Raw genomic sequence first — 57,671 nt, forward strand, 5'->3', positions numbered from 1 at the left:
AGGCTGCGGCGCGCCTGAAGCGCGTGTGTACTTACGCGCCGCTTAACCCCATGCTGCATAATGCATCGGCTATTCCAGAACAAACCTTGGAGATGTCGATGCTGCTGTCTGAACAAAACGTACTCGTCACCGGCGGCGCGCGCGGACTGGGCGCGGCGATCACTGAAGCCCTCGCGCGTGAAGGCGCCAGTGTCGTCATCAACTATCGTCGTAGCGAAGCGCAAGCGAACGCGCTGGTCGAGCGGCTTGGACCGCGCGTCGTGGCGGTTCAGGCCGACATCACGGATCAGGCATCCGTCGCGCGTCTGTTCGACGAAGCGCTCGCTAAAAGCGGCCGGCCGATACATGCCGTCGTGAACAACGCGCTTGCCGAATTCAGCTTCGATGGCGACGCGCGACCGAAGATCGGCGATATCGAATGGACGCGCTTTCAGCAGCAGATCGAAGGCGCCCTCAAGGGCGCGCTCAATACGATTCAAGCCGCGTTGCCTGCAATGCGTGCCGCTGGCTTTGGCCGTATCGTGAATGTCGGCACCAACCTTTTTCAGAACCCCGTCGTGCCTTATCACGACTACACGGCGGCCAAGGCGGCATTGCTCGCGTTGACGAGAACTGCATCGAACGATCTCGGACCGGACGGCATCACGGTGAACATGGTGTCCGGCGGACTCTTGCGCACGACCGACGCCAGCAGCGCGACGCCCGAAGCCGTGTTCGATATGGTTGCCGGATTCACGCCGTTGCGCCGTGTCACGACGCCGGAAGAATTCGCCGACGCAGTGCTGTTCTTTCTCTCACCGTGGGCGCGAGCGGTGACGGGACAGAACCTCGTCGTCGATGGCGGTTTGGTCAAGGATTGAAGCGTCTTGCTCACACATGATCTCTCGACAATTCCCAAGCACGGCTCTCGACTCAAGGCACGACATCATGGCTTATGAAAACGTGAGCGTTTCCACTCGCGACGGGACGTGTCCCGTTCACGTTTTCACCGCCGATACGGCAACGCCCTCGCCGGCCATCGTCTTCTACATGGATGCGGGCGGCATACGTCCAGCTGTATCGGATATGGCGCAACGGCTGGCGAACGCGGGCTATGTCGTTCTGCTGCCAGACCTTTTCTATCGCTACGGTTCGTATGGGCCTTTCGATCCCGTGGAAGTATTCAAGGGCGATGTGCGAGCGATCCTCGGGCCACTGATGGTCACCACGGGTAACGCGAAGGCGGCCGAAGATACAGAAGCATTGCTTGCCTACATCGACACGCGCACGGACGTTGAACCCGAACGTATCGGCGCGGTCGGTTTTTGCATGGGCGGCGGCATGGCTATCACCGCCGCTGGCCAATATCCCGATCGCTTCGCGGCGGTGGCAAGCTTTCACGGCGGCAATCTCGCAACGGATGCCCCTGACAGCCCGCATCTTTCAGCGCCACGACTAAAGGCCGAACTCTATATCGCAGCGGCCGACGCCGATGGAAGTTATCCGTCATCCATGGCGCAGCGCTTCGAAGACGCGTTGAAGCAGGCCGGCGTTCGGTATGTCGCTGAGACCTATACCGGCGCCGCGCACGGCTGGATGAAGCCGGATTTTCCGGTCTACGACCAAGAGGCCGCCGAGCGCGGTTGGTCCACGATGATCGAATTCTTCGATCGGACGCTCAAAGGTCCGGTCTGAAATCTTCGCGCGATGATCATGTCGTCGCGCGATCGTAGTAAAGCACCGCTTACGAAGTCCCTATCCGCCGTTACGTTGGTGCGGCGCGTCACAGCACTAATTACCTTCGTCGCATCCCACTAGACCATAAAGAGAAAAAACGATCGTAAGGTGTTCTCCTACTGATCCGCATGCGAACTAGTCAGTACATTTACAAAAACAAAACGGCTGACGCGATCGACCGAAGGCACGTTAGCTCATGCGTTCGATCCATGCATTCAAACGAGGAGAGAGACGATGTTCAGGAAACCGGACGATGACGCGAGCCAGAAGCACGGCGTAAAAGCGAGCGATGCGCGTCGCGAAGGCATGAGTCGGCGAGACTTTGCCAGATTACTCGGCGCCGCGCCGCTCGCGTTGCTCGTCGGGTGCGGCGGGGGCGGAGACGATTCATCCAATTCTTCAGGGACGTTGGCGCTCGATCCAACGGCCAAAGCCGCGAATCCAGACACTTACACCGACTTCGAATGGTACAAGTGGACGTTTCCCATCGACAAAACGCTGGATGCAGTCGGGACAGCAAACGACGGCGTCGGCCAGATGTACGTGCGGCTTTACACGCCGAAAACGGTGGCATCGACGACATATCCGCTGGTGGCCGTGCTGGGCGGGTTGGGCAACGACGCCAACATGACGGCCAACTTTTATGCCTCCAACGGCGCGGCGGATTTCGCAAACGCGGCCTTGCAGGCGAAGTATCCGTCATACATCGTGACGGTGACCGTGCCTTGGGAAGCATGCGTCAACTACGACGCCGAGATGGTCTATATGAACGCCATCGGCGAGTTGATGAAGGCCATCTCGACGCGCGTAGGCAATGTCGACTCGACGCGCATATACGCAACAGGCATCTCGCAGGGCGCGGGTTGGTCCTACGAAGCGGCATCGTTGCAACCCGATCTGTTCGCGGCACTCTTCATCAATTCAGGAACGGTCGTCCATACGACCTGGGGCAACGAAGCAGACCTGACCAAGCTAAAGGACGTCAACCTCTATATCGCGCACGGGGCGCAGGATCAGTACATTCCAGTGAACGAAGCGTACCGGGTCTACAACGACTTGTCCGCTCTCGGCAAACGCAACATCAAGCTGGACGTGGTGACGGGAACGCACGCGCTGTCGGGCACGCAGTATTTCCCGGCCACGCCCGTTACGAGTGTTTATCCGTGGCAGGACTGGCTCCTCACGCAGAAGAAGGGTGTGGGCTTCGATGGCCCCGTGCTTTCCGAGGTCAGCCCGTTCTCCGCGTATCAGTGGGCGGGCCGCTCGGTATTACCGGATGTGCCAACTTGGGCTACCGACGTACCGTACGCAACGTGGACCGAGCCACAGGACAATCCGACCTGGGACACCATCAAGACCCGGCTTGCTGTTTCCACGGTGAACGGAATGAGCAGCGGCGGCTATGTGATCGGACGCTTTCGTATCGGCGACGAAACGCAGACCACCTATGACAGCGCGACGACGGCAACCGCGGGTCTCAAGTCCGGCCAATTGCTATGCATGACCATTCAGGGCTACACCGGTGCGTACGGGGACGACTTCGCCTCCTTCAACGCAAACTGGACCGTGGAATGGGCCGTGATGGCGGGGCAGGTTACGAGCATCGTCTTGACGAATCAGGCGAGCCCGGCGCCCATTGCCCGACCGAGCACGGTGAACTTGACGAACGGCGGCGGCCCGAACGTCAATAACTCGCTTGCGACGCCGAATGTCCTCGATGGCAAGCAGGTCTATCTGAGGATCGCTCTCGCGGACACTTACACGGGCACTGCGCTCAAGGTTTATGTGCGCTTCACCAGAAAGTTATCGAGTGCGCCGCGAGGGCCGGAATATGCGTCGTACTGGCATGTCGTGGACTTGCCTGTGAATCTGGCTGCCTGATTTATCGATGTGGGAAAACGGCGCTTCATACTCATGCGCCGTTATTCCGCAATCGCGTCGGTGCCCGCTCGCTGGCTGCTGCTTGGCGCGCGGCATTGACCACAGGATCGAAGTCCAACGCATGGACGACCCGAACCATGCTATCGAAACCCTCGACCGTCTGCATGCGCTCGGCATTCGCCTGTCTGTCGACGACTTCGGCACCGGATACTCTTCTTTGTCGTACCTGAAGCGCATGCCCGGGAACGAGATCAAGATCGATCGATCCTTCGTCATGGGCATGACGGATCATAAAGACGACGAGACCATCGTGCGCTCGACCATCGATCTCGGGCACAACATGGGACTGAAGGTCGTGGCGGAAGATGTCGAGAGCGAACAAATGATGACGCGCCCGCGGGAGTTGCAATGCGATCTTGCGCAGGGATTTCATTTGAGCCGCCCGCTGCCGCCGGCCAAGCTCGAACTCTGGCTCGCGGGTTGGGTCGAGGAGAACAATCTGCGTTTCGCGTGAACTCATCCGCAGGTCACGTTCATCCGTTTTTCTCGTTCGACGACATTTCCGATGCAAGCCGATGCATGGACATCCATGCCGCCAGCGCACGAACGTGGGCTTGCTTCGATCAAACGATTGCTCGCTTCGAGCAGTCGCGCACAGCAGTGAAGGGGGCGCCGCTCGAAGTCATCGAGAAAAATAGTCGGGCAGCCGAAAGCCGTCATACGCGTGATTGCCGACGATGGCTTGCCTGAACGCATCCGAACGATACGCTTCGACGATATCGTCGGTGGTCTGCGAATGCTGGTTCGCGGCTTTCACCACGACCTGATTCACGTAGGGCGAAGTCATCTCCTCGAGCGCCAGCGCCGTGGTCAGAGCGTGTCCGCTCGATACCGCGAAGTTGCCCTGAATCGCCGCAAAATCCACGTCTTCCAGCGCGCGCGGCGCCTGTGCCGATTCGAGCAGCACGAGCTTGATGCCGGCAGGATTATCGGTCACGTCGCGCTCGGTTACATCGACAGGATTCGGATTCGGACGGATGCGAATCCAGCCGATACGCTGAAGGATCTTGAGCGCGCGTTCCAGATTGACGGGATCGTTGGGCACTGCAACCGTAGCGCCTTTCCGGACCTCGGCAAGCGCATGGTGCTTCGTGGAGAAGAGGCCCATCGGTGGCGTGGGCACTTGCACCACGCCGACGAGATCGGTGCCGTTGCGGTCGTTATAGGACTTCAGATACACGCTGTGCTGCATCACGTCGGCCGCTATCTCGCCGCGATACACCGCCTGGTTCGCTTCCAGGCCGGTGCTGAACTCGACGTAGCGCACGGTGTAGCCCTTCTTCGAGAGTTGCGGTTCGACGCCCTGACGAAACTCGTCCGCGTAAGGGCCGGGCACGAAGCCCACTCGCAGTGTGTGCGCGGCATTGTCCGCGGCGAAGCCGGGCGAGATGAAGACAGCTTGGCTCAACGTCAGCGCGAGCAGGAACGTCCTGAGTTTTACCGGTGCAATCATGGGAATGAGTGGGCTGAACGAAAGCAGAAATCGTATCAACGCAACCCATGCGGGCGGAACAGATTGATCGAGCTAACCTTAGTCCGCAATGCGATAACCGAGGCTTCGCATCAATCGATAGTCTGTCGCGCGAGTTCGACTCTGGGCAGCGCAATGCCATGCCGCTCGCGAGCCGCTTGACGCGTCGCATCGATTTCCTTTTGCTTGCGAAGTTCGTCCCAACCCAGCACCTGTGCCGCGATCTCCGCGCCTTCGAGCAACAGCGCGTTCGTCAGATGTCCGGAGATCGCGATCGTCGTGCGACGGAAGAATAGGTCCGCAAGACGCGTGACCATGTCGTGCGCGCACAGGTACTCGATCTCGCGCACCGTGAAGTCCGATGCGCTGCCAAAGGGCCGATCCGGTGCGCCCGCGCAAAACGCCGCGACTGCCGAAGCAGTCGTGCCATAGCGCGTGAGCAAGCCGTCGGCACGCTCGGCCGACACCCCATACTGTCGAACGACATCGCCGATCCATTCGGCCCGTGCATACGCATCGCGCGGAAAATCGCGGCCTCCGCCGATCGCCGTGTGACGCGTGCGGACCGCGCGTGAGCGTCCGAGGCGTGCGAGCGTGTCGTCGGTGACCGTTTCGGCGAATCCGCGAAACGTCGTCCACTTGCCGCCGACGAGCGATAAAACCGGGACTTGCGTGCCGGCAAGACGATCCACATGCATCGCATGATCGCGGCTTACATCGCCGGGATCGGCGGCATTGGAATAGGGCAGCGGACGCACGCCGCTGTATCGGAACGCAATGTTCGATTCGTTCAACACCACGCGTGGAAAAACTTCCCGCAGCGCGCCGAGCATGTAGGCGACTTCATCGTCCTCGCAGCGCACGGCGTCGGGCTCGCTTGTGCGGATATCGGTCGAGCCGATCAGCAACTTGTCCATGAAGGGATAGATGAGCGAGATGCGCCCGTCCTTCGAGCCGTAGTACACCATGCGGCCGCGCAGTTGCGCATGGAGCTCGGGGTGATCGACGATCAGATGCGAACCCTTCGTCCCGCCGATGTACTTGCTTTTTATGCCGAGCGAAGCATTCACGCTGTCGATCCACGCCCCGCCCGCGTTGACGACGACCTCGGGCCGCACCGCGACGAGCTCGTCCGTTACGAGGTCGCGCAACCACACGACGCCGCCCTCGACGCGCTCCACGCTCGTGTAATTGGCCGCCGCCGATTGCTTGCACGCGGCAAGCCCGTCCGCGACGAGTTCGAAATTCAGGCGTTCGGCTTGCGTCACCTTGGCGTCGTAATACGTGGCGGTCGCCTTGATTGCCGGATCGAGCAGCGGCAGGCCTTCAAGCGATTGCGCTCGCGTCGCGAGATGATGACGCGGCATCGTGCGGTCGTGCCGTCCCAAGAAGTCGTACATGGCAAGGCCGATCTTCGAGATGATCGCGCCGCGATCCGCAAGCTTGGCCTTCATGCCGAAGAAGCGTCGAGCGGACGCCACCATGCCGCCGAAGTACGAGTGAATCGGCAGCACGGTTTCGAGCGGCAGCACGTAATGCGGCGCGTTCTTCAGCAACAGGTTGCGCTCCAACGTCGATTCGGCGACGAGGCGAAATTCGCCCGTCTCCAGATACTTCACGCCGCCGTGTATGAGCCGCGATGGCGCGCTACTCGCACCGGCGGCAAAGTCGGTCTTGTCGATCAACAGGCAGTCGACGCCTTGCAGCGATAAATCGCGAAACACACCCGCGCCGTTGATGCCGCCGCCCACGATCAACACGCCGATCTTCGGGCTCTGCTTCAACCGGTCGAGAAAGAAATTGCGGTTTCGTTCTGTCATCGAGATTCTCCGGCTTCAATGCGAGGTGGCCGCGCGGTCGAGCGCGGGCCACAAGGGCTGAACTGCGGCGATGAGTTGCGACCAGAGCGCGTACGCGTCGTCGAACTTCGCGTGGCGTTGCGGGTCCGGCGCATGCGTGCGCGCAACGCGGCAGGCACGCGCCACGGCATCGGCAAGCGAGTCGAAAACGCCCACGCTGACGCCTGCGCAAAGCGCCGCGCCGAGCGCGCTCGCCTCCTGACTTTCGGGTATGTCGATAGCGATGCCAAGCACATCCGCGAACGACTGAGCAAGCAACGGACTCGACGATCCACCGCCCGTCAACCCCGCACGATGCGCCGGAAAAGCGCTCGTCAACGCTTCGATGTGCCAGCGGTGATTGAACACCATGCCTTCGAGCACCGCACGCGCCAGATGCGCGCGCCGGTGCCACGAGCGCAAGCCGAAGAACGACGCGCTCGCCGGCTGCTCGAACGGAGAACCGAACAGGAAGGGATGAAACATGACCGAACTCGGTTCGGCCGACACCGCCTGCACTTCGTCGCTGATGAGATCGAACAGCGAGCATCCGCGCCGTGCCGCTTCCTGCGTTTCGTGCTGAAAGAGTTCGCGCAAAGCCCAATCGACATTGCTCGACGAAGCGGGCGAAATCGACATGTTCATCCACTGGCCGGGCCGTGTGCCGTTACGGCACGACCAGCGCGGATCGAGTTGCCGCCGATCCGACAGTATTTCGTTGATGCTGAACGTTCCCGCCGTCACCGACAACACGCCCGGTTCGGCGTTGCCCATGCCGAGGGCGCTCGACGTGACGTCGTGCAGCCCGGTTGCGACGGGCGTGCCTTCCTTCAAGCCGGTTTGCGATGCGGCAAGCGCCGTCACGCGGCCGGCCTGCGCCGTGGACGCGACGATGGGTGCGAGCGCCTGGCCGATAGTCCCCAGGCCGTACAGCGCCATGACCTCGGCGCTGTACTGCTGCGTGTTCACATCGGTGAAGGACGAACTGGCTTCGGTTGGATCGGTGGCGGGGACGCCCGTGAGACAGAGCCGCAGCCAGTCCTTGCAAAACAAGACATGGCCGATCCGCGCGAAGCGCGCTGGCTCGTTGAGCTGAATCCATTTCAGCAGGCTGACGGCGGCGTACGGATAAGGCTGCTGTCCGGTCAATGACAGCGCCCGTTCCAGCACGCCTTCCTCGCGCCAGCGTTCCCGGACGTCGAAGGCGCGGCTGTCGAGCGAGAGAATGCCGGCGCCGAGCGGCGCGCCCGCGCAATCCACGAGATAGAGCCCATCGCCGTGTCCGGTTACGCCGACGGCCGCAATGGAACCAGGCGCAATCTCGCTCAACGCATCGCGAATGGCGCCACAGGCCGCATCCCAGGTTTCTCGCATGTCCCGTTCGACATGGCGCGCACGCGGCTGCCGCTGTTCGACGCGCCGGCTGCCCACCGCGACGGTGCGCCCGGCCGTGTCGAAAACAACCGCCTTCGTGGCTGTCGAACCGCTGTCGACGCCAAGCAGATACGTCTCCATCGTGTCTCCGAATTTTTTGTTGCATCGCGTCAAGCCGACATTCCGCCTTCGGACTGCGCGATGCTTATCTAGGGTTATAGCGGATGGTAATCGAGGATCGGGTTGCCTATTGTGCTTACAGTGAAAAAAATTTCAGCACGTAGAAAAAATATCACTTCAACGTGCGCACGGAGACGACATGACGAAATCCGCCGACAGGCGTGACGCCGAGGACAGTCTTGCGATTCGCGCGGCGTGGCTGCACTACGCCGCCGGTCAGACGCAGGCCGACGTCGCGGCTCGTCTCGGCGTGAGCAGTGTCAAGGCGCATCGGCTGATCATGCGAGCGAATCAGAGCGGCGCAGTCAAGTTCACCATCGACGGCGATGTCGCCGAATGCGTCGTGCTCGAAGCGGAGCTCGCGCAGCGCTTCGGTCTTAGCTATTGCGAAGTGGTCCCCGATCTGAACGAAGGCGATCTGCCGCTGCGTGCCCTTGGCGTCGCTGGCGCGCACTTCATGCAGCGCGAGATCGCGACGCGGCAAGGCGGCGTGATCGGCATAGGACATGGGCGAACGCTCGCGGCCGTCGTAGAGAACATTCCGCGCCTGGACGCGGGCACGGTGCGCTTCGTGTCCTTGCTTGGCGGCGTCACGCGCAAATACACGGCAAATCCGTATGATGTGATTCACCGGCTTGCCGAGCAGACGGGCGCGGTGTCGTATGTGCTGCCGCTGCCGTTTTTCGCCAACAAGGCCGAGGATCGCGAAGTGTTGCTGGCGCAGCGTGGCGTGCGCGAAGTGTTCGACATGGCGGCGCATGCGGATCTGATGGTCGTCGGTATCGGATCGGTGAATGCGGACGCGCAACTCGTCGCATCGCAAATGATCGAGCCCGACGAAATTCAGGAGGTGCGCGACAAGGGCGGTCAAGGCGAATTGCTCGGACATTTTTTCAGCGATACCGGCCAATCCGTCGAAACATCGCTGGCGGCGCGCACGGTCGCGCCCGAACTCGACGACCTCAAGGGCCGGCGCATCATCGCGATTGCGGGCGGCGCGTCGAAGATCGCGGCGATTCGCGCGGTGCTCAATAGCGGCCTTCTGAGCGGACTGATCACCGACGAAGCCTCGGCGCTGGCGCTGAAGCTGGAACCTGTCGCGACGGAGGCGGCGTGATAAGCGAGAACGCACGCGATCTTCTCATCGGCATCGACGCGGGGACCTCGGTCATCAAGGCCGTGGCCTTCGACCTGACGGGACGGCAGATTGCCGTCGCCTCGGTGCCGAACCGCTACACCACGAGCCCCGATGGCGCGGCGACTCAATCGCTCGATCAAACTTGGGGCGACTGCGCGAAGACCTTGCGGGATCTGGGCGCGAAGATCGAACGTCTCGCGCAACGCACGCGCGCGCTGGCGGTGACGGGTCAAGGCGACGGCACATGGCTCGTCGGCGCAGGCAACAAGCCGGCGAGCGACGCATGGCTATGGCTCGACGCGCGCGCCGCGAACACGGTGCGGCTGTTGCAGGAAGGATCGGCGAGCCGCGCGCGGTTCCAGGCGACCGGCACGGGACTCGCCGCGTGCAGTCAGGGCGCGCAGATCGCGCACATGGCCGCGACGACGCCCGAAGTGCTCGAACGCACCGAAGTGGCACTGCATTGCAAGGACTGGCTGTATCTCAACCTCACCGGTGTGCGCGCCACCGATCCGTCCGAGGCGAGCTTCACCTACGGCGACTTTCGCACGCGCCAATACGACGACACGGTGATCGAAGCGCTCGGCCTTACCGCGTGGCGCGACCTGTTGCCGGAGATCGTCGACGGCACGGAGATCATGCATCCGATGACGTCAGATGCCGCCGCCGCGACCGGCCTGCTCGAAGGCACGCCCGTGTGTCTGGGCTTCGTCGATATCGTGCTGACGGCGCTCGGCGCGGGCATTCACACGGAAGGCGCGACGGGCGCGAGTTGCTCGATCGTCGGCTCCACGGGCATGCACATGCGCGCGATGCACAACGCCGACATCCATCTGAACGCGGAAGGCACGGGGTACGTGATCGCGTTGCCGGTGCCGGGGATGTCGGCGCAAGTGCAGTCGAACATGGCGGCGACGCTGAACGTGGACTGGGTGTTGAATCTCGCGTGCGATCTGCTCGCGCAGTTCGGCACGAGCCTTTCGCACGGCGACCGGATGAAGTGTATCGACGGATGGCTGCAGTCGGGACGTCCCGGTGCGCTTCTGTATCACCCCTATATCTCCGATGCCGGCGAGCGCGGTCCTTTCGTGGACCCGAACGCGCGCGCGGATTTCATCGGACTCACGAGCGAGAGCCGCTACCCGGATCTGTTTCGCGCGGTGGTCGAAGGGCTCGGCATGGCCGCGCGCGATTGCTATACGTCGATGGGCATTCCAATGCCCGATGAACTGCGTCTCACCGGCGGCGCGACGCGTTCGGGCGCGTTGCGCGGCGTGCTCGGCGCGGTGGTCGGCGCGCCGGTGCGTATCTCGCTGCGCGAGGAAGCGGGCGCGGCGGGCGCGGCGATGATGGCGGCGGTCGCGCTCGGCGTGTATCCCGACATGAACACGTGCATCGCGCAATGGGTGACGCCGCTGCTCGGACAAGTGGAAGCGCCCGATGCGGAACTGACGCAGTTGTATGCGCAGCTTTTTCCCGCGTATCGGAAGGCGCGCGAGGCGCTCGTACCGACCTGGGATGAAACGGCGCGGTTGCTGAAATCGCGGCATCGGCCGAACGCGCTAGCCGCGGGCCTCAACTAACGTCGAACATGGAACGCTGAGATGAGCGAGAAGGATAGGGTGGACCTGTGTGTCATCGGCGGCGGCATCAACGGCGCGGGTATTGCGCGCGATGCGGCGGGCCGCGGACTCTCGGTGATTCTGTGCGAGAAGGACGATCTCGCGCAGGGCACGTCGTCGCGTTCCGGCAAGCTCGTGCATGGCGGGCTGCGTTACCTCGAATACTACGAATTCCGGCTCGTGCGCGAGGCGCTGATCGAGCGCGAAGTGCTGCTCAATGCCGCGCCGCATATCATCTGGCCGCTGCGCTTCGTGCTGCCGCATAGTCCGGGTGATCGTCCCGCATGGCTCGTGCGCACGGGCCTCTTCATGTACGACCATCTGGGCGGCCGCAAGAAGCTGCCGGGCACGCGTTCGCTCGACTTGTGGCGCAATCCGGAAGGCGCGCCGATCAAGGACGAGTACCGGCGTGGCTTCGAGTATTCCGATTGCTGGGTCGACGACGCGCGTCTCGTCGTGCTGAGTGCCGTCGATGCCGCCAAGCGCGGCGCCGAAGTGCTCACGCGCACCGCATGCATCGGCGCGCGGCGCGAGGGCAATGCGTGGCGCGTCGAACTGCGCGACACGCGCACGGGATCGACGCGCGTCGTGAACGCACGCGCGCTCGTCAATGCGGCGGGACCGTGGGTATCGGATGTCATCGGGCGCGCGGGCGCGAAGTCGACGCGCAAGGTGCGGCTCGTGAAGGGCAGTCATATCGTTACGCCGAAGTTCTGGGACGGTCCGCACTCGTATCTCGTGCAGAACCACGACAAGCGCGTGATCTTCATCAACGCCTATGAGGGCGACAAGGCGCTCATCGGCACGACCGATGTGCCGTGGGACGGCGCGCCGGAAACCGTGCAGATATCGAACGAGGAAATCGATTATCTGCTGACGGCGGTGAACCGCTACTTCAAGCATCCGTTACGCAAGCAAGACATCGTGCAGACGTTCTCGGGCGTGCGTCCTCTCTACGACGACGGCAAGGGCAATCCGTCGGCGGTCACGCGCGACTACGTGTTCGATCTCGACGCCAGCGGCGGCGCGCCCTTGCTGAATGTCTTCGGCGGCAAGATCACGACGTTTCGCAAGCTCGCCGAACATGCGCTGCAAAAGCTGCAGCCGACCTTCCCGAAGATGGGCCCCAACTGGACTTCATCGGCGACGCTGCCGGGCGGCGACATGGAAGGCGCCGACGTGCCGCGCTTCATGGCGAGTCTGCAAAGCCGCTACGAGTGGCTGCCGCGCAATCTGCTGCGCTATTACACGCAAACCTACGGCACGCTGACCTCGCAGGTGATCGACGGCGCGACCTCGCTCGCCGGTCTCGGCCAGCAGTTCGGACCGAACTTCCACGAAGCGGAAGCGCGCTACCTGATGTCGCACGAATGGGCCGAGTCGGCGGACGACATGCTCACGCGGCGCACCAAGCACGGCTTGCACATGAGCGCCGCGCAGAAGTCCGCGTTCGAAGCCTGGCTCGACGGCCTCGTGCGTAAATCCGCTTAAAGACACGAGACGAACATGGCATTCACGCTTGCACTGAACACGAATCCGCTGGTGAACCGCTTCGCCGAACCGGGCGACCTGATCGACACCATCGCGCACGACATGAAAATCCGCGACGTGCAGTTGACGCACGAGTTCATCAATCCGTCGTGGCCGGCGGCAACCACGCGGCGGCTCACGCGCGAGATGCGCGCGGCGATGACGCGCACCGGCGTGCGGATCACCTCGGGCATGACCGGGCCGTATGGCCGTCTGAATCACTTCGGTCACCCGGATGCAGACGTGCGCCGCTACTACATCGACTGGTTCAAGTCCTTTGCGGATATCACCGCCGATCTGGGCGGCGACTCCATCGGCACGCAGTTCGCGATCTTCACTTACAGGGATTTCGACGATCCGCAACGGCGTGACGCGCTGCTTCAAACCGCGATCGATTGCTGGGCCGAAGTCGCCGAGCATGCCAAAGCGGCCGGCTTGAAATACGTGTTCTGGGAACCGATGTCCATTGCCCGCGAATTCGGCGAGACCATCGCCGCGTGCATGGCGCTGCAAGACCGCCTGAGCGCCGCGAACATGGCCATTCCCATGTGGATGATGGCCGACATCGACCACGGCGACGTCACCAGTTCCAACCCCGACGACTTCGATCCCTATGCGTGGGCGCGCGCCGTGCCGCGCGTGTCGCCGATCATCCATATCAAGCAGTCGTTGATGGACAAGGGCGGACATCGCCCGTTTACCGCGGATTACAACGCGCGCGGCCGCATTCAGCCGGAACCGCTCATCGAGGCGCTGCACGCGGGCGGCGGGCGCGACAACGAAATCTGCCTGGAACTCTCGTTCAAGGAACGCGAGCCGACGGATCGGCAGGTCGTCGCGCAGATCGCCGAATCGGTGGCGTTCTGGGCGCCGCATTTCGACACCGGCATCGCCGATCTCAACATCTGAGGAGTCAGACATGCCAGGCACGATGACACAAAAGCTGATCAACGATGGCGATGCCGCCGTCGACGAGATGCTCGAGGGCGTCATGGCCGCGCACGGCGATCTGCTGACGCGCAGCGACAGCGCGCCCCGGGCGATCATCGCGCGCAACGGGCCGCGTGAGGGCAAGGTGGCGTTGATCATCGGCGGAGGATCGGGACACGAGCCGACGTTTCTGGGCTTCGTCGGCCGCGGTCTCGCCGATGCCGCCGTGATCGGCAACGTCTTCGCTTCGCCGCCGCCGCAACCGGCCGTCGATGCCGCGCTCGCCGCGCATGGCAACGCGGGCGTGCTGTTCATGTACGGCAATTACGCGGGCGATGTCATGAACTTCGACATGGCGACCGAACTGCTCGAACTCGACGGCGTCGAGGCGCGCACCGTGCTGACCACCGACGACATCGCCTCCGCGCCGCGCGACAAGCGCGAGACGCGGCGCGGCGTGGCGGGCAACGTGTTCATCTTCAAGGCAGCGGGCGCCGCGGCGGACCTGATGATGCCGCTCGGCGAGGTGGAGCGCGTCGCGCGCCATGCCAACGCGCGCACGTACACGCTCGGCGTGGCGCTCGCGCCTTGCTCGCTGCCGCAGACGCGTCAACCGAACTTCAAGATCGCCGCCGGCGACATGGAAATCGGCATGGGCATTCACGGCGAACCGGGCATGCGCCGGGAAGCCTTGCGCACGGCCGACGACATCACCGACGAAATCATGGATGCGATCCTCGCCGAGATGGGCGCGGCCAAGGGCGACCGCGTGGCGGTGCTCGTGAATTCGCTCGGCTCGACGCCGCTCATGGAGCTTTACATTCTCAACCGGCGCGTTTCGCAGCGCTTGCAGGAGGCGGGACTCGTCGTGCATCGCACGCTCGTGGGGCCGCTGTGCACATCGCTGGAAATGGCGGGCGCGTCGATCACCGTCATGCATCTCGACGATGAATTGCAGCGCCTCATCGATCATCCGTGCGAGTGCGCGATGTTTCAGCAGAGGGCCGCATGATGTCCGCGCTTTCCACCGCCGACAACGCGCAACTGTTCCGCGAACTCGCGAGCACCATCGCGGCGGCGCGCGACGAACTGTGCCGGCTCGACGGCGTGATCGGCGACGCGGACCACGGCATCGCGATGGAACAGGGCTTTTCTGCCGCGTCCAGGGCCATCGAAGCATTACCGTCCGACTGCACGTTCGCGGATCAGTGGAACGCCGCGGCCAAGGGTTTTCTCAACGCGGTCGGCGCATCGTCGGGGCCGCTTTACGCAACGGCGTTCATGCGCGCGGCGAAGGCGGCGGGTGCGCGTCAGGCATTGCCGCTGAACGAAGCGCCGGGGTTGATCGTCGCGATGGCCGAAGGCATCCGGTCGCGCGGCAAGGCGGAAGTCGGCGAAAAAACCATGGTCGATGCGTGGGCGCCTGCCGCCTCGGCAGCCGAAGAAGGCATGGCGGACGGCTTGTCCGTGAGCGACATCCTGACGCGCGTTCGCGAAGCGGCGAACGCGGGCGCGGAATCCACGAAGGCGATGGTGGCGACCAAGGGAAGATCGGCGCGCCTCGGTGAACGCAGCATCGGTCACATCGATCCGGGCGCGGCCTCCGCCGCGATGGTCATCAACGTGATTGCAGAAAACTGGGGAAGACATGACACGCACTGAACGAATGGACAGCCGCGAGGTGAGCCAATGAGCGCAATGACTCCGTCGATCAAGCATCAGGGCAAGCGCGGCATGCGCGTTGTGATCGGCGTCGTGCTGCTGGCCATTTTGCTGATCGCGATGGCCATGAGTACCAAAATCGTGAAGATCGGTTCCGGCGCCGATACGCAGACCAAGGAATTCGAGCCGGAAGCCTACGGCAAGAAGCAGTTTCCGAAGACGCAGGCCGCGATAGAAAAGCGCGCCGTCGATGCGGCGGCGCTGGCCGCCGCCATCGCCAAGGATCAGGACGCGGCGGGCAAGCAATACGGCATCGCGGGCGGCGGCATCGGTCCTGAAATGTCGGTGAAGTTCTCGGGTGTCGCGGGCAAGGAAGACTCCGGCGTGTACGAAGTCAAGGTGCCGGGCCTGCCCGATTCGCTCGTCATACGCGTGCAGACTGGACCGGCGATCAACGGCACCGACTTGCGCGATGCCACGGGCGACATCAGCTTCGGGCAGTTCACGAATCAGATCGACTACCAGAACGCCGGTTACGCCATCAACACGGAGATGAAGAAACAGGTTCTGTCGAAGGTCGATACCGCCAAGTTGACGGGCAAGACAGTCGATGTCGTCGGCGTGTTCCAGCTGATCAATCCGAATGGCTGGCTCGTCACGCCTGTGAAGCTGGACGCGAAATGAGCACCATCAATTCAACCAACGAACAGGGCGCGGCGAAGGATGGCGTGCTGCTGTCCGCGCGCGATGTCGTCAAGTCGTATGGCGGCGTGCATGCGCTCAAGGGCGTGAACTTCGAGATTCATCGCGGCAAGGTCACGACGCTCTTCGGCGAAAACGGCGCGGGCAAGTCGACGCTCATGAAAATCCTCTCCGGCGTGGAAAAGCCGACCTCCGGAGAAATCGAGCTGGATGGCGAACGCGTGGCGTTCACGTCATCGACGGATGCGCGCAATCACGGCATCTCGATCATTCATCAGGAACTGAGTCTCGCGCCGAACCTGAGCGTGCGCGACAACGTCTTCATGGGCCGCGAGCTGCGCACGCCGACCGGCGTCAACTTCGCCGAAGAAGCGCGGCAGACGCGCGCGCTGATGGAGGAACTCGAAGAAGACGTCGACCCCATGACGCTGGTGCGCGATCTGCGCCTCGGTCAGCAGCAGGTCGTCGAGATCGCGCGGGCGTTGTCGGTCGATTCGCGCATCCTGATCATGGACGAACCGACTTCGGCGCTGAGCGCATCCGAAGTGGAGGTGCTGTTCAAGGTGATTCGCGACTTGACGAGCCGGGGCGTATCGATCGTCTACATCTCGCATCATCTGGAAGAAGCATTGCAGGTCACGGACTATGCCGTGGTGCTGCGCGATGGCCGCATCACCGCGACGGCGGAGCGCAAGGACATCGACCTCGGATGGATCGTGCGCAACATGGTGGGCGAGAACTTCGACCTCGGCTCGCCGCCGACCGGCTACGAGTTCGGCGAAGTCGCGCTCGATATCGACGATGTCAGCATCGCCGATGAATCCGGCTCGGGCGTGTCCGTGGTCGATCGTCTGTCGCTCAAGGTGCGCGCGGGAGAGATCGTCTGCATCTACGGACTGATGGGCGCGGGCCGCACGGAACTGCTCGAAGCGGTCGCGGGACGCACGCGGCTGCCGGTGACGGGCGGAACCATTCGGCTCGAAGGCGAGAGCATGGCGGGGCTGAGTATTGCGCAGCGCATTGGCCGTGGGCTCGTGCTGGTGCCGGAAGATCGTCAGCGCGACGGCCTCGTGCCGACGATGAGCGTCGGCTCGAACTTGTCGCTCGCGAGCATCCGATCTTTCGTGAAGGGCATCTTGATGTCGCCGCCGGTCGAGCGTGAACTCGTCGGCCAGTCGATCCGCAACGTGCACGTGAAGACCTCGGGCCCGGGCGCTTCGATCCGTTCGCTGTCGGGCGGAAATCAGCAAAAGGTGGTGATCGGCAAGATGCTGGCAACCGGACCGCGCGTCATTCTGCTCGACGAACCCAGTCGCGGCATCGACATCGGTGCGAAGTCGGAAGTCTTTCGTCTGCTCGCCGAGAACGCGAAGAAGGGTTTGGCCGTTGTGTATTCGACGTCGGAAGTGGGCGAATGCCTGAGCGTTGCGCATCGCATCATCGTCATGCGGCGCGGAAAGATTTCCGCGGAATTCGGCCCCGACGCCAACAAGGACGACATCATGGCCGCCTCCGGCGAAGCCGTGGTCGCCTGAATCAGAACATGCCTGGAGACATTGAACATGAACGACGCCGCCAAAACATCGACTCGCTCCGGATCGTCCGGCGAAGGGTTCGACCTCGGCAAAGTGCTGCTCGAAGGACGCGCGTTCTTCGCGCTGATCGCCATCATCATCATCTTTTCGTTTCTCTCGCCGAATTATTTCGCAGTAGAAAACTTCCTTACGATGGCCTCACACGTGGCTATCTACGGGATTCTCGCGATCGGCATGCTGCTCGTGATCATCAACGGCGGCATTGATTTGTCGGTGGGTTCGACGCTCGGGCTGTCGGGCGTCGTCGCGGGTTTTTTCATGCAAGGCGTGACGCTCAACATGTTCGGGGTCGTCATGTACCCGTCGGTCTGGGTCGTGGTGGTGCTGTGCTGCGCGCTCGGCGCGTTCATCGGGCTCGTGAACGGCATTCTCATTGCGCGCTTCAAGGTGCCGGCTTTCGTCGCCACGCTCGGCGTGATGTACGTGGTGCGCGGTTTCGCCCTTCTCATGACCAATGGCCTCACGTACAACAACCTGGGCGGTCAGGCGGACCTGGGCAATACCGGCTTCGACTACCTGGGCTTCGACCGCTTGTTCAACGTGCCGGTGGGCGTGCTGATTCTCGCGATCATCGCGATTCTCGGCAGTATCGCGCTCAATCGCTCGGCCTTCGGGCGCTGGCTCTATGCGTCCGGCGGCAACGACCGCGCGGCGGAATTGTCGGGCGTGCCCGTGAAGCGCGTGCTGATCAGCGTGTACATGCTGTCGGGAATGTGCGCGGCTATCGCGGGACTGATTCTTTCGTCGCAGCTCACGTCCGCCGGGCCGACCGCGGGCACGACCTACGAACTCACGGCCATCGCGGCGGTCGTGATCGGCGGGGCATCGCTGATGGGCGGCACCGGCAACATTCGCGGCACGTTGCTCGGCGCGTTCGTGATCGGCTTCCTGTCCGACGGGCTCGTGATCATCGGCATCTCGTCTTACTGGCAAACGGTATTCACCGGCGCGGTCATCGTGCTCGCGGTGTTGCTCAACGCCATTCAATATCGCCGCAAGGTCAAGCGTCCGACGCCGACCGGCGGCCCACTGGCTTCTCCGCAAGGCGGCGGCAAGGCATAGCCCGACCTCCGGCACGCGAGAAGAATATCGAAGTCCTGCGCCAACACCAACCCAAGAAAGAGACACGCCATGACTATGAAGAGAAAGACCTTGATCCTTGCGGCCCTCGCCGTGGCTGCGCCCTTGTTTGCGAGCCAGGCTCAGGCGGCGGGCGGGCTGATCAGCATTATCGTCAACGATCCCGCCAATCCGTACTGGCTCGCCGAAGGCAACATCGCGGCGGCGGAAGCCAAGAAGCTGGGCTATAGCGCGAACGTGTCGGCGTCGAAAGGCGACACGAACACCGAAAGCCAGCAGATCGACACGGCCATCACCAACAAGTCGGTTGCGATCATTCTGGATCCGGCCAATGCGAGCGGCTCCGTCGGCGCCGTGAAGAAGGCGATTGCCGCGAACATTCCGGTGTTCCTCGTCAACGCGGAAATCAACCAGCCGGGGCTCGCGAAGGCGCAGCTCGTGTCGAACAACGCGCAAGGCGCGGCGCTCGGTGCTCAGCAATGGACGAAGGATGTCGGGTCGAAGGGCAACTATGTCGAATTGCTCGGCTCGCCTTCGGACAACAACGCCGCGACGCGGTCCAACGGCTACAAGTCGGTGCTCTCGCAGTATCCGGATCTGAAGATGGTCGGCTCGCAAGTGGCCAACTGGGATCGTACGCAAGGCTTCAATGCGACGCAGAGCCTGCTGCAGGCGCACCCGGATGTGATCGGCGTGATCAGCGGCAACGATGAAATGGCGCTCGGCGCGATTGCGGCGCTCAAGCAATCGGGCAAGCTGAAGAACGTGAAAGTCGGTGGTTTCGATGGCTCGCCGGCCGCGGTCGAGGCAGTGAAAGCGGGCGAGTTGCAGTACACCGTGCTGCAACCGGTCGCGGAGTTTTCCGCCAAGGCCGTGCAGGAAGCCGATCAGTTCCTGAAGACCGGCAAGACGGGCGCCGCCAGCGAAAAGCAGTTGTTCGACTGCGTGCTGATCACGAAGGCGAACGTGTCGAAATACACCGCGCCGTTCGTGCTTTCGAAGTGACCTAGCAGGCGTTTTCATCCGCGCGCCGGGCGGGCATAAGGCACGTCCGGCGCATGACGCGGCCTCATTTGCAAGACACACTGTCCGACAACCTAACCATGTCTGATACCCCGTTCTGGGTCGGCACGAGCTGGAAGATGAACAAGACCCTGGCGCAAGCGATCGCTTTCGCCGAGGGTTTGCTCGCGAGCCCTGACGACCCGCGAATCCAGTGCTTCGTGATTCCGCCGTTCACCGCGATTCGCGAAGTGAAGTCGATTCTCGCCGAGACCAATGTCAAGGTCGGCGCGCAAAACATGCATTGGGCCGAAGAGGGCGCGTGGACCGGCGAGATTTCCCCGCCGATGCTGGTCGATTGCGGCATGGATCTCGTCGAACTCGGCCATTCCGAACGGCGCGAGCACTTCGGCGAAACCGACGACACCGTCGGACGCAAGGTCGAGGCCGCCGTGCGTCACGGATTGACGCCGCTGATCTGCATTGGCGAAACGCTCGCCGACAAAGAGAGCGGACGCGCTGCGGACGTGTTGGCCACCGAGGTGCGCGGCGCGTTGGCGCGTCTTTCTCCTGAACAACGAACGGCGCCGATTCTGCTCGCGTACGAGCCTGTATGGGCTATCGGCGAGAGCGGCATTCCGGCTAGTCCCGAATATGCGGATGCGCGTCAAGCCGAGATCAGCAAAGTGGCGGAGGAAACGCTCGGGCGAAGCATTCCCTGTTTGTACGGCGGCTCCGTCAATCCGGGCAACTGCGCGGAACTGGCCGCGTGCCCGCACATCGATGGACTTTTCATCGGCCGTTCGGCGTGGAGCGTGAGCGGCTATCTGGATATTTTGAAACGCGTCGGCGCGGTGCTTTGACTTGGCATGCGCCACCTGCATCGAACAATCGACGGAGATACTCATGAAGCTAGCAATTGGTGGAGACAGCGCCGGAGTGGGACTTGCACGCGTGCTGGCGGATTATTTGAAGGACCGCTTCGAGGTATTCGAGGTGTCGCGCAATGAGGCGAGCCCGAACGAGTTTTACGCCAATCTCTCGGACCGCGTGGCCTCTGGTGTGATGAGCGGCGAATACGATCGCGCGATTCTCGTGTGCGGGACGGGCATTGGTGTAAGCATCTCGGCGAACAAGGTGCCGGGCATTCGCGCCGCGCTGTGCCACGATACTTATTCGGCGGAACGCGCGGCGCTTTCCAACAACGCGCAGATCATCACGATGGGCTCGCGCGTGATCGGACCTGAAGTCGCGAAGACCATCGCCGATTCGTTTCTCGCCAATTCCTTCGACGAGAATGGACGCAGCGCGGGCAATGTGAAGGCGATCAACGAGCTCGACGACAAGTATCATCGCTAGGACAGTGCTCGCTAGACCCGTGCGCCGCGCTTGCGCACGGGGCGCGTCGACGTGTGAAAGCGGTCCTCGGTTTGCTCGATAGCCTGTCCGAGAAATTGCAGGAACATGCCCATCGCGACCGTGGTCGTCAGATCGGAGCGTTGATACAGGCAACTGGACGATTGCGCGCCCGCATCGGCGAGCGGCGTCCATGCGAGCTTGCCCCCGGCGACGTCTTCCGCGACATTCTCCGCAATCAGAAAGCCGATGCCGATGCCATCCGCCACCAGCCGGCGCACCATGGCGACCGAACTGGTTTCGACGAGCGGTCGCGCATTGCGCCGGTCGCGGTGATCGATTTGATCGACCATCGCGCGCAATTCGGTATCCGGCGACATCAGGATGAGCGGATAGCCAAGGCAGTCGCGTAGTCGCGGACGTCGCTGGAGTTTCGTGAGCGGATGTCCCGGTGGCGTGACCACGCCGAGGTGCTGCACGTATGCGCGCACTTCCACGACGCCGGGCGGCGGCTTGCGACGCAGGCCGTAGCCAATGTCGGCCTCACCGGTCTCCACCCACTTCAAGATGTTTTCGCCGTTACCCGAACGCACGCTGTAGGTGACGCCCGGATAGCGCGTCATCGCGGCCTGAATCGCGCCGGGCACCAGATACTCCGCCGACGAAGGCGACACGGCCAGATTGACGTGTCCGCGCCGCAGCGAGCGCAAGTCCTCGACCTGAGTCATCGCGTTGTCGAAATCGCGCTGACCGCGCCGCACGGCCGCGATGATGATCTCGCCCGCCGTGGTGAGCTGCATGCCGCGCGGCAAGCGGTCGAAGAGCGGCGAGCCGACCTGTTCTTCCAGATTGAGGATCTGCTGATGCACCGCAGCCGCGGTCAGATGCAGCGATTCGGCCGCCTTGCGGATGGAACCGCGCCTGACGACTTCGTCGAAGCAACGGAAGGTCTGTGATATCGGACGCATGGCTTACCGTATGGATTTTTCTGACGACCCGTTTAAAACAATCAGGTTTTACTGACGCGTGGAATAGCCTAAATTTTGCTCCATCATCTTAACGGAGCAAACCGTGACTACCACCGTCGATCAAATCACCCAGCGTCGCCGCGGCGTCGGGCTCATAGCGCACGACCCGAACCTGTCCGCTGGCGGCTATACACTGATCGCGCCGCAAACGGCAGGCGGGCGCGTGTTTCTCGTCGATATGCGTGGCGAAGTTGTGCATGAATGGCAGATGCCGGTGCGCCCCGGCCGTCATGCGGTGATTCTCCCGAACGGCAATCTCGGTTACAACGGCAATCATGCGGATTCGGAAGATCGATATGCGCCTTGGTCGATGTGGCACGGCGGCGATTTTTACGAAGTCACGCCGGAGGGCGAGGTGGTGTGGCGTTACCAGGACCCGGCGCATCATCACGACGCGCAGTGGCTGCCGAACGGAAACCTGCTGTACGCCGCGTGCGCGCCGGTGCCCGCGGGTTTCGCCGATCGCGTGCCGGGCGGCACGGCGCATGGTCCGGACGAGCCCATGTTCGCGGACGTGATCCGCGAAGTGAATCGCGCGGGCGAACTCGTGTGGGAATGGAAAGCCTGGGAGCATCTCGATCCGAAAGACTTTCCTATCGCGCCGGGCTTCGGCCGTTATCACTGGCCGCTCGTGAACGGGCTCGGTGTGAATGCGCAAGGCGAGGTGCTGATGAGCTTGCGCACCACGTCGGGCATTATCGCGGTCGACCGTCGAACGGGCCACGTGACCATGCATATCCCACCGGACGTGGTTTCGCATCAGCATGCGCCGGTCGCGCTCGCCAACGGCAACATCCTCACGTTCGACAACGGCAACTTTCGCGCGGGCGCGCACGTGGCGTTCTCGCGTGTGCTGGAGATCGATCCGTCGACGCACGAAATCGTATGGTCTTACGCCGACGACATGGTCAACATGTTCTACAGCGCGTTCATGGGCAACGCGCAGCGGCTCGCGAACGGCAACACGCATATCACCGAATCGGCGACGGGGCGTCTTTTCGAAGTCACGCCTGCAGGCGAAGTGGTATGGGAATACGTGATTCCGTGGTTCGCCGAATACCCGGACGAAGCGGCCCGCAAGACAGGTCCGGGGCAATTGAACAGCGTCTTTCAAACCTTCCGCTACCGCCGCGAGCAATTGCCGTGGTTGCCTGCTTGAGCGCCGTGCGCCACGCGCTTCGAAACCATGGGGGTCTCGTGAAAGCTGAATCCGCCACGCATGATGTCGACGCGCGTTTGCCCGCATGGCAACTCGCGCTATTCGGTCTGCAACATGTGCTGTCCATGGCCGCATCGCCCGTTACGGCGGTCTTTCTGATGTCGCGCATGTTGTCGCTGCCAGCCGAGATGACCGTGCATCTGATCGGCGCGACGTTCTTCGTGTGCGGCGCCGGCACGATCTTACAGTCGCTCGGCGCGGGGCCGGTGGGCGCGCGGCTGCCATTCGTGATGGTGCCGGGCGGCGCGCCCGCGATGCTCTTCGCCGTCATCGCGATGCAAACGGATCTGCGTACCGCGGCGGGCGCGGCGATCCTCACCAGTCTCTTCTACTGGATCGTGCTGCCGGTATTCGCGCGCTGTCTGCGCTTCTTTCCGCGCGTGGTCGTGGGCGCCATGCTGCTGCTCGTCTCGGTCAGTCTCATCCGGATTTACGCCGGAATCGTCGTCGGGCAGCCGGGGACGCCGGGCTTTGCGCGGCCCGAGGCGCTCGGACTTGCGCTGCTGACCATCGTGGCCACGCTCGCGGTCGCGCGTCTCTTCAAGGGCACGCTGGGCAGGCTCGCGGTGCTGCTGGGTCTTGTCATCGGCACGTTCGCCGCCTGGGCAATGGGTTCGATGTCCCTAAGCGGCCTCTGGAGCGGCCCACTCTTCACGTGGCCGATGCTATTGCCCTTCGGCATGCCGCGCTTCGACGTGCTGGCCGCGCTTCCCATGCTGATCTTCAGTGTCATTTCGATGGCCGAAGCCACTGGACAGACGGTTGCCGTCGGCGAGATCACGGGCAGGAAGATCGACGTTCGCCGCGACGTACCGCGCACGATTCGCGGCGATGCGCTGGCGTCGCTGATCGGCTCGTTGCTCGGCACGTCGCTCATCATCACGAGCGCGGAGAATATCGGCGTCGTGCAGACCACGCGTGTGCGGTCTCGCTACGTCACCGCGACGGCGGGCGTGATGCTGATGCTCATCGCGCTGTTCGTGCCGCTCGGACGCCTTGCCTACGCGATTCCGGCGCCCGTGGTCGGCGGCACCGCGCTGATCGTCTTCGCGATGATCGGCGTGATGGGGATCAACCTGCTCGGCAAGGTCGATCTGCAAGCGCGCGGCAATCAGTACACGCTGGCTGCGGCGCTCGTGATGGGTCTGTTACCGATACTCGTGCCCAACGTCTATGCAGCGCTTCCCGGCTCGCTGCAGATCGTGATGGGTAACGGCATGGCGGCGGGCACGCTGACGGCGATCATCGTCAATCTCATATTCGGCGCGTGGCGTCTCGCGCCGGTGGAGAAGGTTCAGTCAACCTGATTTCCGGACTTTCGAGCTCAGGCAGTTCTCCTTCTAACGCTCCTCCCAGACAGCATGACAACAAAAACTCATCGCGCGACACTCGTCGCGGGTTTGACCACGCTCGTCGTTTCGCCGCTGGCATTCGCGCAAAGCAGCGTCACGTTATACGGCAGCATCGATTCGGGTATTGGATACGTGAGCAATTTGCGCGGCTCGTCGGCTTATATCGCGCAGCAAGGGACCCTGCAGGCGGACCGCTTCGGCTTTCAGGGTGTCGAGGAAATCGGCGCGGGGCGCTCGGTGCTGTTCAGGCTCGAAAGCGGTTTTGTCACGACGACGGGTGCATCCGCCAGCAGCACGACGTTCTTCAATCGACAAGCCTATGTCGGAATGTCCGACGCGACGCTCGGCACGGTCACGCTCGGGCGTCAAACCGACTGGAACTTCGACTGGCTCGGCTCGGTTTCGACAGCGCAGTTGCTCGGCGACTTTTCCGCGTTTCATCCAGGCAATCTCGATGGTCTCGGCAGCACGCTTCCCGTGCAGTTATCGAGCACGGTCAAGTGGAAGAGCGCTGCTTATCGCGGCCTGAGCGTCGGCGCGCTTTATGGATTTCCGGGCGCATCGGCCAGCAATACCAACGGGCGGACGATCGGTTTCGGTGGAAACTATGCCAATGGTCCGCTCAAACTGGTGGTGGTGTATTCGGAGTACCGCGACCGGCTGCTGCCGCTATCCAGCGGGCTCGGGCTGACTTCGTTCGAAGGCCAGACGCTCGCGCCCGGCGCCACGTTCAATGCGAGCCAGGTGCGGGAGATGGGTATTGGTGGCTCGTACCGGTTCGAGCGCGTCACGCTGCATGCGCTCGCAACAGATATGCGCATCGCGTCCAAGGGCGGCAGCGAACATTTTCGCAGCATCGACGGCGGCGCGAATCTGCGCGTGACACCCGCGGAGGAAATCGGCGTGGGCGCATGGACAGCGACGCTCGGCGCGCGTCGCTGGACGCAATTCACGGCGGCCAATGTGTATTCGCTATCGAAGACAACCCAGCTTTATGCCGATGTGATGTTCGAAACGGCGGGCGGCGGCGCGGTGGCCAATACGCTTGGCATCGGGGCGGCTTCGGGTGGGAAGCAGGTGGTGTGTCTCGCCGGGATTCATCATCTGTTCTGACAATAATCGATCTTTCGGCACGGCTTGCGCCGCATCATTGCAGTTTCCAGATTTGCGCCGCGATCTCGCCTTCGTCCTGGAAAGCATCGAGGATGGTTTCCAGTCCCACGAACGGCACGTTATTCACGGTCAGGAAGAAGGCAAGCCGCCGGCCGCTCTTTGCATCGATATACCCCGCAAGCGCCTGTGACTTGAGAAGCGGCACGGGCGGTGTGGTGTTGCTCAAACCGCCATACGTGCCGGTCTTGGCGTAGACACGACCCTTGGCACCGGCTAGCGTCGGATCGGCCTCGAAGCCGGTGACGGTCGTGAGCGAGCCATCGACGCCGAGTACCGGCAAAGTATCGACGTATGTCGCATAGTCGGGCTTGAGCCGCATGGCGCGCAGCAGCGTGATGACAGCCTTCGCGTTCGCGGTGGTATCGCCGCCGCCGCTGCCGTCGATGAAGTGATACTGGTCCGGCGAAATGCCGAAGGTCGAAGACAGTTCGCCTTGTTCGGTCGTAAGCGCCGTGGCCATGGTGCGCGAGCCGTTCTTCGCCAGTCCGTATTGCATCAGCGTAATGTCCGCGCCGATGTTGTAGCTGACCTTGTTCACGAAACGCAGATCCTGCGCATACGGAGCGGCGGTGAGTTGGGCGACGCGTTGCGCGCTCGAATAAGAACCTTGCGCCGGCAAGGATGCAACCGGATTCGCCTTGACGGGCGCGGCCGTCACGGTCACGCCCGCGCGTGCGAGCGCTTCGATCAGCACCGTGCGCGCATACGTGGAGGGATCGGTGATGCGAAACGTCTGCACCAGCGGATACGCGCCGGTCAGCGCGGGCGGAACCCCTGCCGGCACCGTGCCGCTCATTTCGCCGACACAGGTAGCCTGGCCGATACAGTTGAGCGGCTCATCCGGGAATGCCTGATTGAGCACGACGGCAAAGTCCGACGTCGGCGCACCCGTGATGAGCGTCGATTGCACCGTGAACGCCGCCGACTGGGGCCGGTACACGAACGGCAGCAGCGCACCTTGCGCGCTTGCGCTGAAGGCGACATCCACGAGATCGTCGTTGACCAGGATCGGCGTCACGTTGAATTCATCGCGGAAGTCGAACGCGTCGAACAGACGATCGTCGATCACCACATCGCCATTGACCGTCTTGATGCCCGAGGCGGCGACCTGCGCGGCCAGCGCGTTGTAACCGGCGAGCGGATCGGGCGTGGTCAGTTGCGCGTTGCCGACACTATTGGCTTCGTTGTGATCGAACGCGGTGAGCGCGATCGTTCCGTCCGGATTCGCGCGACCGCCCATGGTGAGATCGCCGCTCGCGACGAGTACGAGATTGCCGGTGAGCGTGCCGTTTGCATCGACGGTGCCTTGCTTGTAGACCGGCGTCACCAGTCGATGCTGCGCACCGATGACGTCGAGCGCATTGGCTGTGGAGAAGAGCTTACGCACGGACGCGATGAACACCTGTGAGCCCGAGTCGAGATCGTAGATGACATGTCCGGAATCCAGATCGACGACCTGCATGGTCCACGTCGCGCCGCTGTACGCAGGCTTTTTCATCACCTGCATGATGGTGTCGGGCACCGTGGTATCGGTATGGTCCGAGCCGCCGCACGATGCCAGCAACACGGCGGACGCCAGCGCCATGCAGCGCGTGAGGGTCGGTTCCATCAAAGGCTTGATCGCCGAGCGGAAAGACATCATTGCGTCGTATCCTTTTTGGTTGTAGCGCAATGCGTTGAGAGTCGCCGCTTGGAGGAAGCATTTGACCGGACATCGGTCGCGGGTGATCAGGGCGGGGACGTTTTTTGCGGTGCCGATGCAAATATAAGTTAGGAAGGCGGGACTGACTACGTACTCCCATACACGAACTGTGCGATGACGAACAGAGACGCGGCCGTCCGAATGTTCTGCGGGAATGGAAACGACCGGATAGCCAACACGTTCGCGTCGCGGTCAGGCGTTGCACGTGCCCCGACACCTTGCATGATCGTTCCGCCAGGCTCCCGTCATGCTGAACCCGACTGCTCCACGCGCTTCGAACGCTTCGCCGCTGACGGTTTCGCAGCGAGTTTCGGCACAGCGTCCGGACTTGTCGCGACGAGCGCCCTAATGCCGGCGGTAAACCTGACGATCTGAATACGTCGTTCGGCAGCCGGTCGTATCAAGTCTATTCGGCGAATATCGCGGATGGACACTACGAACCGGGGTTCAAGGCATCGCTCGGACTGAAGGATCTGCGACTCGCGTCTGAAGCCGCGCAAGAACTGGGCGCCGCGTTGCCGATGCTTGCCGCCGTCTACGAACGGATGACTGAAACCGTCGCGGCGGGATTGGGCGAGCGAGACTGGTCGGCCATGGCGAAAGTCACCATCGAGAAACCACGCACCGAGAAGTGAAGGGCGTCACTCAAGGCGCTTCCTGCTGCATGAGCGCTCCTTACCGTTGGATTCCGTCGACGTCCTGTAAGAGACTGCCGACGCTGCTCGCTGTCGATATGGCTCAGCGCATGCAACGAGCGCCGTAACCGCTAAAATTGCGGTTTTAGCCCGGAATACCTGCATGTCGTTTGCCTCGCTTGGCCTGATCGATCCGTTGCTGCGCAACCTGCAGAAGCTCAATTACCAGACACCCACGCCGGTGCAGGTCAAGGCGATTCCTGCTGTGCTCGGTGGCCAGGACGTCATGGCCGCCGCGCAGACCGGCACGGGCAAGACCGCGGGTTTTGCGCTGCCGCTGCTGCAACGGCTGGTGCAACACGGGCCGGCCGTGTCGAGCAATCGCGCGTGCGTTCTGGTTCTCGTGCCCACGCGCGAACTGGCTGAACAAGTGCTGCAAAGCTTTATCGATTACGGCGAAGGCCTGGACCTGCGATTCCTGGCCGCGTATGGCGGCGTGAGCATCAATCCGCAGATGATGGCCTTGCGCAAAGGCGTCGATGTGCTGGTTGCCACACCGGGCCGTTTGCTGGATCTGAATCGCCAAAATGCGGTGCAGTTCGATCGAGTACAGACGCTAGTGCTGGATGAAGCCGACCGCATGCTCGATCTGGGCTTCGCACGCGAACTCAACGCCGTGTTCGCCGCCTTGCCCGCAAAGCGTCAGACGCTGCTGTTCTCCGCCACGTTCTCCGATGAAATCCGCACGATGGCCGCGAGCATTCTGCGCAGCCCGGTGAATATCAGCGTTAGCCCGCCCAATGCCACGGCCAGCAATATCAAGCAGTGGGTGGTGACGGTGGATAAGAGGAACAAGCCTGAACTCTTCATGCACCTCGTGGCCGAGAACAAGTGGGAGCACGCGCTGGTGTTCGTCAAGACCCGTAATGGCGTCGACTATCTGGCGGCCATGCTGGATGAAGCGGGCTATTCGGTCGACACCATCCACGGCGACAAGCCGCAACCCGCGCGTTTGCGTGCACTCGAACGCTTCAAGACCGGCGAAGTCCATATGCTGGTCGCCACCGATGTGGCTGCGCGCGGACTGGATATCGACGACCTGCCTTTGGTCATCAACGTCGATCTGCCGATCGTGGCGCAAGACTACGTGCACCGCATTGGCCGCACCGGCCGCGCGGGCGCGAGCGGCGTGGCGGTGTCGCTCGTATGTGCCGATGAAGCGCCGCAACTCGCCGCGATCGAAGCGCTGATCCGGCAAACGCTGGTACGCCGGGAAGAACCAGGTTTCGAAGCCGAGCATCGCGTGCCGCAAACCAGCGCGACGGGCGAGATCGTCAAAAAACCTAAAAAGCCCAAAAAGCCGAAAGTGCCGCAGATTACGCCGGGCGCGGCGCCGGTGCCCGGCAAGAAGTCGCGCCCGCAGGGTGGCGATAACAAGCGCAAGCCTGTGGCACAACAAGACACAGGATTGTCCGGCGTCAATCCGTTTAGCGTGAAGAAGCCGCGTAGCAAATCCGGCAGCAAGCCAGCCGCGGTTGCAGGTAAGCCGGCTGGCGGGCGTGGCAAACGCTAGCTCTCGTCGGGGTGTGATCGGTCTCGCGATGCATCCCGACCGCCGGCCAGCGTCTTCCGCCTGTCACGTCCGCTCACTCCAACTCCACACCCTTCAACTCCGGAATCAGCACGACAGTCGCGACGACATCGACGATATAGATACAAGCCAGCGCCGCGATGGCCGTGCCAAACGAGTAATAGCTCGCCACCGCGCCGATCGCGAGCGGTCCGAACCCGCCGACCGCGCGGCCGATGCTCCACAGCACATTCTGCGCGGTGCCGCGTGCATGGGTCGGATACAACTCGGCCATGAGTGCGCCATAGCCGCCCATCATGCCGTTTACGAACACGCCGACCACCATGCCGCCAATCAGTAGCGCCTCGGGCGTCGTCATGCGCGAGTAGACGAACACCATGACGAGCGCGCCCAACTGATAGATCACGAAGGTAGGCTTCCTGCCGATTCTGTCCGCGAGCTGCCCGAAGATCCAGATGCCGACCAGCATGCCGAGAATCGACGCCGCCGTCCATGTCGCCGACTTGGCGAGCGTGAAGCCGAACGCCTTCGTCAGATAGCCCGGCATCCAGATGATGAGACCGTAGTAGCCAAAGTTCTGCACCGAACACATGACGATCATGCCGATGCTGCGGCGTCGCGTTTCCCGATCGCGAAACAGCGTCTTGAGGGGAAATTCGTGCCGTCTCCTGATTGCTTTCTCGATGAAGATCTTCGGTTCGCCAATCGCCTTGCGGATGACGAACGACAACACGGCGGGCGCGAGTCCCACGAGAAACATGCCGCGCCACCCGATATGCGGTAACAATACCGGCGTCAGCAGCGCGGCGATCAGCACGCCGATCTGCCAGCCCATGCCGACATACGAGGAGACGCGTCCGCGCTTTTCGGCGGGCCACGCCTCGATGGCGAGCGCCATGCCGATACCGAACTCGCCGCCAAGTCCCAGGCCCGCCACGAAGCGATACGCTAGCAGGTCGTGGTATCCGGTCGCGAAAGCGCACAGACCGGTGAACAGCGCAAAGAGCAGAATGGTGTAAGTGAGCACGCGCACGCGGCCGAGATAATCGCTGAGTATCCCGAAGCCGATGCCACCCGCGACGCCGCCGACGAGCGTCCACGTAACGAGCGAGCCCGCTTGCGCGGAGCTGAGTCCGAGGTCCGCCGAGATGAGGCTCAGCATGAAGCCGAGGATCAGCAGGTCGAAGCCGTCCATGGCGTAGCCGGAAATCGATGCGACGAGCGCGCGCACGTGCGGCGGTCCGAATATCGATTTGTCCATGGCGCTTTGTGGCGAGCTGCCGTAAGACGCCGGCCGTGCCGACGCCGATGCATCTTGCGTGATGTCGTCGTTCATGTGTGGTCTCCCCGTGGACGCCTTAATTGAGCGCGTCCGGATCGTGCGGCAGCGGCGCGCCCGCGCCGGTGCGCTCGACGATCAGCCCGTAATGTTCCGGCCGCCGATGCTTCGCGAAGTTGAAGACGTGCTCGCGGAACGTGTCGCCGAGCGCGAGATCGACGTTCGCGAAGATCACCTCGTCGTCTTCGCTCATGCTTTGCGCGGCGATCTCGCCCGAAGGCGCGACAATCACCGAGCCGCCGATCATATGAAAGCCGTCTTCCTTGCCGCATTTGGCGGCGGCGGCAATCCACATCGCATTCTGATAAGCGCTCGCCTGCAACGTGACGAGATGGGTATGCATGCGCAAATGGACCGGTTCGGGCCAATGAATGTTCTCGGACGGCGTGTTGTAGCCGAGCACGCCGAGTTCCGCGCCTTGCAGCGACATCGCGCGCCATGTTTCCGGCCAGCGGCGGTCGTTGCAGATGCACATGCCGAGGCGCGCGCCCATCGTGTCGACGACAGGAAAACCCGAGTTGCCCACCGCGAAAAACTTCTTCTCCAGATGCTGGAAAGGCGCGTCCGGCTTGTGCTCCGAATGCCCCGGCAAATGCGTCTTGCGATACTTCGCGACGATCTTGCCGCTGTCATCGACGATGATCGACGTATTGAAGCGCTCGCCTTGCGCCGTCAGTTCCGCATAGCCGAGATAGAAGCCGATGCCCGCGTCGCGCGCGGCGTCGAAGAGCGGCTGTACGTCGGGATTCGGCATCGATCGCTCGAAGAAGCGTTCCATGGCCGCTTCCTCGCTCATCCAGTAGCGCGGAAAAAACGTGGTGAGCGCGAGCTCCGGGAACACGACCAGCTTTGCACTGCGCGCTTTCGCTTCGTGCAGCATGGCGACGAGCCGCTCGACGACCGCCCGTTGGTCATCGGCGAGGTGGACCGGTCCCATTTGCGCGACGGCCAGGCCGATTTTGCGTGACTTGCTCATGACTTCCTCTTTTGTTCCGGGTGTTGATGTTCGGGGTATCCGAAAGACGGGTGGAGAGCGCCTGTCTCGGCGTCGGCAAGCGCGCGGAAGAACCGGCCGCTCGCGGAGACTTCGCGCGTGGCCTGATAGGGCAACGGCGTCGAGCGTGCAATGAAGCGGCCGCTGCCCGGTTCGGCATAAAAGCCGGCGTCATCGACGATCACGCGGCCCGCGCTCACCACCGTGCGCGGCCAGCCCGTTACCTTCGTCCCCTCGTAGGGCGTGTAGCCCACGCGATCGTGCAATGCGGAGGCTGTCAGCACGACTTCATGGTGCGGGTCCCAAACCGCCATGTCCGCATCCGCGCCCGCTTCGATCAGCCCTTTGCGCGGCGCGATGCCGTACATGCGCGCATGATTCGTCGAACTCAGCGCGACGAACTCGGGCAGCGTCATGCGCCCCTTGTGAATGCCTTCGGAGAACAGCAGCGGCAGGCGCACTTCGAGTCCGGGCATGCCGTTGGCCATCTGCTTGAACGTGGTGGCTTCGCCATGCGGCAGCTTGCCGGATTCGTCGAAGCGATACGGCGCATGATCCGACGACACCGTCTGCAACACGCCCGCCTTCAGCGCCGTCCACAAGGCTTCTTGAGCGTTCGCGTCACGCAGCGGCGGGCTGCAGCAATACTTCGCGCCTTCGACGCCGGGAACGTCCATCGCGTCTTCGGTGAGCAGCAGATAGTGCGGACAGGTCTCGCCGTACACTTGCGCGCCCATGCGCTGCGCCGCGCCGATGGTCGCGAGCGCGTCCTGCGCGGACACGTGAACGATGAGCACGGGCGCGTCGAAAAGCCTGGCGAGCTGGATCACGCGATTCGTCGCTTCGGATTCCGCCAGCGCCACGTGACTCGTCGCGTGGTACTTCGGCGCGGTGCGGCCGCTTTCGAGCAGCTTTTGCGAGACCCAGCGGATCACGTCGTTGTTTTCGGCATGTACCATCACGAGCGCGCGTTCGCGTGCGGCGAGAGCCAACACGTCGAGCATCTGGTAGTCGTCGATCTTCAATTGATCGTAGGTCATGTAGACCTTGAACGACGTGATGCCCCGGCGAATCTGCTCGACGAGATCTTCCTGAAGCGTGCGGTGGTCCGTCTCCGAGACAATCAGGTGATAGCTATAGTCGATCACCGACTTTGCCCGCGCGAGCGCCGCGTAGTCGTCGGCCACTTGTTTGAGCGATTGTCCGCGATGCTGCGCGGCGAACGGCACGATCATGGTGGTGCCGCCGTGGGCCGCCGCGACGCTTGCGGAGTACCAGTCGTCGGCGCCCATGATTCCCATGCCCGAGCGTTGCTCGACGTGACAGTGCGTGTCGATACCGCCCGGCAGCACGTAGCGTCCGGTCGCGTCGATATCGCGTTTGCCTGCGGGCAGGCCGCGCGCCACTTCGACGATCCGGTCGCCGACCACGCCGACGTCCGCCTCGAAGACTGCCTCGTCCGACGCGACGAGTCCATGACGTATGGTCAGATCAAACTGCTGCATGTCTTTTGTCCGCTTGAGAATTCAGAGGTGTTGGTTCGCTCGCGCGCGGCGAGCCACCAGTCGACGCTTGCACGCGCGAGCGCTTCGGTCGGGTCGATTGCGGGCACGTCGAGCGCAACGCCCGCCAGCGCCACCGGAATTTCCGTGCACGCCATGAGCAACGCGTCGGCGCCGCGATCGATCAGTGCATGAGCGGCGCTTTTGAGCCACGCACGCGCTTCGTCGATTCTCCCGCCTTTCACGGCGGCGATTGCGCCCATGACCTGCGTCGTCTGCGACATCTGACCCGGTTCGATCGCGTCTATGCCGCTTGCAGCCAGTTGATCGTGATAGATGCGCGCTTTGAGCGTCGCTGTCGTCGCGAGCATGCCGACTCGCCGCGCACCGGGGCACGTCACCGCAAGCGCTCGAAGCGCTGCCTCGCCGATATGCAGCACCGGCCGCATCGTCTCCTGCGCAAGCCGCTCGTGCCAGACGTGCGCCGTATTGCAAGGAATCGCGATGGCCGCGCAACCGGCCGCTTCGAGCGTGCGCAGGCCGTCGAGCAGATGCGGCCAGGGCGCGTCCGATCCCGCGAGAAAGGCCGTGCTGCGATCGGGTACTTGCGGCACGTTATGCACGATGACCGGCATATGCTCTTGATCGGACGCGGCGGGCGTCGCCTGTATCAGCTTGACGAGAAAGTCGGCGGTGGCGAGCGGCCCCATGCCGCCAAGCACACCGAGACGCGGAAGCGCAATGAGTGCGGCGTTCATGTCGGACGCCATGGGTCCTGCCGCTCGCGACAGATGGCGAAGGCGAGCGAGGCGGCCGTCGAGCACGGATCGATTACCGGCACGCCGAGCGCCGCTTCGATATCGGCGCGAAGCGGCGTCATGCCCGCGCAGCCGAGCACGATGACATCGGCGCCATCTTCGTCACACAGCGCGCGGCCGGTCGCGATGAGCTTGTCGAGCGCGGCGTCTCGGTTGCCCGATTCGGCCACGCCAAGATTCACGGCGCGTTCTCCCGCGACCGTCTGTGCGATGCGCGCCGCATGATAAGACCGCCAGTGACGCGGCATGCCGTGCGCGCTCGCCGCGATCACGCCGATGCGCGACCCGCGCGCAAGCGCGACGCCCATGACCGCGGCACCGATGCCGAGCACCGGCTGTTGCGTGAGTTCGCGCGCGGCGTGCAAGCCGGGATCGCTGTAGCACGCGATGACGAACGCACTCGCCGACGCTTCATGCCGCGCGACGTACTCGGCCACGGCGACGGCGGCGCGGTCGGCATCGCGCTGGGTTTCGATGCCGCCGTCGACCGCGAAAAGCGTCTCGAAGCAAACGGGCGCGTCGTCCGCGCCTCGAAGCGCGCACACGGTCTTTTCGATCTCGCGCGTGACGGTGGCGAGACCGTTCGGATTCAGGAAATGGATAAGCTTGGGCATGGCTCGGATCGACTCTCTTCGCGGGGCTCGACTAGAACGAACCATAGCAACGTCGATATTCGCCGTGAAATAGTTCAAATTTCGTATCCCATAGACGCGCTGCATGGATTCGTCGCGCGGCGGTGCCCGCGCTACACTGCGGGCGGTTCACTTACATCCGAAAGCGGCGGCGCGGCAACATGACGGCGCGATGAACAACGACCAAGCCCATGAATTACGACGAGGAAATTCCCAACACGCGCACCATGAGCCTGCGGCAGATTGAAGTATTCCGCGCGATCATGATGACGGGTTCCATCAGCGAGGCCGCGCGTTCGCTGTATGTGGCGCAGCCCTCCGTGAGCCGTGTCTTGCAGGTGACGGAAAGCCGCCTCGGGTTCTTGCTCTTCGAACGCATGCGCGGCCGGCTCTATCCGACGCCCGAGGCAAAACGTATCTTCGACGAAGTCATGCGCGCGTATGAAGGCATCGAGCGCGTCGATAATCTCGTCCGTTCTCTCGCCGACGGCACGAGCGGCAAGCTCAACATCGTATGCAGCCCGAGTCTCGGCGTGCATCTCGTGCCGCTCGCCATTGCACGATTCCACGCCGAATTCCAGCAGTTGCCCATTCAGTTCGAACCGCTCACGCACAACCATCTCGTGCCTCGCGTGCTGTTCGGCAAGAACTGCATCGGCGTATCGATGTTCGCCGTCGAGCACCCGAACCTCGTCACCATGCCGATTGCAAGCGGACGGCTTCTCTGTGTCGCGAAAAAAGGCGCGCTGGCCCGGCGGCGTGCGCTCGACCCGAAACAGGTCGCCGCCATGCCGTGGATCGATTACGAGCACGACACGCCGCTCGGGCGGATCGTCGGGCACGTGTTCAGAAACGAGCGTCGGCCGGAGCCGGTCGTGCGCGTGCGCTCGGCCATCAGCGCCTGCACGCTCGCGAGGGAAGGCGTCGGCGTCGCGGTGGTCGATCCGTTCTGCATCGATTCCGCCATGCGAGACCTGCTCGATGTCGTGCCGTTGCGTGCCGAAGCCGAGCATCGGCTGACCGCGAGTCTCATCTATTCGCACGTCGAGCCGCTGTCGAACGCGGCCCGGCGCTTCGTCGAGATCCTGCGCGACGTGCTGAACGCGCATGGCGTCAGCCGTTCGACGTAGCTTTGTCATCGCCATTGGCGATGGTGCCTTGCCAAATGACCACGTCCAAGCCGGCCGGCCTGATGCAAGATGCTTCTCAAACAGCCACCGACAACAAAACTGCACCGCGCCTGACGAGGCGGTCATTTGACGGAGCGAGACGAAGCAATGCAACTCGAACAGCTTAGCGCGGGTCCACGCACGCTTTACGACAAGATCTGGGACAGCCACCGCGTGATGTCCCGCGACGACGGGCAGGATCTTCTCTACATCGATCGTCATTACATTCACGATGTCACCGCGCAGTCGTTCGACCTGTTGCGCCAGCGCGGGCTCAAGCCGCGTTCGCCCGAGCGCATTTTCGGCACGCCGGATCACTACGTTTCCAGCACGGCGAACGATATCGCGGCGGTGACCGACCTCGAACGGCGCGCCATGATCGAGTCGCTGCAACGCGACGCCAACGAATCGCGCATCACCCTGTTCGACATGAACGACACGCGGCGCGGCATCGTCCACGTGGTCGGGCCGGAGCAGGGCCTGAGTCTGCCCGGCATGACCGTCGTTTGCGCCGACAGCCACACGTCCACGCATGGCGCGGCGGGCGCGCTGGCCTTCGGTATCGGCGCCACCGAAGTGGCTCACGTGCTCGCCACGCAATGCCTGTGGCAGCGCAAGTCGCGCAACATGCGTATTACGCTCGACGGCATGCCAGGTTCGGGCGTCACCGCGAAGGACCTGATTCTCGCGGTCATCGCGCGAATCGGCGTGGCTGGCGCGACGGGACACGTGATCGAATATGCCGGCTCCGCCATCGCCGGCTTGTCGATGGAAGGGCGATTGACGCTCTGCAACATGACCATCGAGGCGGGCGGTCGCGCCGGCATGATCGCCCCGGACGAAACCACCTTCGCTTATCTCGCCGGACGGCACTACGCGCCCACGGGCGACCGGTGGCAAAGGGCGCTTGCGCATTGGCGCGGCTTGTTCACGGACTCAGGCGCGGTGTTCGATCGCGAAGTGCATATCGACGTGACCGAGATCGTCCCGATGGTCACATGGGGCACTACTCCCGGCTATGCCTGCGCCATCAACGGCCGCGTACCGGACCCCATGGAGCAGCCCGATCCCGACCTGCGCGCGGCGATGTCGCGTGCGCTCGACTACATGGGCCTAGCGGCGAACGAGTCGCTCGAAGGCGTCGCGATCGACCGGGTGTTCATCGGCTCGTGCACCAACGGGCGCATCGAGGACATGCGCAGCGCGGCGGAAGTGGCGCGCGGCCGTCATATCGCGCCGAGCGTGGAAGCGTGGGTCGTGCCGGGTTCGCATGAAGTGCGTGCGCAGGCGGAAGCGGAAGGGCTCGACCGCATCTTCATGGAAGCGGGTTTTCAGTGGCGCTATCCCGGCTGTTCGATGTGTCTCGCGACCAACGGCGATATTGCCGAACCCGGCCAGCGCTGCGCTTCGACATCCAACCGGAATTTCGTGGGCCGTCAGGGACCCGGCGTGCGCACGCACCTGATGAGCCCGGCGATGGCGGCCGCCGCGGCGGTGACCGGACGTCTCACCGATGTCCGCCGTCTCCTGGGAGTGTGAACATGGAACGACTGGAGTACCTCGATGCAGTCGCGGCGCCGATCGTCGCGATCAACTGCGATACCGACCAGATTCTGCCCGCGCGCTATCTGCAAAAACCCCGCTCCGACGACTTCGGCCAGTTCCTGTTTCGTGCGCTGCGCTTCGATGCAAATGGCGCGGAACGTCCCGACTTCCTGCTCAACCAGGCGCCTTTGCGGGAGTCGCGCATCGTCGTGGCCAACCATAACTTCGGTTGCGGTTCGTCGCGCGAGCATGCGGTCTGGGCGCTCTATGACTACGGCATCCGCGCGGCGATTGCACCGAGCTTCGGCGACATCTTTTTCATCAACTGCCTGAAGAACGGACTGCTGCCGATCGTGTTGCCCGAGGCCGTGGTGCTGCCGTTGCTCGATAGGTTGTCGGAGAGTCCGGGCAGCCGCATCGCCATCGACTTGCCCGCGCAGACCGTCACCTTGCCCGACGGGTCCTCGCACGCGTTCGAGCTGGAGCCCTTCGCCAAGGATTGCCTGTTGCGCGGCATGGACGAGATCGACTACACGCTTTCGCATCTGGACCGCATCGTGGCATTCGAGCGCGACCGTGCCGAAACCTTTTGACGGCGCGCACACGGCGCGCCGTTTCCAATAACGACCAAGGAGATTACAGATGAAGATTGCAGTCATGCCCGGCGATGGTATTGGCCCCGAAGTTGTCGCGGAGGCGCTCAAGGTGCTGCGAATCGTGGCGCCGCACGCCGAGACGCAGGAGGCTGCCATCGGCGATGCCGGCATTCAGGCGCACGGCGTGCCGCTGCCGCCGCCCACGCTCGAAGTGGCGCGCAAGGCCGACGCGATTCTCTTCGGCGCGGTAGGCGTGGCCGACGAAGCCGATATCCCGCGTGAGGAGCGTCCCGGCACCGGGTTATTGCAATTGCGCGAGGCACTGACGCTCTATGCCAACTTTCGCCCGGCCTTCATGTTCCCGGAGCTGATCGGCGCTTCGACGTTGCGTCCGGAAGTGGTGGATGGACTCGACATCGTGATCGTGCGCGAGTTGAACGGCGACGCCTACTTCGGCCAGCCGCGCGGCTTCGAGACCAATCAGGCGGGCGAGCGTGTGGGGTTCAACACGATGCGTTACTCGGAGTCGGAAGTGGAGCGCGTCGCGCATGCCGCCTTCAAGGCCGCGCAGCGCCGTCATCACAAGCTCTGCTCGGTGGACAAGGCCAACGTGCTGGAAGCAAGTCAGCTGTGGCGCGAGGTCGTCACGCGCGTCGGGCGGGAATACCCGGACGTCGAACTGAGCCATCTCTTCGTGGACGCCGCCGCGATGATGCTGATGCGGCGCCCCAAGCAATTCGATGTGATCGTCACGGGCAATCTCTTCGGCGATATTCTGTCGGACGCGGCCGCCATGCTGACCGGCTCGATCGGCATGTTGCCTTCGGCCTCGCTCGGCTATAACCGCAAGGGCTTGTACGAGCCGGTCCACGGGTCGGCGCCGGATATTGCCGGAAAGGACATTGCCAATCCGCTTGCCGCGATTCTGTCGTGCGCGATGATGCTGCGCGAGAGCTTCGAAATGGAAGACGAAGCGCGCCGGGTCGAGCAGGCCGTGCGCACGGTGCTCGCGGCCGGTTACCGGACCGCGGATATCCAGCAGGAAGGCACGCAGCGCGTCGGCACCCGCGACATGGGCGATGCCGTGGTCGAGGCGCTGCGCAAACAGGCGGCCTAAGAAGATCGCGTTGCGCGGACCGGCTCCGCTATGTCGATAATCAGCAGTCGCGGGAGATGCCAGGATATTCATAAGCCGGTCCGCAATTGACACTCTGTCGTCCCTGAAGTACCTAAAAATCCCTAAAAAGGGAGGAGACAACCATGAAGCTGAAACTCGCCATCGCGCTGTGTGCCGCGTTCGCGCTCGCCTGCGGTTCCTTGACGGCCGCAGCCAAGGATGTGCCTGAGAAGCCCGAACTGCACATCGCGGCGGCTTCGGTGGGCATCACCTACCTGCCCATGCTCGTCGCCAAACAGCGCGGCTATTTCAAGGACGAAGGGCTCGACGTGACCATCGCCGCATTCTCCGGCGGATCGAAGACACTGGAAGCGCTGCTCGGCGGCAGCTCCGACATGGTGGCGGGCGCGTATTCGAACACCATCACCATGGCCACCAAGGGACAGCATCTCGTGGTGGTCGCGGCGCAAGTCATCTGTCCGGGATGGATCCTCGGGGTGTCGCAAAAACGCGAGGGCGAAGTGAAATCGGCCAAGGACCTGAAGGGTATGCGAATCGGCGTGAGCGCGCCGGGTTCCAGCACGCACATGGCACTCAATTTCATTCTGCACAAGGCAGGGCTGCAGTCTTCCGACGTGTCGATCATCGGGGTGGGACAAGCGGCCGGCGCGGTGGCGGCCGTGCGGGCCGGGCAGATCGATGCGCTGATCGTCAACGACCCGAGCGCCACTATCCTCATGAAGGATGGCAGCCTCAAGCCGCTGGAGAACATGCGCACGGCTGAAGGGAACGTCAAGGTGTTCGGTTCCGATTACCCCGAGTCGAGCCTCTTCGCGACGCAGGAGTTCATCGGCAAGAATCCCAAGACGGTGCAGGCCGTCGCCAATGCGATCGTGCGCGCCGAGAAGTGGATCGCCAAGGCGACGCCGCAGGAAGTCGCCGACAACGTGCCCCCGCAATATATCGGCGAGAACAAGGCGCTCTATGCGGAGGCCTTCACGAACAGCCGCCGTTGCATTGCGCAGAACGGCGAGATCACGCCGAAGGGCGCGCAGACGGTGCGCGAGGTGCTGGCGGCATTCGACCCTGCAGTGGCATCGGCGAAGATCGATCTTGCATCGACGTATGACAACCGGTTCGTCAGGAAAGCGGCGGAGATCCAGCCATGAGCACGGCAACGTATGGAATCAAGGGTACCCCGAGCGTCCCCCTCGACAGCGAAAAAATCGAAGTGCGCGAAGCCCTGCGTTTCGACAATGTGACCTGCACCTTCGCCGGCAACGGCAAGAGGGCGCAGACCTACACCGCCGTCTCGGAGGCCACGTTGTCGATCGGCGACGGCGAGTTCGTGTCGATTGTCGGTCCCACGGGCTGCGGCAAATCCACCTTGCTCAACGTTGCTGCCGGGCTTACGCGGCCCTCGTCGGGCAGCATCAGCGTCTTCGACAAGAAGCTGACGCACGGCTTGAATACGCAGGCAGCCTATCTTTTTCAGGTCGATGCGCTCATGCCCTGGAAGACGACCGAAGACAACATCGCGATGGGTCTGATCTTTCGGGGAACGCCGCGCGAACAGGCGCTCAACGTGGCGCGCGGCTGGCTCGATCGCGTGGGACTTCAAGGACACGGCAAGAAGTATCCGCATCAGTTGTCCGGCGGCATGCGCAAGCGTGCCGGTCTCGCGCAGGCGCTCGCGCTCAACCCTCGCATCATTCTGATGGACGAGCCGTTCAGCGCGCTGGATATCCAGACGCGGCACCTGATGGAAAACGAGTTGCTGCAACTGTGGTCGCACGACCGCAAGTCCGTGATGTTCGTGACGCACGATCTGGAGGAGGCCATCTCGTTGTCGGACCGCGTCATCGTGCTCTCGGCCGGGCCTGGAACGCGGCCTATCGCCGAGTTCAAGATCGACCTCGAACGTCCACGCGAGATGTCGGAAATCCGCATGACGCAGCGTTTCCTGCAACTGCACACCCAGATCTGGGACGTGCTCAGAGGCGAGGTTCTGAAAAGCTATGCGCGCAATCGAGTTTGACTCAAACAATCGCTTCACCGTCCTGGTCACGCGGCTTCTGATCCTGTTCGGTGTCTTGTTCCTGTGGTGGCTCGGCACGCATCAGAAGTGGCTGTCGCCGTTCTTCTTCGGCGATCCGCTCGGCGTGGCGGTGCGTATCGTCGACTGGTTCGTGACGGGCTCGATCTACCGTCATCTGTACACGACGCTCGTCGAAACCATGCTGGCGTTCGTGATCGGCACGGTCCTCGGGTTGGCATGCGGCCTGTGGCTTGCGCTCAGCCCGTTCCTCGCCACGGTCTTCGATCCGTTCATCAAGGCGATGAACTCGATGCCGCGCCTGATCTTCGCGCCGATCTTCGCGCTCTGGTTCGGACTCGGCATCTGGTCCAAGGTGGCGCTGGGCGTGACGCTCGTCTTCTTCGTCGTGTTCTTCAACGTCTTTCAGGGCGTGCGCGAGGTCAGCCCGACGGTGTTGTCCAACACGCGGATGCTGGGCGCCAACTCACGTCAATTGTTGCGGCATGTGTACTTGCCATCGGCGACGAGCTGGGTCTTTTCCAGCCTGCATAACGCAATCGGCATCGCCTTCGTGGGCAGCGTGGTGGGCGAATATCTCGGCTCGGAAAAGGGCGTGGGTTACCTGATCCTGCTGGCCGAAGGCGTATTCGATATCAACTCGGTGATCGCCGGCATTCTGGTGCTGACCGTGTTCGCCTTGATACTCGATACCGCCGTGTCGATGGTCGAGGATCATTTGCTGCGCTGGCGTCCTGTCGCCGGACAGACGGTGGCCACGAGCGCTTAAACCCCCGGCGCAATCGAAGATCACTAGAGGAGACCGTTTTGCAGACCAATGCAATCGATTTGAGGGCCCGCGTTGCCGTGGTGACGGGCGGCGCGCAGGGGATCGGCTTCGCGGTCGGCCGCAGGCTGCTTGCTTCCGGCGCGCGGCTTGCCATCTGGGATATCAACCCCGCCGGCATGGACGAGGCGCGCGAGCAACTGGGCGAGCACGATGTCCACTTCGAGCGTGTCGACATTGCCGATTACGCCAGCGTGCAGGCCGCCGTGGCGGGCACGCTGAAGGCCGCGGGGCGCATCGATATTCTCATCAACAATGCGGCTATCGTGGGCCCGAACGCCACGCTGATCGAGTATCCGATCGATATCTGGAAGCAGGTGATGGATATCGATGTCAACGGCACTTTCCACTGCTGCCGTGCCGTGGCCCCGGTGATGATCGACCAGAACTATGGGCGCATCGTCAATCTGTCCTCGGTCGCCGGCAAGGAAGGCAATCCGAATGCGGCCGCGTATAGCTCGGCGAAGGCGGCCGTCATCGCCATGACCAAGTCGCTCGGCAAGGAACTGGCAAGCCACGATATCGCGGTGAACTGCGTGACACCCGCCGTGGCGCGAACGCCCGGCGCGATGGAGCAATCGCCCGAGCATATCCGCTACATGCTCGGCAAGATTCCGCGCGGCCGTTTTCTCGAACTCGACGAAGCCGCCGCGATGATCGCGTGGCTCGCCAGCGAGGAAAACTCATTCACCACCGGAGCGGTTTTCGATCTGTCCGGCGGTCGGGCCACTTACTAGCAACGTCAGCCTGGGAAGAGGGAGACATCATCGTGAGAACGCTCAGGCGCCTGTCGTTGCCAGCGCTCGCCATCTGTGCGGCACTGGCCAGCCAGTCGGCGAGCAGCGCCGCTCCCGTGCCGGAAAAGCCCAGGCTTCATCTGGCCGCGGCGGGTGTGGGCTTTCCGTATCTGCCGTTCGTCATTGCGGATAGCCGCGGATACTTCAAACAGGCCGGGCTGGAAGTCGAAATCGGCGTCTTCAGCGGCGGCGCGAAAGCGCTTCAGGCGATGATGGGCGGCAGCGCCGATATCGTCGCGGGCGCGTATTCGAACACCATCACGATGGCCGCGAAAGGCCAGAAGCTCGTGTCGTTCGTCACGCTGGCTTCGTGCCCCGGCTGGGTGTTCGGCGTGACGCGAGCGAGTCACGACAAGGTCAAGACCTACGCCGATCTGAAGGGCATGCGCATCGGTGTGAGTTCGCCGGGGTCGAGCTTTCATATGGGCGCGAACTATCTGCTGAACAAGGCGGGCGTGAAACCGGGCGATGTTTCGATCATCGGCGTGGGCTCGTCGGCAGGCGCGATTGCCGCCGCGCGCAGCGGGCAGATCGACGCCTTGATGAGCAACGACCCGGTCGCAACCGTGCTACAGACGAGTGGCGATCTCTTTCCGCTTGCCGTGATGCGCGACCCGGCCGGCACCCGAGCAACGCTTGGCGGCGATTATCCGGAAGCCTCCATCTACACCACGCGGGAGTTCGCGGCCAAATATCCCAACACGGTGCAGGCGGTGACCAATGCGATTCTGGAAGCCGAACGCTGGATGGCGCAGGCGACGCCCGAACAAGTCGCCGCCGCCGTGCCGGCGCAATACGCTTTAGCCGACAAGGATGTCTTCGCGCAAGCCTACGCCAACATGCATGACTGCATTTCGCGCGATGGCCTGATGACCGATGCGGCGGCCCACACCGTGCACGACGTGCTGGCCGCGTTCGATCCCGACATCGGCAAGGCGTCCATCGACCTGAAGGCGACTTACGACAATCGTTTTGTCGAGCATGCCGACAAGCGCTGAAGGGAGGACGACAGCGATGGAAAGCCCAATACAAATCCTGGCGGAAGGCTTGAAGTTCCCGGAAGGGCCGGTGGCGATGCCCGATGGCTCCGTGGTGCTCGTCGAGATCGAGCGGGAGACCATCAGCCGCGTTTCGCCCGACGGTAAAGTGAGCGTGCTGGCGGCGGTGGACGGCGGCCCCAACGGTCTGGCGCTCGGGCCGGATGGCGCCTTCTATATCTGCAATAACGGCGGTTTTCTGTTTCGTACCGTTGCCGGACTGAATCGCACGAAACCGGGCGTGCATCCGCGTTATACGAGCGGGCGTATCGAGCGCTTCGACCCGCAGTCGGGCTTGCTCACGACACTGTATGACCACTGCGGCGATCATCCGCTGTGCGGTCCGAACGACATCGTGTTCGACCACGACGGCGGCTTCTACTTCACCGACTTCGGAAAGAACCGGCTGCGCGAGCGCGATCACGCGGGCCTCTATTACGCTCGCGCCGATGGTTCGGCCATCGTCGAGGTGGCGTATCCGCTCACCACGGCCAATGGCGTCGGTTTGTCGCCCGACGACAGCATCGTCTATGTGGCGGAGACCGAGACCGCGCGGCTCTGGGCATTCGATCTGGAGGCGCCCGGCCGGGCGCGCAGGCACCCTTATCCGTCGCCGCATGGCGGGCGTCTGGTTTGCGGCTTGCCGGGTTATCAGCGCTTCGACAGCCTGGCGCTGGACGCCGAGGGCAACATTTGCGTGGCCACGCTCGTGACCGGTTGCATCACGGTCGTCGCGCCATCCGGTGAAGTGCTGCGACAGGTGCCGGTGCCCGATGGCATGGTGACCAACATCTGCTTCGGCGGCGCCGACATGAAGACGGCCTACGTGACGCTCTCCGGCACGGGCCGCCTGGCCAGGCTGCAATGGCCGCAAGCAGGATTGAAGCTGGCTTATTCGTGATTGACCGATTGCCGGCGCCTAATGGTGTGCCGCATCCTGACTTGCAAGCAGATGCTTGAGAAACAGTTGCACCGGCACGGGAAGCGACTCGGCTTCGCGTACGCAGATTTTCCAGTGGCGCTCCGCCCAGGCTTCATCCAGATGCACGGCGATCAGCGGCGCGGAACTGACGTACCGTTCGGCGTGATGCTCCGGCACGAGCCCGATGCCAAGCCGTGCTTCCACCATGCTGCGCACCGGTTCGAAACCGTTGACGCGAATCGACAGCTTGAGCGGGTGATCGAGATCCGCCGCCGCGCGCAGCACCAACGAATTCAGATAGCTGCCCACTTGCGGCCCCACGAGCGGATACTCGGCGACTTCGCGGAACGTGACCCGTTCGGCGCGGCCGAGCGGATGATCGGGCGGCATGATAACCACCAGCCGGTCGCTGCGATAAGGGAAGACCTGCAGGCCGGTGGTAACCGTCGTGCCGCCGAACACGCCGATATCCGCCGCGTTTTCCGCCACGGCGCGGACCACCGCGGGGCTCAGGCTTTCCTGAAGATCGATGCGCAGCCCGGGGTGCATCTCCAGAAAAACGCGTATGTCGTTGGCGATGTACTGAACGATGGTCGAGAGGCTCGCATGTAAGCGAATCTGACCGCGCACGCCTTCGGCGTGGTCCAGTAACTCGCTCTCCATTTGGGCGATGTCTCGCAACAGCACGCGGGCGTGCTGCAGGAGTGCCGCAGCGGCGGTCGTCAGTTCGAGTCCCTTGTTGCTGCGCACGAAGAGCGCGTTCTTGAGCGTGTCTTCAAGATGGGACATACGCTTGCTGAGCGCGGAAGGCGCAATGTTTTCCGCTTCCGCCGCGCGGGCAATGCTGCCGTGCTCGCACACGGCGATGAACAGTTTCAACGATTGCAGGTCGAATCGCATCGAGTCTCCGGGGTGCGGTCTTTTCGCCGCAGCGCTGCTTCCGAAGAGAAAGTATGCATCGGGTCTGGGGTGAGTGCAAAGGTTTAGGCGTCATGCTGCCTCCGGCTTGGGCTGCGGAAAGCGCACCTCGTAGCGTTCTCCGCAAGCCTTGAGCGGTGTGTCGAGATCGGCATGCAGATGCACGCCATTCTTCAGTTGCTCGGCCCGCCTTGCCATTGCGCGCTCGCCGGGAAGGCGCACGGGGTCGTTGATCGTGCGAGGCGGGTTGGTGCGGCAGGCGTCGCCGAGCCAATCCATCTGCCTCTGGAATGCTTCGATACCGCCGAATGCGGCCGGATCGTGCAGCGACATGAACACGGTCGCGCCCCAGCCTTCGTGTGGATCGGCGCGGCCAAAGCCGGCCAGTCCGCCTGTCAGCGCCTCGATCATCAACGCCATGCCGAATCCCTTGTGACCGGCGGCCAGTCCACCGAGCGGCAGGATCGATCCGGGTGGATCGGCAAACAGCACGCCGGGATCATGCGTCGCGTTACCTTGTGCATCCATCATCCAAGGTTCGTCGAACGATTGGCCGTTCTGATGGCGGCGCGCGCTCATCGCGTTGGTCGTCACGGAGGACGAGATGTCGATCAGCATCGGAGTCGTCGATGTCGGTATGCCGAGCGCGATCGGGTTCGGCGTGAACAAGGCCCGCGTGCCGCCGAACGGCGCGACGCTTTGCACGCTCGGATCGGAGCTCGCCAGCATCATCACCAGGTTCATTTCGGTGGCGCGCAGGAGATACGCGGCAAGACATGCAATGTGATGACTGCGCCGGATCACGAGCGTGGCGGCGCCGAGTTCGCGAGCGCGCGGGGCAAGGACGTCGATGCCGGCATGCACGAGCGCGGGTCCGGGCAGACGCCGTCCGTCCCACAGCAACGCGGCAGGACGATCAGAGATGACTGCGGGCGCGCCGTCGCGTGTCATGGCGCCTTGTTCGAGCTGCTTCACGTAGCCTGGCAACAGCGCGAGTCCGTGCGTGTCGTGTCCCATCAAGTCGCCATCGACGAGAGTGCGTGCCACGTCCCGCGCATGAGCGCTCGCGAGCCCCGCCAGGCAAAGCACTTCCATTGCATATTCAAAGAGCGCGTTCGCGTCGTAGCGGGTCGTTCTCATCGACATCTCTCCCTTGGTGGTGTCATGCGTCGAGCGGTACGTGAGGCACGATAGTCGATCGATGCGACCCTGAGAAGACGTTGATTCAACGATCAAGTATTGTGCGCTAAAGGGCGGCTCCCCTAGACTGGCTTCGTCGATGTAGCGACAGGAGACTAGAGCCGTGAGCAACGAATACATCACCGGCAAGGTGAAAGCCATCATCGGCGCCGAGACCGAATGGGTCACGTCGACGCATGCCGTCGAAGCAAGCGAAGTGCGCCGCTTCCATCATGCAACCATGGATGACGCGCGTCGTTACTGGGACGAAGACTGGGCCGCGACAAGTCGTTATGGCGCACTGGTCGCGCCGCCGGGTTTTCCGGTGCATGCCTTTCGCAGACCGCCGTCATCGCCCGACCCGCTGGATGACATGAACAAGCCTGACTACGATGGCCTGAGCCGCAGTTTCAGCGGCCTGCCGGCCGTCGAAGTGGAGTTGCCACGCGATCTGAACGGCGGCTACGAATACGAGCTCTACCGTTATGCGCGCGTCGGCGAGAAGGTGCTGCGTCAGGCGCGCTACAAGGACATCGTGCAGCGCGACGGCAAAAGCGGACCGATGGTGCTCGTCATCATCGAAGAGACCTACGTGAACGAGAAGGGCGAGAAGCTTTTGAAGGTCACGAACACCCAGATCATGCGCTAGGCGAGGGTCATCATGGCTGCACTGTATTTTGAGGATGTCGAAACAGGCATGGAGATCCCGGCGCTCGTCAAGGGACCGATGACCACGGCGCATATCGTGCGCTGGTCGGCATCCATGGAGAACTGGCATCGCATTCATTACGACTGGCGCTTCGCCACGCAACACGACAAGTTACCCGACGTAATGGTCAACGGCTCGTGGAAACAGCACATCATGCTGCAACTGCTGACGGACTGGGCCGGTGAAAGCGGCTGGGCATGGAAGCTCCAGTTCCAGTTTCGCGGCATGAACGTGCCGGGCGATCTGCTCACGGCGTGGGGCCGCGTGACCGGAACCGAACGGCGCGGCGGCTTCGGTCTCGCGCATCTGGAAATCGGCTTGCGTAATCAGGAAGGCAGGGAAAGCACGCCCGGCAGCGCAACGGTCGTTCTGCCCTTGCGCAACGGCGCGCTCGTGCCTTATCCCTTCGATCCAGCCGTTCTCGAAGAGGCCGCATGAGCGCCGCTGATTTCGTATCCCCAGCGCGCGTGGTCGCCGCGCCGCTCGCCGGCGTGCGCGTGATCGAATGGAGCGACGCCATGCCCGCCGCTTTCTGTGCGCGCGTGCTGCGCGACCTCGGCGCGCAGGTGCTCAAGCTGGAACCGCCCGGTACTGGCGATACGTTGCGTCGAACCGGCCCGTTCGCACCCAATGCTCCTTATGGTGAAGATGCCGCGCTCTTCGCGTATCTGAATCACGGCAAGGAAAGCGCCACGCTCGATCCGTCGCATCGGCAAGGAGCTGCGTTGCTGCGGCGTCTCGTGGAATCCGCCGATCTGCTGATTACGTCCAATACAAGCCGCCTTGCGGAACTGCAACTCGACGGCGATACGCTCAGGCACATTCAGCCCGCGCTCGTCACGCTTTCCGTCACGCCCTGGGCTACGCATGCGGGACCCGACGCGCCGTCCGCGTACACCGACTTCACCCTCACGCATCACGCGGGCTATGCATTTCATCAGGCGCGCCCCGTTCACGCACCCGATCAGCAAGCGCCCGTCGCCTGTGCCGACCGCGAAGTGGCGCTGGCCACGGGTGTGGCCGCCGCGAACGCGGCGCTCTGGGGCCTGCTCGAAGCGCAGATGAATGGCGAGGGACGCAGTATCGAATGCGCGGAGCTGGATGTGATCGCGCACCTGCTGATCGAGCCCGTCGCCGATCATGGGCGCGGCGAACGCAGCTTCAGCCGGCTGCGCGAGGAACTGCAGGGCACCGAGGTCGCGGGCGGGCTGATCTGGCTGTTGCCGTGCAAGGACGGCTTCGTGATGATTTCGCCGCGCGAACAACATCAATGGGAACGCTGGGTCGAATTGCTCGGAAACCCGGCGTGGTCGCGCGATGAGGCGCTGTGCGGCGAACGCACGGCGCGCAACGAAAACTGGATGATCCTGCAAGACGAGATGTCGAAGTGGACGCGCGAGCATAGCCGCGCCGACGTCTTCGAGCGCGCGCAGGCGGCGCGCGTGGCGTGTTTTCCGGTGAGCGGTGCGCGCGATCTTCTGGATAACGCGCAGCTGAATGCGCGCGGGTTTTTCGATCGCTGGCAGTGCGCGGGCGGCACGCCACTGTCGATGCCCGGCCTGCCGTTTGCCATGCGCACGACTTCGGGCGCAGAGTTGCCACGCGCGCGCGATGTCGTATCGCCCGCACTTGGCTCCGCTAACCGCGCGGTGTTCGAAGAGCGCCTCGGACTGTCGCCGGATGAAGTCGAAAGCTTGCGCCGGCATGGAGTCGTGTGATGACACAGAAAGCATTGGCGGGCTTGCGCGTCGTCGATTTCAGCTGGGTGCTGGCCGGACCCATGACTACCAAGATGCTCGCGGGCATGGGCGCGGAGATCATCAAGATCGAATCCGCGACGCGGCCCGAACATACGCAGCGTCCGCCCTGGTGGGCAGTGGTGAACGCCGGCAAGAAGAGCTGCACGATCAACCTGAGCCGGCCGCAAGGTCCGGAACTGATCCGGCGTCTGATCGCGCAGAGCGATATGGTCGTCGAAAACTTCTCCAACGGCGTGCTGGCGAAGTTTGGCCTCGATTACGCGACGCTTGCGCAGATTCGCCCCGATCTGATTTTCGTGTCCGCGTCGGGCACGGGTCGCGAAGGCCCGCAGCGCGATGCGCTTGCTTACGGCTCGTTATTGCAGGCGTACAGCGGTCGCGCCAGCGTGGTGGGCACGCCGAACGAGCGCGTGGAGGCCATGGGCATTCTGCCTGCGTGGACCGATCCGATCACTGCGCTGTGGGAAAGCTGCGCGGTGCTTGCGGCCATCCGGCACCGGCGCGTGAGCGGCGAGGGCGCGTACATCGATCTGTCGATGCTCGAAAGCACCGTCGCGCTATTGCCCGAACAGCTGTTTCGCGAGGCGCTCGGCAGCAAGACGCCAACGGCCACGGGCGCGCGCGAATGGGACGCCGCACCATCCGGATGCTTCCGCTGCTCAGGCGACGACGCCTGGCTCGCCGTTTCCATTGGCAACGACCGGCAATGGCGAGCGCTCTGCGACGCCATGCGCAAGCCCGAACTTGCTACCGATCCCCGCTTCTCCGATGCGTTCGGCCGCGCCGCGCATCGCGCAGCGGCGGACAATTTACTGGCAGAGTGGCTGCGCGACCAGACGCCCGCGCAAGCACTCGATGCGCTGCAGTCGCGTGGCGTGCCGGCCGCGCGTTCGAGACACATTGGCGTAGTGATGGAAGACCCGTATTTCGCCGATGGCGGCCTCTTCCCGCTGCTCGCGGACGGCTCACGCAGCATTGCGCTTCCGTGGCGCGATAACGCCGGCTTTCGCGGCGATTTCACGCCGCCGCCGCGCCTCGGCGAACACAACGACTACGTGTTCGGTGAGCTGCTCGGCCTCGATGCGCACGAAATTGAAACCTTGACCGAAGCGGGCGTGCTGCGTTGATGACGAGCGCGTTCGTGCAAAGACTCATTTTTGAAGGAGCAGGACCCATGAAAGAAAAAGTGATGGTTTGCGAAGTCGGGCCGCGTGACGGTCTGCAAATGGCTCACGAGATCATGCCGACCGAGCAGAAAACGCGCTGGATCGCGGCAATCGCGCAAGCGGGTATCGGCGAAATAGAGGTCGGCAGTTTCGTTCCGCCAAAGCTCGTGCCGCAAATGGCGGACACCGAGGCAATCGTCAAGGCGGCGCTGCTACAACCCGGCTTGCGCGTGATGGCACTCGTGCCCAACCTGCGCGGTGCGCAGGCGGCATATGCGGCGGGTGCACATGGCGTCGGCATACCGGTTTCGGTGAGCGAGGGACACAGCCGCTCGAACACGCGCAAGGGCACCATGGAGCAGGTGGACGAAGTACGGCGAATCGTCGAATGGGTGCGCGAGCAGGAGCGGCCAATGGCGATCGAGCCGGGTTGCGCGACGGCCTTCGGCTGCGCCATCGACGGGGAGATTCCCTTGCAAAAGGTAATCGAAACGGCCGTCGCGCTAGCCGAAGCAGGCGTCGATGCCGTCGCGCTCGCAGATACCGTCGGCTACGGCAATCCCGTTCAGGTACGCAAGATGGTCAAGGCCGTGCGCGCGGAGATCGGCGACAAGCTGACCAAACTGCATCTGCACGACACGATGGGACTCGGCCTCGCCAATGCGCTGGCGGGGCTCGAAGAAGGCATCCGTTCCTTCGATTCCGCGCTCGCGGGCCTTGGCGGCTGTCCGTTCGCGCCGGGCGCGTCGGGCAACATCGTCACGGAAGACCTCGTCTTCATGCTGGAAAGCATGGGCTTCGATACTGGAATAGACCTGGAACGGCTGATCGCCGCGCGCGAACTGCTGCACGAAGGGCTGCCTGGCGAGCCGATGTACGGGCAGGTGCCAAAGGCCGGCATTCCCAAGACTTTCCGCCGGACGGCTGGACTTCATGCATAAACGGAGCGTGTTCGACCGCGGTACTGGCATGACCCGATTGTGAGCATCCACGCGTTTGATTATCTTGTGGTTCACTGTGCCCCGTCCGGCGCTTTTGCGCTGGCAGCTTCGCATGGGACCAGGACGGGCGCTTCGGCGCCCGTCCTGGGTCGACAGGAGACCGAGGTGCAATCGAACCCGCATGATGCCGCCAGCGCGCCGCCCGACGCGCCCGGCGATTATCTGACACGCGCTGAAACGCTCGCGCTGCTGCAGATCAAGCTGCAAACGTTGTACGCCTACGTCAGCCGCGGCTTGATTCGCAGCGTGCCGCAAGGCGACAAGGGGCGCCGGCTTTATGCGCGCCAGGATGTCGAACGCATGAAATCGCGCGCCGATGCCCGCAGTGGCCACGCGCCCGTCGCCGCGGCCGCCATGCGCTGGGGCGAGCCGATCATATCGAGCACGCTCACCGAAATCACGGCCGAAGGTCCGCGTTATCGCGGCGTCGCGGCGCTCGAACTCGCGCGCAAGGGAAAGACCTTCGAACAGGTCGTGAAAGCGCTCTGGAATCCACGCGACGACGTGATCCTTTCGTGGCAGCCGTGCGGTCGCACGTTACGTTTCGCCGATGCCTGGTCGCGCACGGCGGGTCTCCAGCCACGTCGAGAACTCGTGCGCTTCTTCGCCGATATTGCAATGCGCTTCGGCGGCGAGCATCTGCGCGCGTTGCAGGCCGGCGACGCGCAGTTCATCGAATGCAGTCGCATGATCGCAACGATGGCGCATTGCCTTGCGCATTTGCGACGCGCAACGCCGGGCGCTGCGGCGGGCGTCACGCGCAAACGCGCGGACGGTCTCGCCGCGACGCTGTTGACCGTGCTCGGTGGTTCGGCGTCTGCCGCGCATCGTGCCGCGCTCGACGCCGCGCTCGTGCTGTGCGCGGATCACGAACTCGCGCAGGCGACCTTCGTGGCGCGTATCGCGGCGTCGGCGGGAGCGGATATCGGCGAATGCGTGGCGGCGGCCATCCTCACGCAGACGGGGCTCACGTCCGCGCGATCGTACGAAGCCACCGAGGACCTGCTGCGCGCATGCCGCACGGTTGCAGAAGCGCAACGGCTCTTCACGGAGCACTATGCGGCACACCGGAATCTGCCGGGCTTCAATCATCCCTTGTATCCGGATGGCGACCCGCGCGCGAGCTACCTGATCGATCTCGCGCGGCGGCTCGAAGGGCGGCACGCCGCGGTCGATCCGCTCTTCGCGGCACTCAAGATCGCAGCGGGCTACGGCTGTCTGCCGAGCCTGGAAGTTGGCCTGACCATGCTGACCGTGGCATTGGGGCTGCCGCTGCGCAGCGCGTTTTGCCTGTTCATCATCGGACGGTCGGCGGGGTGGGTGGCGCATATCATCGAGCAGCGCGAATCCGGCGCTTTGATACGTCCACGCGCGGACTACCTCGAGGCGAACGCCCCGCAGAACGATTCGGACGAGACGCGCTTGCTGACGTCGATCCTGCCGCCCTGAATCTCCGCATCGCACGACATGACGCCGACGGCCCTTCGCGAGGGCCGTTTTTCTTGGGCGCCGCGATCAAGTTGATTCAACGATCAAGTATTGTGGGCCGCTCCATGCGTCACTAGACTGGGCTAATCGAAAGGAGACAGCGGCCCGGACAAGCTAGCGACAGACAATGCGAACCAAGCCAGCAATTCCACACCGTCCTCATCGAATAGTTAGTATCCCCGATATTCACGACCGGTACGATGCGCCTTAGGCATTCAGCCGGCTGCACAGGAGGAGAAGAGGATGAACACCCCGAACAGGGCCATCGGCGCCGATGTCGCCGGGTCGCTCGACAGCGCGGATTATCCGGCGCGCGTCATCACGGCAGGCGGCGTGACCGCACGCTTCGACCGGTTGCCAATGACCGCCACGCTGTGGAAGCTCCTCACCCTCGTCGCACTCGGCGGCTTCTTCGAACTCTACGATGTGTACTTCGCGGGCTATATCGCGCCGGGCTTGTTCCGCTCGGGCATCCTCACGGCGACCACGCCCACTTTCTTCGCGATGAACGGTCTCGCCGGCTTTCTGGCGTCGCTGTTCATCGGGCTTTTCATTGGCACGATCTGCTTCGGCAGTCTCGCTGACCGATTCGGCCGGCGCCGCGTCTTCGCCGCATCCATGCTGTGGTATTGCATTGCGACGGTCTTCATCGCGTTTCAGGATACGGCGCTAGGACTGAACGTGTGGCGTGTGATTTGCGGCATCGGCGTCGGCGTGCAGTACGTGACGATCGATTCCTACGTCTCCGAATTGACGCCGCGACACGCACGCGGCATGGCGTTCGGGCTCGTGTATGGCGTGGCGCAGATTTGCGCGCCGCTGATCGCGTTCCTTGCGTGGGTGCTGGTGCCGATTTCCCCGCTGGGTTTCGAGGGCTGGCGCTGGGTGATCGCGCTCGGATCGGTGGGCGCGCTGCTCGTGTGGTATCTGCAATTGCGTCTGCCGGAATCGCCGCGCTGGCTCGTGCAGAAAGGTCGCCTCGACGAGGCTGAACGCGTCATGCAGATGATCGAAACCCGCGTTCGCCGTGACTACGGCAAGGACCTGCCGCCACCGGCCGACGCGCCCGAAGCCGAGGAGCAGGAAGGCACGTTGCGCGAGGCATTCAGCCCGCGCTATCGCAGCCGCACGCTGATGCTCGTGGTCGTGAACTTCTTTCAAACGATTGGTTACTACGGCTTCGTCAGCTGGATTCCGACGCTGCTCATCGCCAAGGGCATCATGGTGACGCGCAGCCTCGAATACACTTTCCTGATCGTGCTGCTTTATCCAATCGCACCATTCATCGTCATGCTGGTGGCAGACCGCTTCGAGCGCAAATGGCAGCTCGTGTGCAGTGCGATCTCGGTGGCCGTGATCGGCGTGATCTTCTCGATGCTCAAGGCGCCGGGCTGGCTCATCGCGGTGGGGATCGTGCAGACGCTCGTGGTCAATTGGCTGTCGACTATCGTGCATACCTACCAGGCCGAGTTGTTCCCGACGCGCATGCGAGCGGGCGCGGTGGGCTTCGTGTATTCGTGGAGCCGGCTGTCGTCGATCTTCGTGGGCTTTTTCATCGCGTTCTTTTTGCGCGAGTTCGGCGTGCCGGGCGTATTCGCCTTCATCTTCGCCGCGATGGCGATCGTCGTCGTGGCGGTGGCGCTCTTCGGGCCGCGCACCACGGGGCTGGCGCTCGACGACATCGCGCGGTGAGTACGCGCATCGACGCCGTTGCGGAGCAGCCAATGGATTCCGTAGACCCGAAGGTCGTATCCGGCACCATCAACGGCAGGCTCGACCGGCTGCCGATGACCCGGCACATGTGGACGCTCTTGATGCTGATCGCAGCGGGCGGTCTCTTCGAACAATACGATATCTATTTCACGGGTTATATCGCGCCGGGTTTGTTCCAGAGCAAGCTGCTGACTTCGACCACTGCATCGTTCTTCGATCTCAACGGTCTTGCAGCCTTTCTCGGGTCGCTGTTCCTCGGGCTGTTCATCGGTACGATCTGTTTCAGCTATATCGCCGATCGCTTCGGGCGGCGGGTGGTCTTTCTCGGCTCGATGATCTGGTATAGCGTCACGACGTTCATTTTGGCGTTTCAGGGCTCGGTGCACGGTCTCGAGATATGGCGGCTGATAGGCGGTATAGGCATCGGCGTCGAGATGATCACGATCGACACCTACATCTCCGAACTCGCGCCCCGCGGTGCGCGCGGCAAAGCATTCGCGTTGTTCTACGGGCTGGCGCAAATCAGCGCGCCGCTCGTGGCCTTTCTAGCGTGGATGTTCGTGCCGACGAGACCGTTCGGCTTCGATGGCTGGCGCTGGGTGATTCTTTTCGGCTCGTTCGGCGCGGTGCTCGTGCTGTTCTTGCGGCGCCGCTTGCCCGAGTCGCCGCGCTGGCTCGCGCAACATGGGCGGCTCGCCGAGGCCGACCGCGTGCTTTCGGTTATCGAAGCGAAGGTGCAAAAGGAGTACGGCCGAGCGTTGCCCGAACCTGAAGAGGCCGTTGGCACGGTACATCCGGAAGGGCGTATCGCCGAAGTGTTCGGGCCGGTTTACCGCACGCGCACCATCACGTTGATGATCGTGAACTTCTGCCAGACCATCGGCTATTACGGCTTCGTGAGTTGGATTCCAACGCTTCTGATAGCGAAGGGCATTCTTGTCACGCGAAGTCTCGAATACACGTTTCTCATCGTGTTGACCTATCCGGTCGCGCCGCTTCTCGTCATGCTCGTGATAGACCGCTTCGAGCGCAAATGGCAGCTCGTGTGCAGTGTGATATCCGTGGCGATCATCGGCACGATCTTCGCCATGCTGAACGCGCCGGGCTGGCTCATTATGGTTGGATGCCTGCAGACGCTTGTCGTCAACTGGATGTCCACCATCGTGCATGCCTACCAGTCGGAACTGTTTCCAACCTGGATGCGCGCTCGCGCGGTCGGCTTCGTGTTCTCGTGGAGCCGGTTGAGTTCGATATTCGCAGGCTTCTTCATTGCCTTTTTTCTGCGTGAATTCGGGCAGGCTGGCGTGTTTGCGTTCATCGGCGGTGCAATGGCGATCATCGCCACGACGGTGGCGTGGCTCGGTCCGCGTGTCACGGGCCGAGCGCTGGAGGAGATCGCCCATTGAGCGAGCTGGAACGTGTCGGCAATACGCGCGATGTACTCGGGGAGTCTGCGTACTGGTCGGTCGAAGAACAGGCGCTGTATTGGGTCGACATCCGCAGCCATCTGATCCGCCGCCGCAAATGGGGCGACGACCACACGCAAACCTGGACCATGCCCGAACTCGTAGGCTCGATCGCGCCATGCGCGTCGCGGCGCGGATTGATCGTGGCGCTACGCTCGGCCATTGCGTTCTTCGATCCGGCGCGCGGCGCCATTGAACGTTTCGACGCGCCGCACGCAAGCCAGCCACAAATGCGCTTCAACGATGGCAAGTGCGATAGACAGGGACGATTCTGGGTCGGCTCGATGGATGACATTGGACGCACGCCGGTGGGCGCGCTGTATCGCTTCGAAGCGGGGCGTTATACGCGCGTGATCGAACGCGTAGCCGTGCCCAACAGCCTGTGCTTCTCGCCGGACGGCGCGACGATGTACTTTGCGGACGGCATCGAGCCCGTGATCTGGGCGTTTCCATTCGATATTTCGACGGGCATGCCGGGCGAGCGACGTCTCTTCGCGCGGCTCGACCGCGACACGGCAATTCCCGATGGCGCAACCGTCGATCGTCATGGCTACCTGTGGAGCGCGCAATATGGCGGCGGTGTCGTCAAGCGATACGCGCCCGATGGACGCATCGACCGCGTCGTGCCGATGCCGGTGACGCAGCCAGCAAGCTGCACGTTCGGCGGGCCGGATATGCGTACGCTTTTTGTGACGAGCGGTACGCGTAAGTTGTCCGTGGAAGCGCTCGAGACGCAACCGCTTGCAGGGGCGTTGTTTTGTTTGCGCACCGATATTGAAGGATGCGCTGAAGCGGCATACGTTGGCTGAGCGCCTTACAAACTCGAGCCAATCCCACGTCGCCCCCCTCATCGCGGCACGTCCCCCTTGAGCGTGATCCGCTGCATCACCCGCCGAAACCCGTGATAATCGTTCACCGGATTATGCTGAGCCGCGCGATTGTCCCAGAAAGCAATCGCGTTGTTCGACCAGACGAACCGGCACGTGAACTCCGGTTTCACCTGATGTCGGAACAGGAAGTCGAGCAGCGGCGCGCTTTCGTCGGTGGTCATGCCGTCGATGCCGACCGTATGCGCAATGTTCAC

53 protein-coding genes (1 of these 53 cut by a window edge) are annotated in these 57,671 nt (G+C 63.1%); 40 read left to right on the forward strand and 13 right to left on the reverse strand.

Annotation, left to right across the window (positions count from 1 at the left end):
• The first annotated feature begins 98 nt into the window (after positions 1-98).
• From NCT03_RS28020 to NCT03_RS28035, 4 genes are all read left to right on the forward strand, one after another.
• Positions 99-860 carry a 3-oxoacyl-ACP reductase gene (locus NCT03_RS28020; protein WP_250494728.1) on the forward strand — a complete coding sequence of 254 codons (762 nt, stop codon included), beginning with the start codon at positions 99-101 and terminating at the stop codon, positions 858-860.
• A gap of 67 nt (positions 861-927) precedes the next feature.
• Positions 928-1,674, forward strand: a complete 747-nt coding sequence (locus NCT03_RS28025) for a dienelactone hydrolase family protein (RefSeq protein ID WP_250494729.1) — start codon at positions 928-930, stop codon at positions 1,672-1,674.
• Between the two features lie 276 nt (positions 1,675-1,950).
• Positions 1,951-3,597 (forward strand): carboxylesterase family protein, encoded by a 1,647-nt coding sequence (locus NCT03_RS28030; protein ID WP_250494730.1) that lies wholly within the window; start codon positions 1,951-1,953, stop codon positions 3,595-3,597.
• Positions 3,598-3,718: 121 nt separating this feature from the next.
• Positions 3,719-4,111: an EAL domain-containing protein gene (locus NCT03_RS28035; protein WP_350030179.1), complete on the forward strand. Its 393-nt coding sequence runs from the start codon at positions 3,719-3,721 to the stop codon at positions 4,109-4,111.
• Positions 4,112-4,279: 168 nt separating this feature from the next.
• On the opposite strand, the gene NCT03_RS28040 is transcribed toward NCT03_RS28035, so the two are convergent.
• From NCT03_RS28040 to NCT03_RS28050, 3 genes are all read right to left on the reverse strand, one after another.
• Positions 4,280-5,110, reverse strand: coding sequence for a MetQ/NlpA family ABC transporter substrate-binding protein (locus NCT03_RS28040; protein ID WP_250494731.1), 831 nt, complete (start codon positions 5,108-5,110; stop codon positions 4,280-4,282).
• Between the two features lie 110 nt (positions 5,111-5,220).
• Positions 5,221-6,948 carry a glycerol-3-phosphate dehydrogenase/oxidase gene (locus NCT03_RS28045; RefSeq protein ID WP_250494732.1) on the reverse strand — a complete coding sequence of 576 codons (1,728 nt, stop codon included), beginning with the start codon at positions 6,946-6,948 and terminating at the stop codon, positions 5,221-5,223.
• A gap of 15 nt (positions 6,949-6,963) precedes the next feature.
• Positions 6,964-8,481 carry an FGGY-family carbohydrate kinase gene (locus tag NCT03_RS28050; protein ID WP_250494733.1) on the reverse strand — a complete coding sequence of 506 codons (1,518 nt, stop codon included), beginning with the start codon at positions 8,479-8,481 and terminating at the stop codon, positions 6,964-6,966.
• Between the two features lie 178 nt (positions 8,482-8,659).
• Here NCT03_RS28050 and NCT03_RS28055 point away from each other — a divergent pair, with 178 nt between their 5' ends.
• The 12 genes from NCT03_RS28055 (at position 8,660) to derI (ending at position 21,140) form a co-directional block, all read left to right on the forward strand.
• Positions 8,660-9,637: a sugar-binding transcriptional regulator gene (locus NCT03_RS28055; RefSeq protein WP_250494734.1), complete on the forward strand. Its 978-nt coding sequence runs from the start codon at positions 8,660-8,662 to the stop codon at positions 9,635-9,637.
• The gene (locus tag NCT03_RS34215) at positions 9,634-11,241 is read left to right on the forward strand and encodes an FGGY-family carbohydrate kinase (RefSeq protein WP_250494735.1); all 1,608 of its coding nucleotides are present in this window, start codon (positions 9,634-9,636) and stop codon (positions 11,239-11,241) included. The genes NCT03_RS28055 and NCT03_RS34215 overlap by 4 nt, the downstream gene beginning before the upstream one ends.
• A gap of 21 nt (positions 11,242-11,262) precedes the next feature.
• The gene (locus NCT03_RS28065) at positions 11,263-12,771 is read left to right on the forward strand and encodes a glycerol-3-phosphate dehydrogenase (RefSeq protein ID WP_250494736.1); all 1,509 of its coding nucleotides are present in this window, start codon (positions 11,263-11,265) and stop codon (positions 12,769-12,771) included.
• A 15-nt stretch (positions 12,772-12,786) separates the two neighbouring features.
• Positions 12,787-13,719: a sugar phosphate isomerase/epimerase family protein gene (locus NCT03_RS28070; protein ID WP_250494737.1), complete on the forward strand. Its 933-nt coding sequence runs from the start codon at positions 12,787-12,789 to the stop codon at positions 13,717-13,719.
• A 10-nt stretch (positions 13,720-13,729) separates the two neighbouring features.
• Positions 13,730-14,752, forward strand: coding sequence for a dihydroxyacetone kinase subunit DhaK (locus NCT03_RS28075; protein ID WP_250494738.1), 1,023 nt, complete (start codon positions 13,730-13,732; stop codon positions 14,750-14,752).
• On the forward strand, positions 14,749-15,402 hold the full coding sequence (dhaL, locus tag NCT03_RS28080; RefSeq protein ID WP_250494739.1) for a dihydroxyacetone kinase subunit DhaL: 654 nt from the start codon (positions 14,749-14,751) through the stop codon (positions 15,400-15,402). Before NCT03_RS28075 ends, dhaL begins: the two co-directional genes overlap by 4 nt.
• Before the next feature lie 27 nt (positions 15,403-15,429).
• Positions 15,430-16,086 carry a DUF2291 family protein gene (locus NCT03_RS28085; protein WP_250494740.1) on the forward strand — a complete coding sequence of 219 codons (657 nt, stop codon included), beginning with the start codon at positions 15,430-15,432 and terminating at the stop codon, positions 16,084-16,086.
• Positions 16,083-17,639 (forward strand): sugar ABC transporter ATP-binding protein, encoded by a 1,557-nt coding sequence (locus NCT03_RS28090; RefSeq protein WP_250494741.1) that lies wholly within the window; start codon positions 16,083-16,085, stop codon positions 17,637-17,639. The genes NCT03_RS28085 and NCT03_RS28090 overlap by 4 nt, the downstream gene beginning before the upstream one ends.
• Before the next feature lie 27 nt (positions 17,640-17,666).
• Positions 17,667-18,761 (forward strand): ABC transporter permease, encoded by a 1,095-nt coding sequence (locus tag NCT03_RS28095; RefSeq protein WP_244830432.1) that lies wholly within the window; start codon positions 17,667-17,669, stop codon positions 18,759-18,761.
• A gap of 69 nt (positions 18,762-18,830) precedes the next feature.
• Positions 18,831-19,784 (forward strand): D-ribose ABC transporter substrate-binding protein, encoded by a 954-nt coding sequence (locus tag NCT03_RS28100; protein ID WP_244830431.1) that lies wholly within the window; start codon positions 18,831-18,833, stop codon positions 19,782-19,784.
• A gap of 98 nt (positions 19,785-19,882) precedes the next feature.
• Entirely contained in the window at positions 19,883-20,644 is a 762-nt protein-coding gene (locus NCT03_RS28105) for a triose-phosphate isomerase (protein WP_244830429.1), read from the forward strand.
• Positions 20,645-20,687: 43 nt separating this feature from the next.
• Complete coding sequence (derI, locus tag NCT03_RS28110) at positions 20,688-21,140, forward strand: D-erythrulose-4-phosphate isomerase (protein ID WP_250494742.1); 453 nt, start codon at positions 20,688-20,690, stop codon at positions 21,138-21,140.
• A gap of 11 nt (positions 21,141-21,151) precedes the next feature.
• Here derI and NCT03_RS28115 read toward each other — a convergent pair whose 3' ends face one another.
• Entirely contained in the window at positions 21,152-22,105 is a 954-nt protein-coding gene (locus NCT03_RS28115; RefSeq protein ID WP_244830425.1) for a LysR family transcriptional regulator, read from the reverse strand.
• 103 nt (positions 22,106-22,208) lie between these two features.
• On the opposite strand from NCT03_RS28115, the gene NCT03_RS28120 reads away from it, so the two are divergent.
• Genes NCT03_RS28120 through NCT03_RS28130 form a run of 3 tightly spaced genes read left to right on the forward strand, consistent with a single transcriptional unit; the run spans position 22,209 to position 25,849 of the window.
• Positions 22,209-23,324: an aryl-sulfate sulfotransferase gene (locus NCT03_RS28120; RefSeq protein ID WP_250494743.1), complete on the forward strand. Its 1,116-nt coding sequence runs from the start codon at positions 22,209-22,211 to the stop codon at positions 23,322-23,324.
• 38 nt (positions 23,325-23,362) lie between these two features.
• The gene (locus NCT03_RS28125; RefSeq protein ID WP_250494744.1) at positions 23,363-24,691 is read left to right on the forward strand and encodes a uracil-xanthine permease family protein; all 1,329 of its coding nucleotides are present in this window, start codon (positions 23,363-23,365) and stop codon (positions 24,689-24,691) included.
• 54 nt (positions 24,692-24,745) lie between these two features.
• Positions 24,746-25,849, forward strand: coding sequence for a porin (locus NCT03_RS28130; protein WP_250494745.1), 1,104 nt, complete (start codon positions 24,746-24,748; stop codon positions 25,847-25,849).
• Positions 25,850-25,883: 34 nt separating this feature from the next.
• Here NCT03_RS28130 and dacB read toward each other — a convergent pair whose 3' ends face one another.
• Entirely contained in the window at positions 25,884-27,551 is a 1,668-nt protein-coding gene (dacB, locus tag NCT03_RS28135) for a D-alanyl-D-alanine carboxypeptidase/D-alanyl-D-alanine endopeptidase (RefSeq protein ID WP_350030180.1), read from the reverse strand.
• Positions 27,552-27,982: 431 nt separating this feature from the next.
• Between dacB and NCT03_RS28140 the strand changes: the two genes are divergently transcribed.
• Both NCT03_RS28140 and NCT03_RS28145 read left to right on the forward strand, forming a co-directional pair.
• Complete coding sequence (locus NCT03_RS28140; protein WP_284503499.1) at positions 27,983-28,246, forward strand: NAD-binding protein; 264 nt, start codon at positions 27,983-27,985, stop codon at positions 28,244-28,246.
• A 163-nt stretch (positions 28,247-28,409) separates the two neighbouring features.
• Entirely contained in the window at positions 28,410-29,819 is a 1,410-nt protein-coding gene (locus tag NCT03_RS28145) for a DEAD/DEAH box helicase (protein WP_250494746.1), read from the forward strand.
• A gap of 73 nt (positions 29,820-29,892) precedes the next feature.
• Here the strand turns inward: NCT03_RS28145 and NCT03_RS28150 are convergent, their stop codons facing one another.
• From NCT03_RS28150 to NCT03_RS28170, 5 genes are all read right to left on the reverse strand, one after another.
• Positions 29,893-31,098, reverse strand: a complete 1,206-nt coding sequence (locus NCT03_RS28150; protein WP_250468365.1) for an MFS transporter — start codon at positions 31,096-31,098, stop codon at positions 29,893-29,895.
• 97 nt (positions 31,099-31,195) lie between these two features.
• The gene (locus NCT03_RS28155) at positions 31,196-32,152 is read right to left on the reverse strand and encodes an N-carbamoyl-D-amino-acid hydrolase (protein ID WP_250494747.1); all 957 of its coding nucleotides are present in this window, start codon (positions 32,150-32,152) and stop codon (positions 31,196-31,198) included.
• Positions 32,149-33,675, reverse strand: coding sequence for a dihydropyrimidinase (hydA, locus tag NCT03_RS28160; protein WP_250494748.1), 1,527 nt, complete (start codon positions 33,673-33,675; stop codon positions 32,149-32,151). Before hydA ends, NCT03_RS28155 begins: the two co-directional genes overlap by 4 nt.
• Positions 33,657-34,430, reverse strand: a complete 774-nt coding sequence (cuyB, locus tag NCT03_RS28165; protein WP_250494749.1) for a cysteate racemase — start codon at positions 34,428-34,430, stop codon at positions 33,657-33,659. Before cuyB ends, hydA begins: the two co-directional genes overlap by 19 nt.
• On the reverse strand, positions 34,427-35,104 hold the full coding sequence (locus NCT03_RS28170; RefSeq protein WP_250494750.1) for an aspartate/glutamate racemase family protein: 678 nt from the start codon (positions 35,102-35,104) through the stop codon (positions 34,427-34,429). The genes cuyB and NCT03_RS28170 overlap by 4 nt, the downstream gene beginning before the upstream one ends.
• A gap of 209 nt (positions 35,105-35,313) precedes the next feature.
• Between NCT03_RS28170 and NCT03_RS28175 the strand changes: the two genes are divergently transcribed.
• The 10 genes from NCT03_RS28175 to NCT03_RS28220 all read left to right on the forward strand — a co-directional run bounded on the left by NCT03_RS28175 (position 35,314) and on the right by NCT03_RS28220 (position 45,166).
• Positions 35,314-36,252, forward strand: coding sequence for a LysR substrate-binding domain-containing protein (locus NCT03_RS28175; RefSeq protein ID WP_250494751.1), 939 nt, complete (start codon positions 35,314-35,316; stop codon positions 36,250-36,252).
• Between the two features lie 147 nt (positions 36,253-36,399).
• The gene (leuC, locus tag NCT03_RS28180; protein ID WP_250494752.1) at positions 36,400-37,830 is read left to right on the forward strand and encodes a 3-isopropylmalate dehydratase large subunit; all 1,431 of its coding nucleotides are present in this window, start codon (positions 36,400-36,402) and stop codon (positions 37,828-37,830) included.
• 2 nt (positions 37,831-37,832) lie between these two features.
• The gene (gene leuD, locus NCT03_RS28185; protein WP_244830405.1) at positions 37,833-38,429 is read left to right on the forward strand and encodes a 3-isopropylmalate dehydratase small subunit; all 597 of its coding nucleotides are present in this window, start codon (positions 37,833-37,835) and stop codon (positions 38,427-38,429) included.
• Positions 38,430-38,478: 49 nt separating this feature from the next.
• Positions 38,479-39,549: a 3-isopropylmalate dehydrogenase gene (gene leuB / locus NCT03_RS28190; protein WP_250494753.1), complete on the forward strand. Its 1,071-nt coding sequence runs from the start codon at positions 38,479-38,481 to the stop codon at positions 39,547-39,549.
• 143 nt (positions 39,550-39,692) lie between these two features.
• Positions 39,693-40,718: an ABC transporter substrate-binding protein gene (locus NCT03_RS28195; RefSeq protein ID WP_250494754.1), complete on the forward strand. Its 1,026-nt coding sequence runs from the start codon at positions 39,693-39,695 to the stop codon at positions 40,716-40,718.
• Positions 40,715-41,587 (forward strand): ABC transporter ATP-binding protein, encoded by an 873-nt coding sequence (locus tag NCT03_RS28200; protein ID WP_284503494.1) that lies wholly within the window; start codon positions 40,715-40,717, stop codon positions 41,585-41,587. The genes NCT03_RS28195 and NCT03_RS28200 overlap by 4 nt, the downstream gene beginning before the upstream one ends.
• Positions 41,568-42,374, forward strand: a complete 807-nt coding sequence (locus tag NCT03_RS28205; RefSeq protein ID WP_244830399.1) for an ABC transporter permease — start codon at positions 41,568-41,570, stop codon at positions 42,372-42,374. Before NCT03_RS28200 ends, NCT03_RS28205 begins: the two co-directional genes overlap by 20 nt.
• Positions 42,375-42,412: 38 nt before the next feature.
• Positions 42,413-43,168, forward strand: a complete 756-nt coding sequence (locus NCT03_RS28210; protein ID WP_250494755.1) for an SDR family NAD(P)-dependent oxidoreductase — start codon at positions 42,413-42,415, stop codon at positions 43,166-43,168.
• A 32-nt stretch (positions 43,169-43,200) separates the two neighbouring features.
• Entirely contained in the window at positions 43,201-44,226 is a 1,026-nt protein-coding gene (locus NCT03_RS28215) for an ABC transporter substrate-binding protein (RefSeq protein ID WP_250494756.1), read from the forward strand.
• A 16-nt stretch (positions 44,227-44,242) separates the two neighbouring features.
• Positions 44,243-45,166, forward strand: a complete 924-nt coding sequence (locus NCT03_RS28220) for an SMP-30/gluconolactonase/LRE family protein (RefSeq protein ID WP_250494757.1) — start codon at positions 44,243-44,245, stop codon at positions 45,164-45,166.
• 18 nt (positions 45,167-45,184) lie between these two features.
• Here the strand turns inward: NCT03_RS28220 and NCT03_RS28225 are convergent, their stop codons facing one another.
• Both NCT03_RS28225 and NCT03_RS28230 read right to left on the reverse strand, forming a co-directional pair.
• Positions 45,185-46,087 carry a LysR substrate-binding domain-containing protein gene (locus NCT03_RS28225; protein WP_244830394.1) on the reverse strand — a complete coding sequence of 301 codons (903 nt, stop codon included), beginning with the start codon at positions 46,085-46,087 and terminating at the stop codon, positions 45,185-45,187.
• Positions 46,088-46,177: 90 nt separating this feature from the next.
• Positions 46,178-47,251 (reverse strand): Ldh family oxidoreductase, encoded by a 1,074-nt coding sequence (locus NCT03_RS28230; protein WP_250468287.1) that lies wholly within the window; start codon positions 47,249-47,251, stop codon positions 46,178-46,180.
• A 157-nt stretch (positions 47,252-47,408) separates the two neighbouring features.
• On the opposite strand from NCT03_RS28230, the gene NCT03_RS28235 reads away from it, so the two are divergent.
• The 9 genes from NCT03_RS28235 to NCT03_RS28275 all read left to right on the forward strand — a co-directional run bounded on the left by NCT03_RS28235 (position 47,409) and on the right by NCT03_RS28275 (position 57,396).
• Positions 47,409-47,933 (forward strand): FAS1-like dehydratase domain-containing protein, encoded by a 525-nt coding sequence (locus NCT03_RS28235; RefSeq protein WP_250468288.1) that lies wholly within the window; start codon positions 47,409-47,411, stop codon positions 47,931-47,933.
• A 12-nt stretch (positions 47,934-47,945) separates the two neighbouring features.
• Positions 47,946-48,431 (forward strand): hotdog family protein, encoded by a 486-nt coding sequence (locus tag NCT03_RS28240; RefSeq protein ID WP_250494758.1) that lies wholly within the window; start codon positions 47,946-47,948, stop codon positions 48,429-48,431.
• On the forward strand, positions 48,428-49,711 hold the full coding sequence (locus NCT03_RS28245; RefSeq protein ID WP_250494759.1) for a CaiB/BaiF CoA transferase family protein: 1,284 nt from the start codon (positions 48,428-48,430) through the stop codon (positions 49,709-49,711). The genes NCT03_RS28240 and NCT03_RS28245 overlap by 4 nt, the downstream gene beginning before the upstream one ends.
• Positions 49,711-50,880 (forward strand): CaiB/BaiF CoA transferase family protein, encoded by a 1,170-nt coding sequence (locus NCT03_RS28250; RefSeq protein ID WP_250468291.1) that lies wholly within the window; start codon positions 49,711-49,713, stop codon positions 50,878-50,880. The genes NCT03_RS28245 and NCT03_RS28250 overlap by 1 nt, the downstream gene beginning before the upstream one ends.
• Before the next feature lie 47 nt (positions 50,881-50,927).
• On the forward strand, positions 50,928-51,860 hold the full coding sequence (locus NCT03_RS28255) for a hydroxymethylglutaryl-CoA lyase (RefSeq protein ID WP_250494760.1): 933 nt from the start codon (positions 50,928-50,930) through the stop codon (positions 51,858-51,860).
• A 165-nt stretch (positions 51,861-52,025) separates the two neighbouring features.
• Entirely contained in the window at positions 52,026-53,369 is a 1,344-nt protein-coding gene (locus tag NCT03_RS28260) for a citrate synthase (RefSeq protein WP_250494761.1), read from the forward strand.
• A gap of 282 nt (positions 53,370-53,651) precedes the next feature.
• Positions 53,652-55,100 carry an MFS transporter gene (locus tag NCT03_RS28265; RefSeq protein ID WP_250468294.1) on the forward strand — a complete coding sequence of 483 codons (1,449 nt, stop codon included), beginning with the start codon at positions 53,652-53,654 and terminating at the stop codon, positions 55,098-55,100.
• Positions 55,101-55,132: 32 nt separating this feature from the next.
• The gene (locus NCT03_RS28270) at positions 55,133-56,527 is read left to right on the forward strand and encodes an MFS transporter (protein WP_250494762.1); all 1,395 of its coding nucleotides are present in this window, start codon (positions 55,133-55,135) and stop codon (positions 56,525-56,527) included.
• Positions 56,524-57,396, forward strand: coding sequence for an SMP-30/gluconolactonase/LRE family protein (locus NCT03_RS28275; RefSeq protein WP_250494763.1), 873 nt, complete (start codon positions 56,524-56,526; stop codon positions 57,394-57,396). The genes NCT03_RS28270 and NCT03_RS28275 overlap by 4 nt, the downstream gene beginning before the upstream one ends.
• A gap of 38 nt (positions 57,397-57,434) precedes the next feature.
• On the opposite strand, the gene NCT03_RS28280 is transcribed toward NCT03_RS28275, so the two are convergent.
• A protein-coding gene (locus NCT03_RS28280) for a TauD/TfdA dioxygenase family protein (protein WP_244830393.1) crosses the window boundary here: on the reverse strand, positions 57,435-57,671 show its end. The gene runs 588 nt beyond the window's last position; 237 of the gene's 825 nt are visible here — the last part of the coding sequence; its start codon lies off the right edge, out of view; the stop codon is at positions 57,435-57,437.

Origin of the sequence: Caballeronia sp. GAWG1-1 (assembly GCF_023631465.1) — a bacterium.
In the GTDB taxonomy this organism is placed as follows: Bacteria; Pseudomonadota; Gammaproteobacteria; order Burkholderiales; family Burkholderiaceae; genus Caballeronia.

Bases quoted from the DNA above. Each gene is read 5' to 3' on its own strand.
- NCT03_RS28245 (WP_250494759.1), top strand. From the start codon at position 48,428: ATGAGCGCCGCTGATTTCGTATCCCCAGCGCGCGTGGTCGCCGCGCCG.
- NCT03_RS28170 (WP_250494750.1), bottom strand. From the start codon at position 35,104: ATGCCCAAGCTTATCCATTTCCTGAATCCGAACGGTCTCGCCACCGTC.
- NCT03_RS28085 (WP_250494740.1), top strand. From the start codon at position 15,430: ATGAGCGCAATGACTCCGTCGATCAAGCATCAGGGCAAGCGCGGCATG.
- NCT03_RS28255 (WP_250494760.1), top strand. From the start codon at position 50,928: ATGAAAGAAAAAGTGATGGTTTGCGAAGTCGGGCCGCGTGACGGTCTG.
- NCT03_RS28070 (WP_250494737.1), top strand. From the start codon at position 12,787: ATGGCATTCACGCTTGCACTGAACACGAATCCGCTGGTGAACCGCTTC.
- NCT03_RS28095 (WP_244830432.1), top strand. From the start codon at position 17,667: ATGAACGACGCCGCCAAAACATCGACTCGCTCCGGATCGTCCGGCGAA.
- NCT03_RS28065 (WP_250494736.1), top strand. From the start codon at position 11,263: ATGAGCGAGAAGGATAGGGTGGACCTGTGTGTCATCGGCGGCGGCATC.
- dhaL (WP_250494739.1), top strand. From the start codon at position 14,749: ATGATGTCCGCGCTTTCCACCGCCGACAACGCGCAACTGTTCCGCGAA.
- NCT03_RS28100 (WP_244830431.1), top strand. From the start codon at position 18,831: ATGACTATGAAGAGAAAGACCTTGATCCTTGCGGCCCTCGCCGTGGCT.
- NCT03_RS28040 (WP_250494731.1), bottom strand. From the start codon at position 5,110: ATGATTGCACCGGTAAAACTCAGGACGTTCCTGCTCGCGCTGACGTTG.
- NCT03_RS28205 (WP_244830399.1), top strand. From the start codon at position 41,568: ATGCGCGCAATCGAGTTTGACTCAAACAATCGCTTCACCGTCCTGGTC.
- NCT03_RS28115 (WP_244830425.1), bottom strand. From the start codon at position 22,105: ATGCGTCCGATATCACAGACCTTCCGTTGCTTCGACGAAGTCGTCAGG.
- NCT03_RS28105 (WP_244830429.1), top strand. From the start codon at position 19,883: ATGTCTGATACCCCGTTCTGGGTCGGCACGAGCTGGAAGATGAACAAG.
- leuD (WP_244830405.1), top strand. From the start codon at position 37,833: ATGGAACGACTGGAGTACCTCGATGCAGTCGCGGCGCCGATCGTCGCG.
- NCT03_RS28035 (WP_350030179.1), top strand. From the start codon at position 3,719: ATGGACGACCCGAACCATGCTATCGAAACCCTCGACCGTCTGCATGCG.
- NCT03_RS28270 (WP_250494762.1), top strand. From the start codon at position 55,133: ATGGATTCCGTAGACCCGAAGGTCGTATCCGGCACCATCAACGGCAGG.
- NCT03_RS28145 (WP_250494746.1), top strand. From the start codon at position 28,410: ATGTCGTTTGCCTCGCTTGGCCTGATCGATCCGTTGCTGCGCAACCTG.
- cuyB (WP_250494749.1), bottom strand. From the start codon at position 34,430: ATGAACGCCGCACTCATTGCGCTTCCGCGTCTCGGTGTGCTTGGCGGC.
- NCT03_RS28250 (WP_250468291.1), top strand. From the start codon at position 49,711: ATGACACAGAAAGCATTGGCGGGCTTGCGCGTCGTCGATTTCAGCTGG.
- dacB (WP_350030180.1), bottom strand. From the start codon at position 27,551: ATGATGTCTTTCCGCTCGGCGATCAAGCCTTTGATGGAACCGACCCTC.
- NCT03_RS28225 (WP_244830394.1), bottom strand. From the start codon at position 46,087: ATGCGATTCGACCTGCAATCGTTGAAACTGTTCATCGCCGTGTGCGAG.
- NCT03_RS28020 (WP_250494728.1), top strand. From the start codon at position 99: ATGCTGCTGTCTGAACAAAACGTACTCGTCACCGGCGGCGCGCGCGGA.
- NCT03_RS28075 (WP_250494738.1), top strand. From the start codon at position 13,730: ATGCCAGGCACGATGACACAAAAGCTGATCAACGATGGCGATGCCGCC.
- hydA (WP_250494748.1), bottom strand. From the start codon at position 33,675: ATGCAGCAGTTTGATCTGACCATACGTCATGGACTCGTCGCGTCGGAC.
- NCT03_RS28130 (WP_250494745.1), top strand. From the start codon at position 24,746: ATGACAACAAAAACTCATCGCGCGACACTCGTCGCGGGTTTGACCACG.
- NCT03_RS28025 (WP_250494729.1), top strand. From the start codon at position 928: ATGGCTTATGAAAACGTGAGCGTTTCCACTCGCGACGGGACGTGTCCC.
- NCT03_RS28240 (WP_250494758.1), top strand. From the start codon at position 47,946: ATGGCTGCACTGTATTTTGAGGATGTCGAAACAGGCATGGAGATCCCG.
- leuC (WP_250494752.1), top strand. From the start codon at position 36,400: ATGCAACTCGAACAGCTTAGCGCGGGTCCACGCACGCTTTACGACAAG.
- NCT03_RS28265 (WP_250468294.1), top strand. From the start codon at position 53,652: ATGAACACCCCGAACAGGGCCATCGGCGCCGATGTCGCCGGGTCGCTC.
- NCT03_RS28220 (WP_250494757.1), top strand. From the start codon at position 44,243: ATGGAAAGCCCAATACAAATCCTGGCGGAAGGCTTGAAGTTCCCGGAA.
- NCT03_RS28155 (WP_250494747.1), bottom strand. From the start codon at position 32,152: ATGAGCAAGTCACGCAAAATCGGCCTGGCCGTCGCGCAAATGGGACCG.
- NCT03_RS28175 (WP_250494751.1), top strand. From the start codon at position 35,314: ATGAATTACGACGAGGAAATTCCCAACACGCGCACCATGAGCCTGCGG.
- leuB (WP_250494753.1), top strand. From the start codon at position 38,479: ATGAAGATTGCAGTCATGCCCGGCGATGGTATTGGCCCCGAAGTTGTC.
- NCT03_RS28030 (WP_250494730.1), top strand. From the start codon at position 1,951: ATGTTCAGGAAACCGGACGATGACGCGAGCCAGAAGCACGGCGTAAAA.
- NCT03_RS28045 (WP_250494732.1), bottom strand. From the start codon at position 6,948: ATGACAGAACGAAACCGCAATTTCTTTCTCGACCGGTTGAAGCAGAGC.
- NCT03_RS28150 (WP_250468365.1), bottom strand. From the start codon at position 31,098: ATGGACAAATCGATATTCGGACCGCCGCACGTGCGCGCGCTCGTCGCA.
- NCT03_RS28055 (WP_250494734.1), top strand. From the start codon at position 8,660: ATGACGAAATCCGCCGACAGGCGTGACGCCGAGGACAGTCTTGCGATT.
- NCT03_RS28230 (WP_250468287.1), bottom strand. From the start codon at position 47,251: ATGTCGATGAGAACGACCCGCTACGACGCGAACGCGCTCTTTGAATAT.
- NCT03_RS28090 (WP_250494741.1), top strand. From the start codon at position 16,083: ATGAGCACCATCAATTCAACCAACGAACAGGGCGCGGCGAAGGATGGC.
- NCT03_RS28200 (WP_284503494.1), top strand. From the start codon at position 40,715: ATGAGCACGGCAACGTATGGAATCAAGGGTACCCCGAGCGTCCCCCTC.
- derI (WP_250494742.1), top strand. From the start codon at position 20,688: ATGAAGCTAGCAATTGGTGGAGACAGCGCCGGAGTGGGACTTGCACGC.
- NCT03_RS28195 (WP_250494754.1), top strand. From the start codon at position 39,693: ATGAAGCTGAAACTCGCCATCGCGCTGTGTGCCGCGTTCGCGCTCGCC.
- NCT03_RS28050 (WP_250494733.1), bottom strand. From the start codon at position 8,481: ATGGAGACGTATCTGCTTGGCGTCGACAGCGGTTCGACAGCCACGAAG.